This window comes from Stenotrophomonas sp. TWI169, assembly GCF_039674705.1.
GTDB lineage: Bacteria > Pseudomonadota > Gammaproteobacteria > Xanthomonadales > Xanthomonadaceae > Stenotrophomonas > Stenotrophomonas maltophilia_P.
Genome location: NZ_JBDJOB010000004.1, coordinates 1 through 57,125, shown reverse-complemented (window position 1 = coordinate 57,125; position 57,125 = coordinate 1). Strand labels below are relative to the sequence as shown.

General features: G+C 67.5%; 47 protein-coding genes, 1 rRNA gene and 1 riboswitch (1 of these 49 running past the window's edge). Of the genes, 13 read left to right on the top strand and 35 right to left on the bottom strand.

The genetic code is table 11. The features are described 5' to 3' along the window. The 9 genes from ABE543_RS04435 to ABE543_RS04395 all read right to left on the bottom strand — a co-directional run. On the bottom strand, positions 1-344 hold the 5' portion of the coding sequence (locus ABE543_RS04435; protein ID WP_053519931.1) for a universal stress protein. It extends 103 nt beyond the left edge of the window; only the first 344 of its 447 coding nucleotides appear in the window; its start codon is at positions 342-344; its stop codon lies off the left edge, out of view. Between the two features lie 162 nt (positions 345-506). Next, positions 507-1,061: a hypothetical protein gene (locus tag ABE543_RS04430; protein WP_049433087.1), complete on the bottom strand. Its 555-nt coding sequence runs from the start codon at positions 1,059-1,061 to the stop codon at positions 507-509. A 125-nt stretch (positions 1,062-1,186) separates the two neighbouring features. Next, a complete protein-coding gene (uvrD, locus tag ABE543_RS04425; RefSeq protein ID WP_053519932.1) occupies positions 1,187-3,379 on the bottom strand; it encodes a DNA helicase II in 2,193 nt (730 codons plus the stop codon). A 9-nt stretch (positions 3,380-3,388) separates the two neighbouring features. Continuing rightward, positions 3,389-4,810 (bottom strand): FAD/NAD(P)-binding protein, encoded by a 1,422-nt coding sequence (locus ABE543_RS04420; protein ID WP_346475353.1) that lies wholly within the window; start codon positions 4,808-4,810, stop codon positions 3,389-3,391. A 69-nt stretch (positions 4,811-4,879) separates the two neighbouring features. Beyond that, positions 4,880-6,298, bottom strand: a complete 1,419-nt coding sequence (gene cls, locus ABE543_RS04415; protein ID WP_053519935.1) for a cardiolipin synthase — start codon at positions 6,296-6,298, stop codon at positions 4,880-4,882. Positions 6,299-6,416: 118 nt separating this feature from the next. Continuing rightward, positions 6,417-6,665 carry a hypothetical protein gene (locus ABE543_RS04410; RefSeq protein ID WP_197571457.1) on the bottom strand — a complete coding sequence of 83 codons (249 nt, stop codon included), beginning with the start codon at positions 6,663-6,665 and terminating at the stop codon, positions 6,417-6,419. A gap of 483 nt (positions 6,666-7,148) precedes the next feature. Continuing rightward, a complete protein-coding gene (gene rpmG / locus ABE543_RS04405) occupies positions 7,149-7,316 on the bottom strand; it encodes a 50S ribosomal protein L33 (RefSeq protein ID WP_169411268.1) in 168 nt (55 codons plus the stop codon). 10 nt (positions 7,317-7,326) lie between these two features. Continuing rightward, positions 7,327-7,563 carry a 50S ribosomal protein L28 gene (gene rpmB, locus ABE543_RS04400; RefSeq protein WP_005411638.1) on the bottom strand — a complete coding sequence of 79 codons (237 nt, stop codon included), beginning with the start codon at positions 7,561-7,563 and terminating at the stop codon, positions 7,327-7,329. 242 nt (positions 7,564-7,805) lie between these two features. Next, entirely contained in the window at positions 7,806-8,699 is an 894-nt protein-coding gene (locus tag ABE543_RS04395; RefSeq protein ID WP_053517725.1) for a LysR family transcriptional regulator, read from the bottom strand. 107 nt (positions 8,700-8,806) lie between these two features. On the opposite strand from ABE543_RS04395, the gene ABE543_RS04390 reads away from it, so the two are divergent. Beyond that, a complete protein-coding gene (locus ABE543_RS04390; RefSeq protein WP_065181415.1) occupies positions 8,807-9,196 on the top strand; it encodes a RidA family protein in 390 nt (129 codons plus the stop codon). A 34-nt stretch (positions 9,197-9,230) separates the two neighbouring features. Here the strand turns inward: ABE543_RS04390 and ABE543_RS04385 are convergent, their stop codons facing one another. Further along, positions 9,231-9,917, bottom strand: a complete 687-nt coding sequence (locus ABE543_RS04385) for a hypothetical protein (protein WP_346475352.1) — start codon at positions 9,915-9,917, stop codon at positions 9,231-9,233. 142 nt (positions 9,918-10,059) lie between these two features. On the opposite strand from ABE543_RS04385, the gene ABE543_RS04380 reads away from it, so the two are divergent. From ABE543_RS04380 to ABE543_RS04365, 4 genes are read left to right on the top strand one after another with little or no spacing between them, the layout of a single operon-like run. After that, a complete protein-coding gene (locus ABE543_RS04380; RefSeq protein ID WP_053517722.1) occupies positions 10,060-10,395 on the top strand; it encodes a hypothetical protein in 336 nt (111 codons plus the stop codon). Positions 10,396-10,451: 56 nt separating this feature from the next. Then, the gene (locus ABE543_RS04375; protein WP_053517721.1) at positions 10,452-11,705 is read left to right on the top strand and encodes a TolC family protein; all 1,254 of its coding nucleotides are present in this window, start codon (positions 10,452-10,454) and stop codon (positions 11,703-11,705) included. Then, the gene (locus ABE543_RS04370; protein WP_346475351.1) at positions 11,702-12,907 is read left to right on the top strand and encodes an efflux RND transporter periplasmic adaptor subunit; all 1,206 of its coding nucleotides are present in this window, start codon (positions 11,702-11,704) and stop codon (positions 12,905-12,907) included. The genes ABE543_RS04375 and ABE543_RS04370 overlap by 4 nt, the downstream gene beginning before the upstream one ends. A gap of 10 nt (positions 12,908-12,917) precedes the next feature. Beyond that, a complete protein-coding gene (locus ABE543_RS04365; protein WP_346475350.1) occupies positions 12,918-16,127 on the top strand; it encodes a CusA/CzcA family heavy metal efflux RND transporter in 3,210 nt (1,069 codons plus the stop codon). Positions 16,128-16,250: 123 nt separating this feature from the next. Here ABE543_RS04365 and ABE543_RS04360 read toward each other — a convergent pair whose 3' ends face one another. From ABE543_RS04360 to ABE543_RS04325, 8 genes are all read right to left on the bottom strand, one after another. Beyond that, on the bottom strand, positions 16,251-18,023 hold the full coding sequence (locus ABE543_RS04360) for a DUF885 family protein (RefSeq protein ID WP_346475349.1): 1,773 nt from the start codon (positions 18,021-18,023) through the stop codon (positions 16,251-16,253). A 243-nt stretch (positions 18,024-18,266) separates the two neighbouring features. Continuing rightward, positions 18,267-18,608, bottom strand: coding sequence for a lipid-A-disaccharide synthase N-terminal domain-containing protein (locus ABE543_RS04355; RefSeq protein WP_053517717.1), 342 nt, complete (start codon positions 18,606-18,608; stop codon positions 18,267-18,269). After that, positions 18,608-19,330, bottom strand: a complete 723-nt coding sequence (locus ABE543_RS04350; RefSeq protein WP_065174256.1) for a glycosyltransferase family 2 protein — start codon at positions 19,328-19,330, stop codon at positions 18,608-18,610. The genes ABE543_RS04355 and ABE543_RS04350 overlap by 1 nt, the downstream gene beginning before the upstream one ends. Positions 19,331-19,419: 89 nt before the next feature. Next, on the bottom strand, positions 19,420-20,385 hold the full coding sequence (locus ABE543_RS04345) for an NAD-dependent epimerase/dehydratase family protein (protein WP_065181412.1): 966 nt from the start codon (positions 20,383-20,385) through the stop codon (positions 19,420-19,422). A gap of 29 nt (positions 20,386-20,414) precedes the next feature. Next, a complete protein-coding gene (locus ABE543_RS04340; protein ID WP_053517713.1) occupies positions 20,415-21,338 on the bottom strand; it encodes a ParB/RepB/Spo0J family partition protein in 924 nt (307 codons plus the stop codon). Continuing rightward, entirely contained in the window at positions 21,338-22,135 is a 798-nt protein-coding gene (locus ABE543_RS04335; RefSeq protein ID WP_053517712.1) for a ParA family protein, read from the bottom strand. The genes ABE543_RS04340 and ABE543_RS04335 overlap by 1 nt, the downstream gene beginning before the upstream one ends. A 111-nt stretch (positions 22,136-22,246) precedes the next feature. After that, the gene (rsmG, locus tag ABE543_RS04330) at positions 22,247-22,885 is read right to left on the bottom strand and encodes a 16S rRNA (guanine(527)-N(7))-methyltransferase RsmG (RefSeq protein WP_053517711.1); all 639 of its coding nucleotides are present in this window, start codon (positions 22,883-22,885) and stop codon (positions 22,247-22,249) included. 39 nt (positions 22,886-22,924) lie between these two features. Continuing rightward, positions 22,925-23,524, bottom strand: coding sequence for a 4'-phosphopantetheinyl transferase superfamily protein (locus ABE543_RS04325; protein ID WP_065174253.1), 600 nt, complete (start codon positions 23,522-23,524; stop codon positions 22,925-22,927). An 84-nt stretch (positions 23,525-23,608) separates the two neighbouring features. Between ABE543_RS04325 and ABE543_RS04320 the strand changes: the two genes are divergently transcribed. After that, positions 23,609-23,860, top strand: a complete 252-nt coding sequence (locus ABE543_RS04320; RefSeq protein ID WP_005411656.1) for a GlsB/YeaQ/YmgE family stress response membrane protein — start codon at positions 23,609-23,611, stop codon at positions 23,858-23,860. Positions 23,861-23,896: 36 nt separating this feature from the next. Here ABE543_RS04320 and xth read toward each other — a convergent pair whose 3' ends face one another. From xth to ABE543_RS04300, 4 genes are all read right to left on the bottom strand, one after another. Further along, on the bottom strand, positions 23,897-24,664 hold the full coding sequence (gene xth, locus ABE543_RS04315; RefSeq protein ID WP_065174252.1) for an exodeoxyribonuclease III: 768 nt from the start codon (positions 24,662-24,664) through the stop codon (positions 23,897-23,899). A gap of 80 nt (positions 24,665-24,744) precedes the next feature. Continuing rightward, positions 24,745-26,154, bottom strand: coding sequence for a coniferyl aldehyde dehydrogenase (locus tag ABE543_RS04310; protein WP_346475348.1), 1,410 nt, complete (start codon positions 26,152-26,154; stop codon positions 24,745-24,747). Positions 26,155-26,414: 260 nt separating this feature from the next. Next, positions 26,415-28,079 carry an MFS transporter gene (locus tag ABE543_RS04305; protein ID WP_053517700.1) on the bottom strand — a complete coding sequence of 555 codons (1,665 nt, stop codon included), beginning with the start codon at positions 28,077-28,079 and terminating at the stop codon, positions 26,415-26,417. 94 nt (positions 28,080-28,173) lie between these two features. Further along, positions 28,174-29,595, bottom strand: coding sequence for a DcaP family trimeric outer membrane transporter (locus tag ABE543_RS04300; protein WP_053517699.1), 1,422 nt, complete (start codon positions 29,593-29,595; stop codon positions 28,174-28,176). 245 nt (positions 29,596-29,840) lie between these two features. Between ABE543_RS04300 and acs the strand changes: the two genes are divergently transcribed. Both acs and ABE543_RS04290 read left to right on the top strand, forming a co-directional pair. Next, positions 29,841-31,784 (top strand): acetate--CoA ligase, encoded by a 1,944-nt coding sequence (gene acs / locus ABE543_RS04295; RefSeq protein ID WP_346475347.1) that lies wholly within the window; start codon positions 29,841-29,843, stop codon positions 31,782-31,784. Positions 31,785-31,878: 94 nt separating this feature from the next. Then, positions 31,879-32,544, top strand: a complete 666-nt coding sequence (locus ABE543_RS04290) for a response regulator transcription factor (protein ID WP_005411662.1) — start codon at positions 31,879-31,881, stop codon at positions 32,542-32,544. 89 nt (positions 32,545-32,633) lie between these two features. On the opposite strand, the gene ABE543_RS04285 is transcribed toward ABE543_RS04290, so the two are convergent. From ABE543_RS04285 to glyQ, 8 genes are all read right to left on the bottom strand, one after another. Further along, positions 32,634-33,089 (bottom strand): transposase, encoded by a 456-nt coding sequence (locus ABE543_RS04285; RefSeq protein ID WP_111187178.1) that lies wholly within the window; start codon positions 33,087-33,089, stop codon positions 32,634-32,636. A gap of 148 nt (positions 33,090-33,237) precedes the next feature. Further along, the gene (locus ABE543_RS04280) at positions 33,238-33,813 is read right to left on the bottom strand and encodes a manganese efflux pump MntP family protein (RefSeq protein WP_053517695.1); all 576 of its coding nucleotides are present in this window, start codon (positions 33,811-33,813) and stop codon (positions 33,238-33,240) included. Positions 33,814-33,901: 88 nt separating this feature from the next. Further along, positions 33,902-33,991: riboswitch (yybP-ykoY riboswitch) on the bottom strand. Positions 33,992-34,129: 138 nt separating this feature from the next. Further along, complete coding sequence (locus ABE543_RS04275) at positions 34,130-37,588, bottom strand: PAS domain-containing hybrid sensor histidine kinase/response regulator (RefSeq protein ID WP_053517694.1); 3,459 nt, start codon at positions 37,586-37,588, stop codon at positions 34,130-34,132. 136 nt (positions 37,589-37,724) lie between these two features. Then, on the bottom strand, positions 37,725-39,872 hold the full coding sequence (locus tag ABE543_RS04270) for a S46 family peptidase (RefSeq protein WP_346475346.1): 2,148 nt from the start codon (positions 39,870-39,872) through the stop codon (positions 37,725-37,727). Between the two features lie 115 nt (positions 39,873-39,987). Then, entirely contained in the window at positions 39,988-43,845 is a 3,858-nt protein-coding gene (locus ABE543_RS04265) for a translocation/assembly module TamB domain-containing protein (RefSeq protein ID WP_346475345.1), read from the bottom strand. Then, positions 43,842-45,638: an autotransporter assembly complex family protein gene (locus tag ABE543_RS04260; protein ID WP_053517726.1), complete on the bottom strand. Its 1,797-nt coding sequence runs from the start codon at positions 45,636-45,638 to the stop codon at positions 43,842-43,844. Before ABE543_RS04260 ends, ABE543_RS04265 begins: the two co-directional genes overlap by 4 nt. Before the next feature lie 176 nt (positions 45,639-45,814). Further along, positions 45,815-47,890 carry a glycine--tRNA ligase subunit beta gene (gene glyS, locus ABE543_RS04255; RefSeq protein ID WP_065181403.1) on the bottom strand — a complete coding sequence of 692 codons (2,076 nt, stop codon included), beginning with the start codon at positions 47,888-47,890 and terminating at the stop codon, positions 45,815-45,817. An 84-nt stretch (positions 47,891-47,974) separates the two neighbouring features. Beyond that, complete coding sequence (glyQ, locus tag ABE543_RS04250) at positions 47,975-48,886, bottom strand: glycine--tRNA ligase subunit alpha (protein ID WP_053517689.1); 912 nt, start codon at positions 48,884-48,886, stop codon at positions 47,975-47,977. Between the two features lie 83 nt (positions 48,887-48,969). On the opposite strand from glyQ, the gene ABE543_RS04245 reads away from it, so the two are divergent. The 3 genes from ABE543_RS04245 to ABE543_RS04235 are packed head-to-tail and all read left to right on the top strand — an operon-like array spanning position 48,970 to position 52,484. Further along, positions 48,970-50,805 (top strand): GspE/PulE family protein, encoded by a 1,836-nt coding sequence (locus ABE543_RS04245; RefSeq protein ID WP_346475344.1) that lies wholly within the window; start codon positions 48,970-48,972, stop codon positions 50,803-50,805. Next, positions 50,777-51,523: a glutamine amidotransferase gene (locus ABE543_RS04240; RefSeq protein WP_053517686.1), complete on the top strand. Its 747-nt coding sequence runs from the start codon at positions 50,777-50,779 to the stop codon at positions 51,521-51,523. Before ABE543_RS04245 ends, ABE543_RS04240 begins: the two co-directional genes overlap by 29 nt. Before the next feature lie 49 nt (positions 51,524-51,572). After that, on the top strand, positions 51,573-52,484 hold the full coding sequence (locus ABE543_RS04235) for a BPSS1780 family membrane protein (protein ID WP_053517685.1): 912 nt from the start codon (positions 51,573-51,575) through the stop codon (positions 52,482-52,484). 43 nt (positions 52,485-52,527) lie between these two features. On the opposite strand, the gene tatC is transcribed toward ABE543_RS04235, so the two are convergent. From tatC to ABE543_RS04215, 4 genes are all read right to left on the bottom strand, one after another. Continuing rightward, complete coding sequence (gene tatC, locus ABE543_RS04230) at positions 52,528-53,277, bottom strand: twin-arginine translocase subunit TatC (RefSeq protein ID WP_010482410.1); 750 nt, start codon at positions 53,275-53,277, stop codon at positions 52,528-52,530. Further along, positions 53,274-53,759: a Sec-independent protein translocase protein TatB gene (gene tatB / locus ABE543_RS04225; RefSeq protein WP_065181400.1), complete on the bottom strand. Its 486-nt coding sequence runs from the start codon at positions 53,757-53,759 to the stop codon at positions 53,274-53,276. Before tatB ends, tatC begins: the two co-directional genes overlap by 4 nt. 15 nt (positions 53,760-53,774) lie before the next feature. Continuing rightward, entirely contained in the window at positions 53,775-54,002 is a 228-nt protein-coding gene (gene tatA / locus ABE543_RS04220) for a Sec-independent protein translocase subunit TatA (protein WP_053517682.1), read from the bottom strand. Positions 54,003-54,077: 75 nt separating this feature from the next. Beyond that, positions 54,078-54,971, bottom strand: a complete 894-nt coding sequence (locus ABE543_RS04215; protein WP_053517681.1) for a YSC84-related protein — start codon at positions 54,969-54,971, stop codon at positions 54,078-54,080. A 166-nt stretch (positions 54,972-55,137) separates the two neighbouring features. On the opposite strand from ABE543_RS04215, the gene hemH reads away from it, so the two are divergent. Together hemH and ABE543_RS04205 are read left to right on the top strand one after the other, a co-directional pair. Then, complete coding sequence (gene hemH, locus ABE543_RS04210) at positions 55,138-56,100, top strand: ferrochelatase (RefSeq protein WP_053517680.1); 963 nt, start codon at positions 55,138-55,140, stop codon at positions 56,098-56,100. Then, positions 56,097-56,951 carry an alpha/beta hydrolase gene (locus ABE543_RS04205; protein ID WP_346475343.1) on the top strand — a complete coding sequence of 285 codons (855 nt, stop codon included), beginning with the start codon at positions 56,097-56,099 and terminating at the stop codon, positions 56,949-56,951. The genes hemH and ABE543_RS04205 overlap by 4 nt, the downstream gene beginning before the upstream one ends. Positions 56,952-57,018: 67 nt before the next feature. Here the strand turns inward: ABE543_RS04205 and rrf are convergent. Next, positions 57,019-57,125: ribosomal RNA gene (gene rrf, locus ABE543_RS04200) — 5S ribosomal RNA — on the bottom strand; the annotation flags it as partial.

Sequence of the window (57,125 nt, the reverse complement as noted above, 5' to 3'; positions counted from 1 at the left end):
ACGATCAGGTCGCTGTTGCGCTCGGCAGCGGTCTCGATGATGCCGTCGGCCGCGTAGCGGTCCAGTACGTGCACCGGGTTGGCGGTAATGCCCTGTTCGGCGGCCTTGGCCAGCGCCGGCTGCAGCACCTTCTGCGCGCCTTCCTCGCGGTCGGCCTTGTACTCGGGGCTGTTCATGTAGCCCACGCTCCAGCCCATGGCGTCGTACATGCCGACGGCCCACGGCTCGGAAACGGTGACGATATCGACCTCGGCGTTGAGGTCCTTGGCCAGCTCCAGGCCCTTGGCCAGGCCCTTGTCGGCCAGCTCGGACCCGTCGGTGGCGATCAGGATGCGCGTGTACATGGTGGGGCTCCGTGGCAATCCGCCGGATGGGAACGCCACCATTGCACACCCGATGTGCACGTGGCGCTTTGAGCAGGATCAATCCGGCGCCTGTAGAGCCGAGCCCATGCTCGGCTCCGGATGGATGAGCCGAGCGTGGGCTCGGCTCTACAGGTGGCCCTCTCAGGCGATCTGCACCACGCGTGCGTTCTGGCACAGCGGGTAGCTGGCCACGAACCCGGCGATCGCATCACGCATCGCCTCGAACGACTGGCCGTACATGTACAGCGCGGTCTCGGTCGGGCCCTGCCACCAGCTGCAGATCTCACCCAGGCCATCGATGCGTTCGGACAGCTGTTCGAACACATGGTTGGAATCGCATTGTTCGTAGACCTCGTCCGGCAGGTTCTGGCCATCCAGATAGATGCCCAGCCCTTCGGTGACGCCGAAACCGCGGTCGCCGTCCCCGGCGCCCTGCACCTTCGACCCCTTCGGCGCGCCCAGCTGCTCCAGCAGATCGATCAACTTCGGCACACCTGCCGCGTCATGAAGCGCCACCTCGATGTCGCCGTACTCGACCTCGCCGTCATCGGAGAGGGCGGTCCCGCCGCCGGTGATTTCGCCCACTTCGGCGGCCTGCAGCAGCGCGTCCAGCGGATCCTCGAACAGCTCGTGGCGATGCTCAGGCTGCAGCCTGGCGTTCAAGGTCACGGTGACATGCAGCGTGGGCTCGGTCATGGGGGCATTCCTGGAAGAGATGCCGCCTATTGTAGAGCCAAGCCCATGCTCGGCTGCTTTTCCCACCAGAAGCAGCCGAGCATGGGCTCGGCTCTACAGGTATCCCAGCGACCCCTCGACGGGAATCAGATCACCGTCAGGTTGGCGTAGGCCATCACCAGCCACTTGCTGCCGGCGTCGGCGAACTCGACCTGCACGCGGGCGTGGGCGCCGTTGCCTTCGTAATCGGTCACCATGCCTTCGCCGAACTTGGGATGGCTGACCAGCGCGCCGAGCTTGATCGGCGGCAGCTCGATGGCGGCATGCCCCATCACCCGGCTGCTGCCCAGCGACGCGGGGCGCGAGACCTGCACCTTCGGCCGCACTTCATGCAGCAGCCCGCGTGGAATCTCACGCAGGAATCGCGAAGGCAGGCTGTAGTTGTCCTGGCCATGGATGCGGCGTGATTCGGCGTAGCACAGCACCAGCTTCTGCCGCGCCCGGGTGATGCCCACATACGCCAGGCGCCGCTCTTCCTCCAGCCGGCCGCTTTCTTCCAGCGAACGCGCGCTCGGGAACAGGCCATCCTCCATGCCGGCCAGGAACACCAGGGGGAATTCCAGGCCCTTCGCCGAATGCAGGGTCATCAGCTGCACGCCGTCCTCGCCGGCCTGCGCCTGGCCCTCGCCGGCCTCCAGCGCAGCGTAGGCCAGGAACGCCACCAGCTCGTCCATGTCCTCGCCCACTTCCTCGATGTCATCGGCCCGCCGCACGAAGCGTGAGGCGACCGAGACCAGTTCGTCGAGGTTGTCGGTGCGCGATTCGGAGTCGAGCGAATTGCGGCTTTCCTTGCTCCAGTGCTCACGCAGCTGCGAGCGCGAGAGCACGTGGTCCACGCGCTCGGCCAGGGTCATGTCCCGGGTCTGCGCCTGCAGTTCGTTGACCAGCACCAGGAAGCCCGCCAGTGCGTTGCGCGCACGCGCGGCCAGCGCATTGCCCTGGGTGACCAGCATGGTGGCTTCCCACAGCGAAATGCCCTGCGCTCGTGCCTCGCGCCGCACTTCGTCGAGGGTGCGTTCACCGATGCCGCGGGTCGGCGTGTTCACCGCGCGCTCGAAGGCGGCATCGTCGTTGCGGTTGGAGAGCAGGCGCAGGTAGGCCAGCGCGTCCTTGATCTCGGCGCGTTCGAAGAAGCGCATGCCGCCGTACACGCGGTACGGCACCTGCTCGCTCAGCAGAGCTTCTTCCAGCGCGCGCGACTGGGCATTGCTGCGGTAGAGCACGGCCACTTCGGTGTAGCTGCCACCATCGCGCACCCACTGGCGGGCACGTTCGACGATGTAGCGGGCCTCGTCCATCTCGTTGTACGCCGCGTACAGGTCGATCGGCTCGCCGTCACCGCTGTCGGTCCACAGCTGCTTGCCGATGCGATCGGGGTTGTGCGCGATCACCGCGTTGGCAGCACCGAGGATGTTGGCCGTGGAGCGGTAGTTCTGTTCCAGGCGGATGGTCTGCGCGCCCGGGAAATCACGCAGGAAGCCCTGCACGTTCTCCACCTTGGCACCGCGCCAGCCGTAGATGGCCTGGTCGTCGTCGCCGACCACGAACACATGGCCGGACTCCCCGGCCAGCACGCGCACGAAGGCGTACTGGATGGCATTGGTGTCCTGGAACTCGTCCACCAGGATCTCGCGGAAGCGGGCGCGGTAGTGCGCCAGCAGGCCGGGATTGTCACGCAGCAGCTCATGCGCGCGCAGCAGCAGTTCGGCGAAGTCGACCAGGCCGGCACGGTCGCAGCGCGCCTGGTACTCGATGTAGGCCTGGCGCATGGTTTCCAGCCACGCATCGTGCGGCTCGGGCTGGATGTGCTGCGGGCGGCGGCCTTCATCCTTCTGTTCGTTGATCCACCACGCGATCTGCTTGGGCGGATGCTTGCCGTCGTCGATCTCCAGCGCCTGCACCACACGCTTGACCAGCCGCAGCTGGTCGTCCGAATCCATCACCTGGAAACCTTCGGGCAGCTTCGCGTCCTGCCAGTGCAGGCGCAGCAGGCGGTTGGCCAGGCCGTGGAAGGTACCGATCCACATGCCACGGCTGCCATGCGGCAGCTGTGCGTCGATGCGGTGGCGCATCTCGCCGGCGGCCTTGTTGGTGAAGGTCACCGCGAAGATGCCATGGGTCGGCACGCCTTCGACTTCATGCAGCCAGGCGATGCGGTGGGTAAGTACGCGGGTCTTGCCGGAACCGGCACCGGCCAGCACCAGGTGGTGGCCGGGGGGAGCGGAGACGGCTTCGCGCTGGGCCGGGTTCAGGCCATCAAGCAGGTGGGAGACATCCATGCCCCCATTTTACGGCATCGCCGTCGCGGCTCCTGCGACCACCTGGGTGGCCAGTGCCTGCGCCTGCTGGCGCAGTTCAGGCACCGCCAGGCTTTCCCACAGGCTGCCGATGCGCAGGCTGCCAAGTACGCCCAGCCGCGCCTGCGGCTGGCCGCCGGCGCTGCGCACGCGGTCGCCGGGCACCGTGCTGTCCAGGCCCAGCCCATGCGGCCCGGGACGGGCCAGGCCATCGGCCTGAAGCTGCTGCAGCAACGGATTGCGCAACGCGGTGGCGCGGGTCTCCACACCGGTGGCGTTGATCACACCCCCGATCGTCCACTGCTGCGGGTGTCCGGCCGCATCGTGGCCCGACAGCTGCAGCGCATCGCCCTCACGCCAGACCCGATCCAGGCGTGCGCGATGCACGCGCAGCTGACCGCTGGCCTGCAATGCGCGCAACTGTGCATCGACCTCTTCGGCGATGCGATGGCGATGTACATCCCAGTAGCGCACCACATGGCGCAGGAACCGCCGCTGGTCGGCCTCGTCGAGGCTGCACCACAGCGCCTGTCCATGCGGACGGAGGCGGTCCATCACGCCCTGCCAGGGCAGGCCATCCGCCTCGGCCCGGCGCACCTGCCGGCGCAGCGTGCGCAGGCGCTGGCGCAGCGTCATCGGCAGCAGGGGGGCAGGGTCGAAATCAGGCAGGCCCGCGTGCGCGTGCGGCAGCGGCAGCAGGCCGTGACGGGAAATCACATGCAGCGGGCCGGTGTGACCGGCCGCGACCAGCGCCAGCACCGTATCAGCCATGCTCAGACCGGAACCGACGATGGCCAGCGCGTGCGCGCCTGCCAACGCGCGCACGCCGTCGTAGTCCCAGGCTTCGACCACGGTGTCGGCAGGCAGTCCATCGGCACCGGCCACCGGCAGCGGACGCATGCTGTTGCCGGTGGCGAGCACCCCCTGCGCGGCGTGCCATGTGTGGCCATCGCCCAGCTGCAGGCGATAACCGGAGTCATCCGGAGCGAGGCCCCGCACCGGCTGCGCGATCACCTGCAGCTGCGCCGGGCTGGCCGCAACCGCCTCCTGCAGACGCTGCTGCAGGTACGCGGCGAAATGATGGCGGCCGACATAACGCTCGCCCAGTACCTCGCGCGTCTCGCCCGGGTAGGCGTTGACGGCCATCAGGTAATCGAGGAAGTCAGCCGGCTGCTCGGCGAACGCACTCATTTTCGCCGCCGGCACATTCAGCAGGTGCTCCGGCCACGGCGTGGCATAGGCGATGCCCTGGGCCAGCTGCGAGGCGGGTTCGAAGATGGCCAGCGCCAGTGGCGACCGGGCCTGGCGCAGCACCTGGATCGCCACCAGCACCCCGGCCGCACCACCACCGATGATCGCCAGGTCCAGTTCGCCATTACACGGTGAATCAGTCATGTGCCGATTGTAGGCCATCGGCCATGACGGGCCGGAGTGCCGCCGCGTGCGCAATGATCGAGACCGCTCGAGCTCCGGCGCACCGGTTCACATCAACGCGTCGGCCAGGCGTGCGATGCCTTCGCGGCTGCGGCGCCAGGCAGGACGCTTGCGCCACTGCTGCAGATCGAGCTGGCGCGACTGGCGCAGGTAATCGTCTTCAATGGCACACAGCTGCGTCACCAGCACGCGGTCGTAGCAGACCAGACCGATCTCGGCATTCAGCGCGAACGAGCGGATATCCATGTTGATCGAGCCGAGCACCGCGATGTCTTCATCCACGCTCATGTGCTTGGCGTGCAGGAACTGCGGCTCGTACAGGGCAATGCGCACGCCACAGCGCAGCAGCTCGTCGTAGTAGGCCTCCTGCGCCCAGGCGGTCAGCCGCTGGTTGTTGCTGGCCGACAGGATCAGCTGCACCTGCACCCCGGACAGCGCGGCGATGCGCAGCGCGCTCAGGGTCGCTTCGTCCGGCACGAAGTACGGGGTGACCATCACCAGCCGCCGGCGGGCCAGATGGATCAGTGCGGCGACGGCATCACGCGCGTTGCTGTACGGATAGGCCGGCCCGCTGGGCAGCAGCTGGGTGGCAACATCGTCGCTGCACTCGGGTACGTCGGCAATGACGTCCAGGCGCTGGCCGGTCTCGATGTACCAGTCGCTGGCGAACACGGCTTCCAGGTGTGCCACCGCCGGGCCGCGCACACGCGCCACCAGCTCGCGGTTGGGATGGCCTGGCACGAACTCCGGCCGTGCCAGGTTCTGCGAACCGATGTAGCCCACTTCGTTGTCGATCACCGCAATCTTGCGATGGTTGCGCAGGTCCATGCGGCCGCTGCGGCGCCAGCGCAGCCCGCCGGGCAGCATCGCCCGCACTTCGATATCGCGCGCCTGCAGGCGCTTGCGGTAGGCGCGCAGGCCGCGCTTGGCGCCCACCGCGTCCAGCAGCACCCTGCACTGCACGCCGCGGGCGGCGGCACGCTGCAGCGCCTCGACGATGGCCTCGCCCACCGAATCGTCGAACATCAGGTAGTACAGCAGGTGCACGCGGTCTTCGGCCTGGTCGATGTCGGCGATGAGCGTGTGCAGCGATTCGTCGTAATCGGTGAGCAGATCGACGGCGTTGCCGTGCACCGGCATGAAATCGCCCTGGCGCTGCACCAGCGGCACGATTTCCGCACTGGCCGTATCCGGTTCCGGCTTCCAGCGCAGGCGGCGCTGCAGCGCCTGCTCTTCGCGGATGACCTGCGAGGCCTCGGCCTGGCGGCGGATGCGCTCGCGCGACAGCCACGGGTGGCCGAACAGCAGATACAGCGGCAGGCCCAGCAGCGGCACGAAACCGACCAGCAGCAGCCAGCTGCGGGCCGCGCCCGGCGTGGTGCGGGTCGGAATCCAGCACAGCGCGACCAGCCGGATCAGCCAGTCGATCAGCAGCAGATACGATCCCAGCAACCACTCAACCAGCATCGCGTCGTCCGTCGGCAGGTGATGGGCCATTCTGCCCAGCAGGGTGTGTAGAGTCGAGCTTGCTCGACTGCCTCAGCGCAGCCGGGCACGGGCTCGGCTCTACAAGGGAGGGCGGGCTTCAATGCCGCACCGGTACCTCGCACAGCTGGCGCACCGATTCGGCGTGGCGGCGGCCGTTGAGCGCCATGCAGGCAATGGCCTGCGCCGCCCGCTCCAGCTGTGCATCCGGCAGCGGCGAGGAGGTACCCTTGCTCAGCGCCAGATGGTGGTCGCACAGCAGCAGCGCCATGCCCTCGATGCCTTCCAGCATGCGCTGCAGGCGCAGCCAGCCCAGTTCCAGGTCCTGCCGGTGTGATGGGGTGTTCATGCAGCCTCCTTCAACGGATCTGGCCACCGGTGAAGGTGGCGGACGATGCGTGGTTGCAATACCGGGAAGCAATCAATGAGCAAACGAACCGGCGGGCGCGAGGCCCCCACGCACCGTCCGCCATAGAGGCGGATAGGTCACCAACCGTCGCCGGAGGGATCTCCGGCGACGGCGGGCGAGTCTACTCATGATTGACTTCACGGGATTGCAAGCCCGGCCACTGCAGATGCAGCGGCTTGCCATCATGGACACAGCGAAGCCAGTGATTCCAATTGATTTGGATCGCGCGAAGTGCCGGAACCGGTAGGAAGAATCACTTATCGCATTCGGCCCATGATTCCGCGCACTGCGCCATAGGCGACAGCCTGCGCAGGGAGTACGGCAGGGCCGACCAACGGTCGGCACCCACCAGACCAGACGACAGGCATGAAAAAACCCGCCACAAGGGCGGGTTTCTTCGCGGGGACCAGCAATCCGTGCGGATTACTTGATCTTGCCTTCCTTGTACAGGACGTGCTTGCGCACGACCGGATCGTACTTCAGGAATTCCATCTTCCCCGGGGTGTTCTTCTTGTTCTTGTCCGTGGTGTAGAAGTGGCCGGTACCGGCCGAGGAAATCATACGGACCTTATCGCGCTTGCCTGCCATGATGCTTTACTCCTCAGACCTTTTCGCCGCGCGCACGCAGCTCAGCCAGAACGGAATCGATGCCGTTCTTGTCGATGGTGCGCAGTGCATGCGCGGAAACACGAAGCTTGACCCAGCGGTTCTCGCTGGCCACCCAGAAACGGCGCTCGTGCAGATTCGGCAGGAAACGACGACGGGTCTTGTTGTTGGCGTGCGAGACGTTGTTACCCGTCTGCACTCGCTTGCCGGAAACCTGGCATACGCGGGACATTGCGCACCTCGATAGTAGTTGTTGTCAGCCCGTAGCCCGGGAGACGGCGGCCTCGGTGGTTGCCCACCACACGTCAAGAGAATCAAAGGGTTACGCTGGCGTTGGGCGGCCGGGGACGTGCTCCCGGGGGCGCCGCCCGGCACGAAACCGGACACAGCGAGCCGCGCATTATGCATGCAATCAAGGCCTTGCGCAAGTTACCCACAGGAGCGGCCGGGCGTGGGCTCGGCCCTGCGGGTCCATCACCCCAGCGCTTCCACCACCCAGTCGATGAATACCCGCAGGCGCTGGCTCATGTGCCGGTTCGGCGCAAACATGATGTGCATCGGCATCGACGGCAGCTGCCAGGCCTGCAGCAGCGGCAGCAGTTCACCGCGTGCCACGTGCGGCTCGGCCATGTAGCTGGGCAGGGCGACCACGCCCAGCCCGGCCAGGCCGGCGGCGAGGTAGGCATTGCCGTCATCGAAGCCGACCGTATGGCGGCCCTGCACCTGGACGGTCTCATCGCCGCGCCGCGCGGCGAAGACCCGCGCCCGCCCGCTGCGTGGGCTGAGCAGCCCGACCATGTGGTGCTGCGGTCCCTCCAGCGCGCGCGGATGCTCCGGCAGACCAAAGCGCTGCACGTAGTCCGGGCTGGCGTGGAAGCCGATCGGCAGCTCGCCCAGCGGCCGTGCCACCAGGGCCGGGTCGGCCGGGGTGCCGCCACGGATCACGCAGTCGACGTTGTCGGCGATGACGTCGACCTCGCGGTCGCTGACGCCGATGTCCAGCTGGATCTCGGGGTAGCGCGCCTGGAAGTCCGGCAGTGCCGGCACCAGCCGCAGCCGCGCATAGGGCCCGGGCACGTCGATGCGCAGGCGGCCGCGCGGCTGCACGGCGGCATCGCCCAGGCCACCCTCGACCTCTTCCAGCTCGGCCAGCAGGCGGGCAATGCGGGGGTAGTAGGCCGCACCATCGGCGGTGACGCTGACCCGCCGCGTGGTGCGGTTGAGCAGGCGCAGACGCAGGTGCGCTTCCAGCTGCTGCACCAGCTGGGTCACCGTGGTGCGACTGATCTGCAGGGTCGTCGCGGCACGGGTGAAGCTGCCGGTCTCCACCACACGGGCAAAGGCGCGCATGGCCTCGAAGCGGTCCATCGGCGATCCGATTGTTTGGGTTGCGCGATCAATCTAGTCCGATCATCGCGGTATATCCAGACAACAATCGCGAGCAGGATGGCGGTTCTTCCCATCAGGCCCTTCCCATGTCACACCGCGATGTCGTTTTCCCCGTTGGCCGCCAGGCCCTGTATGACCGCAACCGCTACTCTCCGGCGATCCGCTCCAATGGCTTCCTGTTCGTCTCCGGGCAGGTCGGCAGCCGCGAGGATGGCTCGCCCGAACCGGACTTCGAGGCGCAGGTCCGTCGCGCCTTCGACAATCTCAATGCGGTGCTGGCCGCCGCAGACTGCACGTTCGATGACGTGATCGACGTGACCGTGTTCCTGGTCGATCCGGAGAAGAACTTCGAGAAGGCCTGGGCGATCGTGCCCGAGTACTGGGGAGAGGCGCCCCACCCCACCCTGACCGGTATCGGCGTGACCTGGCTGTACGGCTTCCAGTTCGAGATCAAGGTGATCGCGAAACTGCCGTGAGCGGAACGCCGCCGGCCCGCACCGGCTGCCAGGGCTACTCGGATGCGAACTGCAGCGTGCGGCGCCAGCGCAACGGCTTCGCCTGGCGGGACGGGTCGGGGCCGAACCGGCTCAACCAGCCTGCCGCAAGCGCACGCTCGCGCAGGCGCTCACCCACGCCCTCGGCATGCTCCACCTCAACGTGGGTCACATTGCCCTCCGCATCCACATCCATCGCCCAGACCAGCGTGCCCACCCACTCGGCCGGCGGAATGGACGCGTCGTAGTTCGGCCTCCCAGCCACGTACGGCTGGTCGTGCCGCAGGTACAGGGGCGACGTTTCGAGCCGGTGGTCCACGCGGATCTGCGCAGTGCCACGGCGCCCGTCGCCCAACACGGCGTCGACGGTCCACGTCCCTGCGGCACCGGCAGTGCCCAGATCGGCCTCGTAGCATTTCTTGCGGCCACGGTAATCCTCATGGGCCGTGCGCGAGACCCGTCCACCCTTGGCATCGCGGATCTCGATCTGCAGCCCACCCACGTCGGTGTCGTCGAGATCGGCGGCCACGCAGATACGATGGTCATGCTGTCCATCGGCAATGAACAGCTGTGTCTGCGAGCGCGCCAGTGCATCGGCCGGCGTCGGCGACCACAGGAATTCCACATAGACGTCGTCGGCTGCGCGGGCGGCCGGGCTGGCCAGAAGCAGCACCAGGCCTGCGGTGGCAATGCGTGCGTTCATCTTCCTGCCTCGGTGACGGGACTCGATGCGGGGCGGGGGTGGAACAGCGCAATCACCCCCAGCTGAACGGGAGATTCCGACGAATTCCCGAAGTGGCCATTGATATTGTATCCGGCGAAAACCGCTTGCTAGCCTCCCCTCCATGCGCCGGATCGCCCGCCACCTACGCTCGTACCTGCTGATGCTGCTGATGGCAGCATTCGTGGTCGTGCCGGTGGCCGACGCGCTGGCGTGTGCGGTGGAACCGCATGCCAGCGTGGCACATGTGGAGTCGGCGGCCGATGACACCGCAGGCGACAGTGACAGCAAGCACACCGGTGCCTGCACGCATAACCACTGCCACCATTCCACCTCCAGCCTGCCGGCGAACACCTTCGCCGCCTTCGATGCGCCGCTGCCGGCGCGCTGGATGACGGCCGGCGATGCGACGGCCTACGCCGTCGCCCAGGATGAACTGACGCGTCCCCCCCGGGCGTGAGCTGAGCGCGTCCCGCTGCTGCGGGCTCCCGTTTCACTCACAACCGGAATCCCCCTATGTCGATCCTGACACCACGGTCGCCGCGTGCGGCCGGGCTGGTCGTCGCCGTGTTGCTGGGCCTGGCCCCGGCGGCATCGGTGATGGCGCAAGCTGCTCCTTCCTACGACACCCTGCTTGAACGACTGGACCAGCTGCCCGGCGCCCGTGTGGGCTCGGCGCTGGCCGAGGCTGCCGACGCCCGCGCCGACCAGGCCCGTGCGCTGCCCAATCCTTCCCTTTCCTGGTCGGCCGAGAACGCGTGGGGCACCGGCTCCTACGGCGGCATGGGCAAGGCCGACAGTGTGCTCAGCCTGTCCCAGCCGCTGGAGGTCTGGGGCCAGCGCGGCGCGCGCGTACGTGCCGCCCGTGCCGAGGCCCAGGCCGCCAATCTGCGTGGCGCGCAAAGCCGCAGTGATGTTGCCGGCCAGCTGGCCGCGGCCTACGCACAGGCAGAGAGCGCATTGCGCCGCTACACCCTGGCCGAAGAGGCGCTGGCCCTGACCCGCGACGATGCCAAGGCCGTCAATGCCATGGTCAGGCAAGGGCGTGAACCGCAACTGCGTGCGGTGCAGGCGCAGAGCGAGGTGGCCAATGCCAGCGCCGCGCTGGACGAGGCGCAGGCCTTCCGCGACGCCGCGCTGGCGCGCCTGGCCGGCGCCGCGCTGCTGGATTCGCCGGTGCAGTCGATCGACAGCAGCCTGCTCGACCGCGCACCTCCGCTGCCACGCGGCGCCACCGATGCCGCACTCGCGGTGCGTATCGCCGAAGCCGAAGCCGATGCGGCCGGCCGGCTGGTGGACGTCGAACGCAAGCGGGCGCTGCCCGACCTGAGCCTGACCGCCGGACAGACCCGCTTCCGCGAAGGCGGCGAACGCGCTTACACGCTCGGCGTCAGCCTGACCGTGCCGTTGTTCGACCGCAACCGGGGCGGCATCCGTGCCGCCAGTGCCGACCAGCGCGCGGCCGAAGCCCGCCTGGACCAGCAACGCCGCGACAGCGAGGCCGGACGGCTGTCGGCCATTGCCGGGCTGAAGGCTGCCAGCAGCCGCACCCGCGCCGCCGATGAAAGCGTGGTGGCGGCCGAGGAAGCCTATCGGCTGGCCCGCGTCGGCTTCGATGCCGGACGCATCTCGCAGCTGGAACTGCGCAGCACGCGCAGCGCGCTCATTGCCGCCCGCGGCACCGCGGTGGATGCACGCCTGTCGCGCGTCGCCGCGGAAATCGATCTTGCCCGCCTCGAGGGGCGCGCACCCTTTATGGAGGCCCCATGACACTGTCCCGTTCCTTTCCCCTGCTTGGCGGCGTCGTGCTGGCCGTTCTCCTCGCCGGCTGCGCCGGCAACGCACAGACACCGGAAACAGCCGATGCCACTGCAGCCAAAGCCGGCAGCGATGACGGCCACGGGCACGCAGCCGACAGCCCGGACGCCAAGGCCGAGGCTACCAAGGCACCGGCCGACGCCGACGAAGGCGTGGTGCAGCTGACGCCGGAACAGATCAAGGCGTCCGGTATCGAAGTGGTGGCCGTCGGACGCGGTGGTGGCGGCTCCACCCGCCTGTCGGGCCGTGTCGAACCATCGGTGGGCGCACGTGCCTCGGTGGCGTCCACCGTGAGCGGTCGCGTCGAACGTGTGCTGGTGGCACCAGGCACAGCGGTGAAGCAGAACCAGGCCCTGGCGATCGTGGTCAGCGGCGAAGCCGCCGTGTTCCGCGCCAACGCTCTGGCCGCATCGGCCGAAGCCGAGGCGGCACGCCTGGCCTACGGCCGCGACAAGGCGCTGGTCGAACAGGGCGTGGTCGCCCGCCAGGAGCTGGAAGCATCGCGCGCCCGTTCGCTGGCCGCACAGGCGCAGGCGACTGCCGCACAGGCGCAGGCCGCGGCCAACGGTGCGCCCGATGCCAGTGGCCGCGTGCGCATCACCAGCCCGGTGAGCGGCATCGTCGGCAACGTCCAGGTCACTCCAGGTGGCGTGGTCGCCGCAGGCAGCGCGGTGGCCGATGTCGCCGATCCGGCGATGAACGAACTGGTGTTCACCGCACCGCCTGCGCTGGCCGCGCAGGTCACCCCGGGCATGACGCTGGACGTCACGGTGCCGGGCGGCAGCTTCACCGCCACGGTCACCGGTTCTGCGGCTGACGTGCGCCAGCAGGGCGGCGTGGCGGTCATCCGCGCGACGCCGGTGGAGGCGGCCTTGCCGCCGGCCGGTTCGCCGGTCTCGGCCAGGGTGGTCACCGAAAGCCGGGAGGGTGCACTGAGCGTGCCAGCCGATGCCGTGCAGAACGTCGACGGCAGCAGCGCCGTGTTCGTCGCCGTGGAAGGCGGTTTCAAGGCACAGCCGGTGCTGGCCGGCCGTCGTGCCGGTGATCGCATCGAGATCCTGGGTGGACTGAGCGGCAACGAGCGCATCGTCGGCACCAATGCCTTCCTGCTCAAGGCCGAACTGGCCAAGGGCGAAGCCGAGCACGGCCACTGAGGAGGCGACCATGTTCAAGCTCATCATTGAATCAGCGGTGCGCTTCCGCTGGCTGGTGGTGTTCCTGGCGGCGCTGATCGCGGCCTGGGGCCTGTTCCAGCTGGGCAAGCTGCCGATCGACGCCGTGCCGGACATCACCAACCGCCAGGTGCAGATCAACACGGTGGCACCTGCGCTGACACCGGAACAGATCGAGCGGCAGGTGACCTACCCGCTGGAAACCGCGCTGGCCGGCATTCCCGGCCTGACCACCACCCGTTCGCTGTCGCGCAACGGCTTCTCCCAGGTCACCGCGATCTTCACCGACGCGACCGACATCTACTTCGCCCGCCAGCAGGTGGCCGAGCGCATGCGTGAAGCGGCGGAAGATCTGCCCGATGGCGCATCGCCGCTGCTGTCGCCGGTCACCACCGGCCTGGGCGAGGTGCTGATGTGGACGGTGGACTTCACCCCGTTCGATCCCGCCCGGCTGGCCAGACCGGGGGATGCGGGCTGGCAGGCCGGCGAGGTCTACCGGACGCCGGAGGGCAGCCTGCTGCGCACTCCGGAAGAACGCGCCACCTACCTGCGTACGGTGCAGGACTGGATCATCGCGCCGCAGATGCGCTCCAGCACGGGATTGGCCGGCGTCGATACGGTCGGCGGGTACGTGAAGGAGTACGGCGTGCACCCGGACACTGCCAGGCTGGCTGCGCATGGCCTGGGCCTGGCCGACCTGGTCACGGCACTGCAGCGCGCCAACGTGCAGGCGGGTGCCGGTTTCGTGCAGCGTGCCGGCGAAGGCCTGGTGGTACGTGCGGACGGCCTGGCACTGACCACTGATGATCTGGCGCAGGCCCCCGTTGCGACCCGCAACGGCGTGGTGGTGCGCGTGGCCGACGTGGCCGATGTCGATCTCAGCCGTGCACCGCGCCTGGGCGCGGCCAGCCGCAATGGTCACGAGGCCGTGCTCGGTACCGCCCTGATGATCGCCGGCGGCAACAGCCGCACCGTCGCGCAGGCGGCAGCGGCGCGCCTGGAGCAGGTCAACAGGTCGTTGCCGGCCGACATCGTGGCCGTGCCGGTGCTGGACCGCAGCGTGCTGGTGAACTCCACCATCAGAACCGTGGCAAAGAACCTCACCGAAGGTGCGCTGCTGGTGGTGGTGGTGCTGTTCCTGCTGCTGGGCAACCTGCGCGCGGCAACCATCACCGCGCTGGTGATTCCGCTGTCGTTCCTGTTCGCCGTGATCGGCATGAACCGCTTCGGCATCAGCGGCAATCTGATGAGCCTGGGTGCGCTGGATTTCGGCATCCTGGTGGACGGTGCAGTGATCGTGATCGAGTCGACGCTGCTGATGCTGGGCCAGCGCCGCGCCGAACTGGGCCGTGCGCTGACCGCGATGGAACGTCTGCGCGTGGCGGCGGAGTCGGCGCGGAAGATGGCGCGTCCAGCGGCGTTCGGCCAGTTGATCATCCTGCTGGTGTTTGCGCCGATCCTGACCCTGGAAGGCGTGGAAGGAAAAACGTTTCATCCGATGGCCGCCACGTTCATGCTGGCTCTGGTGGGTGCCTTCCTGTTCTCCTTCACCTTAGTGCCGGCCATGGCTGCGCTGCTGGTGCGCGAGCCGAAGCTGAAGGAAAGCGGGGCGCACGCCGATGACGGCGAACACGAAACACGCCTGATCCGCGTGCTGCGCGCACGCATCGAACCGGTGATCCGCAAGGCGGTGGACCACCCGCGCTCGGTGCTGGCCGGCGCGGTGATGATGGTGGTGGTGGGCATCGGTTCGTTCTCGCTGCTGGGCCGCGAATTCATGCCGACGCTGGATGAGGGCAATGTGGCGATGCAGGCGCTGCGCGTACCGTCGACCTCGCTGGAGCAGTCGCTGGCGATGCAGCTGGCGCTGGAAAAGGCGATTGCCGGGCAACCGGAAGTGGAAACCGTGTTTTCGCGCACCGGTACCGCTGAAGCCGCGATCGACCCGATGCCGACCAACATCTCCGACAGCGTGATCGTGCTGAAGCCGCGCAAGGAGTGGCCCGATCCGACGCTGGACAAGGAGGCGCTGGTGGCGCGCTTCGAGGCGCTGGCCGGGCAGCAGCTGGGCAACAGCTTCGAGTTCAGCCAGCCGATCGAGCTGCGCTTCAACGAGCTGATCTCCGGCGTGCGCACCGACCTGGCGGTGATGATCTTCGGCGATGACTTCAGCCAGCTGCAGAAGGTGGCCGACCAGGTCGCGTTGAAGCTGCGTGCGGTGGACGGTGCGGCTGACGTGCGGGTGGAGCAGATTTCCGGCCTGCCGACCCTGAACGTGAAGATCGACCCTGTCGCCGCCGCGCAGTACGGGCTGACCGCTGCGGACGTAAGCGATGCACTGGCCACCGGCATCGGTGGCACGGCGGCCGGCAAGATCTTCGAGGGCGACCGACGCTTCGACGTGGTGGTGCGGCTGGACGATGCCGCACGCAACGATCCGGACCAGCTGTCATCGCTGCCGATTGCCACACCGGCCGGACTGGTCATTCCGCTGTCCTCGGTGGCCCGCATCACGGTCAGCGAGGGACCGAACCAGATCAGCCGCAACAATGGCAGCCGCCGGGTGGTGGTGCAGGCCAATGTGCGCGGCCGCGACCTGGGCGGCTTCGTCGGCGAAGCGCAGGCAGCGGTGGCCGACGTGGCGCTGCCGCCGGGCGCCTATCTCACCTGGGGTGGCCAGTTCGAGAACCTGCAGCGCGCGGAAAAGCGCCTGGCAACGGTGGTGCCGGTCGTGTTCCTGCTGATCGGCAGCCTGCTGTTCATGGCCCTGCGCAGTGGCAAGGAAGCCGTGCTGGTGTTCAGCTGCGTGCCGCTGGCGCTGGTCGGCGGCATTCTCGCCCTGCTGCTGCGTGGCATGCCCTTCTCGGTATCGGCTGCGGTCGGCTTCATCGCCGTGTCCGGCGTGGCCACGCTGAACGGCCTGGTGTTGATGCAGGCCATCCGCGAGCGGCTCGATGCCGGTGACCTGCCCCTGCAGGCGGCAATCAACGGTGCCGCCAGCCGGATCCGCGCGGTGCTGACCACGGCACTGGTGGCGATCGTCGGCTTCATTCCGATGGCGATCGCCAGTGGCTCCGGTGCGGAGGTGCAGAAGCCGCTGGCGACGGTGGTGATCGGTGGCCTGATCACGGCGACCGCGCTGACCCTGCTGGTGCTGCCGACCTTCGCGGCGCGCGTGGCCAGACCGCGGCCGGTGCGCTGAAAGACGACGGGGCAGGATCATGTGATCCGGCCCCGTCTGCCGCGCTTCGCGCTCGCCGGGCGTGGCCCGGCGCTACCACCGCGCATTCCGGTAGCGCCGGGCCATGCCCGGCGGCATTTCGGATCAGGCCTGCTTGCGCTGCGCGATATAGGCCTGGATCTGCTGTTCCAGTACCGGCAGCGGCACCGACCCCTGCTTGAGCACGGCGTCATGGAAACCCTTGACGTCGAACTTGTCGCCCAGCTCCTTCTCGGCCTGTGCGCGCAGGCGCACGATGGCGATCTCGCCGAGCTTGTAGCTCAACGCCTGGCCCGGCCAGGAGATGTAGCGATCCACTTCGGTGGTCACTTCGTGCTCGCTCAGCGCGGTATGGTCACGCAGGTAGGCGATGGCCTGTTCCCGGGTCCAGCCCTTGCTGTGCACCCCGGTATCGATCACCAGGCGTGCCGCGCGCCACATCTCGTAGGTGAGGCGACCGAAATCCTCGTAGGGCGTTTCATAGATGCCCATCTCCACGCCCAGCTTCTCGCTGTACAGGCCCCAGCCTTCGCCGTAGGCGGAGATGTAGGCGTTGCGGCGGAACTCGGGCTGTTCGCCCTGTTCGGCGGCGAGCGCGCCCTGCAGGGCATGACCGGGATCGGACTCGTGCAGGGTCAGCGCTGGCAGGTTGTACAGCGGCCGCGCCGGCAGGTTGTAGGTGTTGAGCCAATAGGTGCCCATGCCACCCCGGCCTGCGGTCCAGAACGGCGCGATGTCCGGCGGCACCGGCACGATGGTGAAGCGCGCGCGCGGCAGTGTCATGTACTTGCCGATGACACCATCGATGCGCTTGGAGATCCACGCCGCCCGATACAGCAGCTCGTTCGGGGTCTTGGCGTAGAACTGCGGATCGGTGCGCAGGAAGGTCAGGAATTCGCCGAAACTGCCCTTGAAGCCGACCTGCTGGATGATGTCGTTCATCTCCTTCTGGATGCGCGCGACTTCGCCCAGGCCGATGCGATGGATCTCATCCGGCGACAGGTCCAGCGTGGTGTATTCGTGGATCTGCTGCCTGTAGAACGCCTTGCCCTCCGGCATCGCTTCGGCCGCCAGGGTGGTACGCGCCTGCGGGACGTACTCGTTGACGAAGAAGGTACGCAGCTGCTGGAACGCCGGCACCACCTTGCCGCTGATCGCCGCACGGGCCTGCGCCTGCAGCTGCGCCTGCTCGGCCGCCGGAATGCTGGCCGGCAGCTTCCTGAACGGCGCGTACAGCGGCGACTCGGTGGGGTCCTTCAGCTCGGCGACGGTGGCAATGGAGACCTCGCGCCCGTCAAGCACCGCGCGGGGCACGCTGAAACCCCGCTTGAGTCCGGCGCGCATGTTCTCGGTCTGCTGGCCGAAATAGCGCGGCACATCGTCCAGGCGTGCGATGTAGTTACGGAAGTCCTGCGCGGTCTTCATCTCGCGCCGGGCCATGAACGAGAGATTGGACCAGAACGAGGAATCGGAGTTGAACGGCATCTCGTAGGCCCGCAGACGCACCTCCTCGGCGAGGTTGAACACCTGGTCGCGGTAGATCGCGTAGTTCACCTGGTTGTCGGCGCTGAGTGTCTTCGGGTCGATCTTCTTCAGCTCGGCCAGGGTCTGGTCCCAGACCTTCAGGCGCGCCTGCTGCGCGGCCGCGCCCACATCGGGCAGCCGCGTGGCGTTGGCCGGCGCGTCGCCATCCTCGCTGGCTTCACCGCCCCCGGCCTGGCGCCACTTCCATTCCTTTTCGTACAGCGCGCGGAAGGCGGCATCGGCCGCCGATTCGGTGGTCGCAGGGGCGGACGCCGCGAGCGCGGGCGGAGCCGCCACGACGGCAGCCGGAGCGGACAGGGCGATGAGCAGGGCAACGGCAAGACGGGTTTTCACGAGCACAGGTTCCCGGGAAGGCAGACGCCGATCATGGCACCGCCGGACAGCCGGGGCATGGTTCAAAAGTCCTGCCTGCGCTGCAGGACCGGTAACGCGGGGACCGCACACCTTCGCCGGGCATGGCCCGGCGCTACCGGCGTTCGATCCCGCCCAGGTGCCGCCTCAACGGTTGGATCGGTAGCGCGGGGCCATGCCCCGCGAGCGCGCAGCGTGCAGAACGGACACCGCTCCGGCGCTACCTCAATGGCTGGCTTTGTCCCGCTTCCAGCCGCGGTGCCGGATGTCCAGGTGCAGGCTGTACAGCGCGGTGAACGCCGGGAACAGGTTCTGCAGCACGCCCACCGAATCCTGCTTGGCCGAGAACAGGAAGTAGCTCAGCGTCATCAGGCTGCCGATCACGCTCATGTACCAGAACAGGCGCGGGATGACCGGCTTGCCGGCACGCCGGGAGGCGATGAACTGGACCAGCCAGCGGCCGCCGAACATCAGTGCGCCGGTATAGCCGATCAGCTTCCAGCCCGTCACATGCAGGCCGGTCCAGAACAACCAGGTCAGCGGCTGGTCGAGCCAGTGCAGCGCCATCATCGTTCTTCCACCGCGGTACGCCTGCTGCGGGTGATCAGCCAGGCAACGCCCCGCAGGTCGCGGATGCCGACCAGCGCACGGCCGAGGTTGTTGTACTTGGAGACGCCAGCGGTACGGTGACGATGGTTGACCGGCACGCTGGTGGTCTTCCAACCGGCACGCTGCATCAGCGCCGGCAGATAGCGGTGCATGTGGTCGAAATACGGCAGGTCGAGGAAGGCTTCGCGCTCGAACAGCTTGATGCCGCAGCCGGTGTCGGGCGTATCGTCGCGCAGCATGCGCGCCCGGATGCGGTTGGCCCAGCGACTGGCCCAGCGCTTGCTGCCGCTGTCCTGGCGGTTGACGCGCCAGCCGGCAAACAGCTTCACCTGCCCGTCGGCAGCATCGCGGGCCGCCAGCAGCTTGGGGATGTCGGCCGGATCGTTCTGGCCATCACCATCCAGGGTGGCGATCCACGGCGCACGGGCATGCTTGACACCGGTGCGCACCGCTGTGCTCTGCCCGCTCTGCTCGACATGGTGCAGCACCCGCAGCTCCGGCGTGGTGGCTTTCAGGCCCTGCAGCACCGCCAGGCTGTCATCGCGGGAGTGATCGTCGACATAGACGATCTCGAACGGCAACCGGCCCCGCAGTGCCGCGACGATTTCGGCGATCAGGGGCGCGACATTGTCGCGCTCGTTGAATACGGGGACGACAACGGAAAGCTCGGGTTGGCTCATGGGTCACTCGGCCAAGAGGGGACAAAGACCGCGCATTCTCCGAAGCCGAGGTTATCCGAAGATGAATCCGGCTGTGTGAGGATTGCTCCTCAGGCGCGATCGCCGAAATACTCGCGGCACCACTGGACGACGGGCGGCAGCCCCTGCTCGATCGGGGTCACCGCATCGAAGCCGAATGCGTCATGTGCGCGGCGGGTGTCGGCCATCGTGCGGACCATGTCGCCCGGCTGCATCGGCTTGTAGACCTTCTGCGCAGGGCGGCCGGCGGCCTGCTCGATGACGCTGATGAAGCGCTCCAGCTCGACCGGCGTATGGTTGCCGAGGTTGAATACCCGATGCGGTACCGGACCATCGGCCGGGTGCGCGAGCGCGCCGAGGATACCCGACACGATGTCGGAGACATGTGTGAAATCGCGCTGCATGCGCCCCTGGTTGAACACCTCGATCGGGCGCCCGGCCAGGACGGCACGCGAAAACAGCAGCGGCGCCATGTCCGGCCGTCCCCACGCGCCGTACACGGTGAAGAAGCGCAGGCCGGTGGCATGCAGGCCATACAGCTGCGCGTAGGTGTGCGCCATCAGCTCGTTGGCAGCCTTGGTGGCCGCGTACAGCGAGCGCGGCTGGTCCACGCGCTGGTCCTCGGAGAACGGCGGCGTGGCCGAATCGCCGTACACCGAACTGCTGGAGGCGTAGACCAGATGCTGCACGCCGCGGTGGCGGCACAGTTCCAGGATATTGACGAAGCCGACCAGGTTGCTGTCGACGTAGGCCTGCGGATTCTCCAGCGAGTAGCGCACCCCGGCCTGCGCAGCCAGATGGATCACCGCGCTCGGCTGCAGTTCGTCGAACAGCGCGGCCAGGCCTTCACGGTCGGTCAGGTCAAGCGTGCGCAGATCCAGCGTGGGGCACAGCGCGGCCACGCGGTCCCGCTTGATCTGCGGGTCGTAGTAGTCGTTGAAGTTGTCCAGGCCCACCACCGGCTGGCCCGCCTCCAGCAGCGCGCGGGCGGTGTAGGCACCGATGAAGCCGGCAGCGCCGGTGAGCAGGATGGTCATTGCAGGTCTCTGTCCACGTGCCGAGCGACTCAGCCCTGGCGGGTCCGCAGCTTTTCCAGCACGCCGTCGAGGGTATCCAGATCGGTGTAGTGGATGATCAGCTTGCCCTTGCCGCCGCGGCCGTGGCTGATCGCCACCTTGGTCCCCAGCGACTCGGACAGTTCGGTTTCCAGCGAGGCGATGTCGGCCTGCTGCACCTTCGGCGTGGCCGCCGGGCGGTTGCTCGGCACCTTGCCGGCGGCGAAGGCCTGCGCGCGGCGCTCCACTTCACGCACCGACCAGCCTTCATCGGCCGCTTCCTGCGCCAGCTTGCCGGCCAGTTCCGGGGCCAGGGTCAGCAGCGCGCGGGCGTGGCCCATTTCCAGGCGGCGGGTTTCCAGCAGCAGGCGGATGGCCACCGGCAGTTCCAGCAGGCGCAGCAGGTTGGACACCGCCGCGCGCGAGCGGCCGACGGCCTCGGCCGCCTCGGCATGGGTCAGGGTGAACTCGCTGATCAGGCGCTGCAGCGCCTCGGCTTCTTCCAGCGGGTTGAGGTCTTCGCGCTGGATGTTCTCGATCAGCGCCATCGCGATGACGGTGCGGTCTTCCAGTTCGCGCACCACCACCGGCACTTCGTCCAGACCGGCCAGCTGCGAGGCGCGCCAGCGGCGTTCGCCGGCGACGATCTCGAAGTTGCCCGCCGGCAGCTGACGCACCAGGATCGGCTGGATCACGCCCTGCGACCGGATCGAGTCCGCCAGTTCGGACAGCTTGCCCTCGTCCATTTCGCGACGCGGCTGGTACTTGCCCGGCTGCAGCTGGCCGACCGGCAGCTTGCGCAGCACCTCACCCGGCAACGGTTCGATCACCGCGGTGGTGGCCTGCACCTGGCTGACCGCTCCCTTCGGACCGAGCAGCGCATCCAGGCCACGGCCGAGGCCTCGCTTCTTGGCTGCCGGCTTGCTGCTGGTCATCAGACGGTCTCCACGGCCTTGGTGGCCTTGTTGCGTTCGTTGTTGCGACGGATGATCTCGCCGGCCAGGCCCAGGTAAGCCACGCCGCCGCGCGAGGCGCGGTCGTAGCCGACGATGCTCTGGCCGTGGCTGGGCGCTTCAGCCAGGCGCACGTTGCGCGGCACGATGGTACGGAACACGCGGTCGCCGAAGTGTTCGGTCAGTTCGGCCGATACGGCGTTGGCCAGGTTGTTGCGCACATCGAACATGGTACGCAGCACGCCCTCGATCTCCAGCGCCGGGTTCAGGCTGGCGCGCAGCGCCTCGATGGTTTCCACCAGCGCACTCAGGCCTTCCAGCGCGTAGTACTCGCACTGCATCGGCACGATCACCGAATCGGCGGCGGCCAGTGCGTTGAGCGTCAGCAGTGAAAGCGCCGGCGGGCAGTCGATCAGGATGTAGTCGTACTCGTCGCGGATCGGCGCCAGCGCGCGCTTCAGGCGCTGCTCGCGCTCGCCCTGCGCCATCAGCTGGATTTCGGCTGCGGTCAGGTCGATGTTGCCGGGCAGCAGGTCGTAACCTTCCGCGGTCTGCACACGCACGTCGGCGGCGGTGTTCTCGCCCAGCAGCAGGTCGCAGGTGGACGCCGCCAGCTCACGCTTGTCCACACCACTGCCCATGGTCGCGTTGCCCTGCGAATCCAGGTCGACCAACAGCACGCGCTTGGGTGCGTTGGCCAGGGAAGCGGCCAGGTTGACGGCGGTCGTGGTCTTGCCGACGCCACCCTTCTGGTTGGCGATGGCGATGATGCGGGCCATGCGGGTGTGCCTCGTCGACGGATGCTGGGACCGGTCATTATGCGTACAACCGGGCCCGGGCGGAAATCGTGGATCGCCAACCCGTTGTCGCGCAAAGGGTTGGCGGCGGGATCAGGGGCCTGTAACGGTGACCAGGTGGCGCTCGCCCGCCAGGCCGGGCACGCTCAACGGGGCCACGTCGCGCACCTGCCAGCCTGCCGGCAGTGCGGCGATCTCTTCATGCGGGTAGACGCCCTTCATCGCCAGCAGCACGCCGCCAGGACGCAGCAGGTGGCCACCGACGCGGATGATGCCGGCCAGCGTGTCCATCGCGCGGGCGGTCAACTGGTCGTAGTGGCCGGCCTCGTCCAGCGCTTCGGCGCGCGACTCGGCCACGCGGGCATTGCCCAGGCCGAGCTGGCGCACGGCCTCGCGCATGAAGCGGGCCTTCTTGCCGTTGCTCTCGACCAGGGTGACCTGCAGACCCGGGCAGGCGATCGCCAGCGGGATACCGGGCAGTCCAGGACCGGTACCGAGGTCGGCCAGGCGGCCATCGGCCACGAACGGCTGCATGGCCAGCGAATCGAGCAGGTGACGGGTGACCATCTCCTGCGGGTCGCGGATGGCGGTGAGGTTGTAGGTGCCGTTCCAGCGGTGCAGCAGGCCCAGGTAGCGCAGCAGCGGCGGCGCCAGTGCGGCGTCCAGGCCCATGCCGGCCAGGCCCTGCTCCAGCGTGGCGGTCACGCCGGCGGGGAGTTCGTGTTCGCTCATGCCGCCATTATCGCCCGTTTCCCGGGCTGATTCGCCGCTTCATTGCGGATACCAGGCCAATGCGGCACGGAACTGGCCGCTGGCCTGCCATTCGTGCAGATGCCACTGCCGGGCATCACCCAGCGCAGGGTCGCACCAGCGCAGGTGCAGGGCGCCGTCGACACCTGGCGCCAGCTGCAGGCGATGCAGGCCGAACGAAATGCCCTGACCGTGTGCCTTCAGCAGCGCCTCCTTGGCGCACCAGACACGGAAGAACCAGTGTTCGCGTTCGGCGGCGTCCAGGCCCTGCAGCCAGGCCACCTCTTCCGGATGGAAGAAGCGCTGCACGATCTCCAGCAGGCGTGGGCGCGGGCGCAGCAGTTCCAGGTCCACGCCGAGCCGTACACCTTCACCCAGCGCCACCAGCAGCACGTCGCCACTGTGACTCCAGCCCGTGCCGTGGTCGGCCAGCGCACCGGTCAGCTCAGGTCGGCCCTTGTCGTCGCGGACCAGCGGCAGTGCCTCCGGCGCGAGATCCAGCGCCTGTGCCAGCACCTGCCGGGCCTGCGGCTCACCGCGCTGGCCCGGCACATGTGGCCGCCGCCAGACCGTCACGGGCCCGAAGCGCCAGGGGCCATCCAGGGTGGCTGGCAAGCTCATCCGCACGCAACCGTCACGCGATTGCACGACGGGTTCACAGCCATGCGCGTCAACTGGTCACGGTTTTCCACCGGAGGTTCGATCATGGGCATCATCATCTGGCTGATCGTCGGCGGCATCGTGGGCTGGCTGGCAAGCATCATCATGAAGCGCGATGCGCAGCAGGGCATCATTCTCAACATCGTGGTCGGCATCGTCGGCGCGCTGATTTCCGGCTGGCTGTTCGGCGGCGGCATCAACGAAGCGATCACCATCCGCACCTTCCTGTTCTCGCTGATCGGTGCGGTGATCCTGCTGGCGATCGTCAACCTGTTCACCCGCAAGAGCATACGTTGATCCGACGGGCAGCGCCGGGCACGGCCCGGCGCTACCTCACCCCAACTGCACCCATGCCGGCGCGTGGTCGCTGGGGCGCTCCCAGGTACGTGGCTCGCGGTCGATGCCGGACGCCACGGCGCCGCCCTTGAGCGCATCGGAGACCAGGGTGAGGTCGATGCGCAGGCCCAGATTGCGGCGGAAGCCCGCCGCGCGGTAATCCCACCAGCTGAACGTGCCGGCTTCCTCGTTGTGCAGCCGGAAACCGTCGTGCAGGCCCAGCTGCAGCAGCTTGTTCAGCGCGCCGCGCTCGGCGGTGGAGGTGAGGATGTGGTTCTCGTTCCACACCTCCGGATCATGCACGTCGCGGGCGTCCGGGGCGATGTTGAAGTCACCCAGCACGACCAGCTTCGGGTGCCGCTGCAGTTCCTCGCCGATCCAGGCGTGCACGGCCTCCAGCCAGCGCAGCTTGTACGCATACTTGTCGGTGCCGACGTCCTGGCCGTTGACCACATACAGGTTGATCACCCGCAGGTCGCCAAAGGTGCCGGCGATGACGCGCTTCTGCTCGTCCTCGAAACCCGGAATGCCGATCTGCACGTCCTGCGCCGGCTCGCGTGACAGCAGTGCCACGCCGTTGTAGGTCTTCTGGCCGGCGAATACGCTGCGGTAGCCGGCGCCGATCAGCGCCGCATCCGGGAACTTGTGGTCCTCCAGCTTGGTTTCCTGGATACCGACGATGTCCGGGCCGAACTCCTTGAGCCACTGCTCCAGGTGCGGCAGGCGGACGTTGAGCGAATTGACGTTCCACGAGGCGATCTTCATGGGGGCATTCTACCCGGGCCTGCTTTGGTAGGCGCCAACCTTGGTTGGCACCTACCAGTAGAGCCACGCCATGCGTGGCTTCACCGCAGCAGCAGCTTCAACATCCCCGCAATCTTCGAATACGGCGGCCGCAGCCTGTCGCTGCCCGCCCAGCGCGACTGCCACAGCACCGGCAACCGCTTGCTCATCGCATCGAACCCGGCGCGGCCGTGGTACGCGCCCATGCCGCTGGCGCCCACCCCGCCGAACGGCAGGCCATCGGCGGCGAAGTGCAGCAGCGTGTCGTTGACCGTCACTCCCCCGGCCACCACGTTGGCGAGAATGCGCTCCACGGTGGCGCGGTCGTGGCTGAAGGGATACAGCGCCAGCGGCCGGTCGCGGGAGAGAACGTCGACCAGCGCCGCATCCAGATCCGGGTAGGCGCGCACCGGCAGGATCGGCCCGAAGATCTCCTCGCGCATCAGGTCCAGATCGTCCGGCGGGTCCAGTACCACGGTCGGTACCAGCAGGCGCTCGCGGCCGGCGCGAGCCTCATCCACGTGCGCCAGCGGAATCACCGGCACCCCGCGTTGCCGCGCCTGTGCCAGGTAGCCCTGCAGGCGCTGGTACTGGCCTTCATTGATGATCCGCGTGTAGTCGTCGGCATCGCTGAAGTCGCCGTAGCGTTCACGCACCTGCTGCTGCAGCGCCTGCACGAACTCGCGCTGACGCGCGCTATCGATCAGCACGTAATCCGGCGCGATGCAGGTCTGGCCGGCGTTGAACCACTTGCCGGTGGCCAACCGCGCGGCGGCTTTGTCCAGCGGGAAATCACGGCAGACGATGGCCGGCGACTTGCCGCCCAGTTCCAGCGTGACCGGCACCAGATGCTCGGCTGCCGCTGCCATCACCTTGCGGCCCACGGCCGTCGAGCCGGTGAACAGCAGATGGTCCAATGGCAGCGACGACACCGCCGCCGCCACGTCCGCACCACCCTGCACCACCGCCACCCGATCGGGCGGGAACACACTGGCCAGCAGATCGGCCAGGAACGCGCTGGTGCGGGGCGTGTGTTCCGAAGGCTTCAGCAGTACGTGGTTGCCGGCAGCGATGGCGGTGGCCAGTGGCACCAATGCCAGCGTAACCGGGTAGTTCCACGGCGAGATCACCCCGACCACGCCCAACGGCGTCGGCCGCAGCTGCGCGCGCGCCGGCCACAACTTCCATCCCGCCGATGCCCGCTGCGGCTTCGACCAGCGCCGCAGGTGGCGCCGCAGGTGGTCGATGGCCGACAGCACGCTCATGCCATCGGCCAGTTTCGATTCAACGTCGGCGCGATGGCCGAAGTCCTCGGCGATGGCCTGGGCCATTTCATCCAGACGCGGCTTCAGCGCCTCGCGCAGGCGGCGCAGGTCGGCTTCGCGCTGATCCAGCGACGGGCGCTGCGACTGCCAGGCGCTGCGCAGGGTGTGCAGGAGGTGGGGGAGGTCGGCTGGGGCGGTGGTCGTCATGGGCCGACTATACGGGGTGCGGCACTGTCCGACGGGGTCAGATCCCTTTCGCGCGCGAAAGGGATCTGACCCTGGGCGCGAGATGGCGGGTGGCTTCGGATGCTTTTCAACCACGATTACGGCATTGAACGCTGTCTTTTCGCGTCTGCGGAGTTTTGTGCCGCGCGCTGCGCGGTCGCCGAGCATGGCTCGGCGCTACAGGGCAACGAAAAGGCCGTGGTCTGCACCACGGCCTCTCCTTCATCCGGTGAACATCATTCCTACTTGGTGATATCCACGTCCTTGGTTTCACGCAGGAACAGGCCACCGATCACCACCGACATCAGCGCGATCGCGATCGGATACCACAGGCCGTAGTACAGGTTGCCGGTACCGGCCACCAGCGCGAAGGAGATCGCCGGCAGGAAGCCACCGAACCAGCCGTTGCCGATGTGATACGGCAGCGACATCGAGGTGTAGCGGATGCGGGTCGGGAACAGCTCGACCAGGTAGGCGGCGATCGGGCCGTAGACCATGGTCACGTACAGCACCAGCAGCCACAGCATGAAGATCGTGCCCGCAATGTTGATGCGCGCGCTGTCCGCCTTGGCCGGGTAGCCGGCGGTGGTCAGGGCGGTCTTCAGTTCGGCACCGAACGCGTCGGCCTTGGCCTTGCCTTCGTCCTTGCTCAGTCCCGCCGCTTCATACGAGGTGACGCTGGCGCTGCCGACGTTGACGATCGCCAGCGAACCCGCCGCTGCCGGCTGCACGTCGTACGGCACGCCCGCCTTGGTCAACGCGGCGGTGGCCACGTCACAGGAGCTGGTGAACTTGCGCAGGCCGACCGGATCGAACTGGAACGAGCAGGTGGACGGATCGGCCACGACCAGGGCCGGCGAGCTGCTGCGGGCCTCTTCGATGGCCGGGTTGGCGAAGTGGGTCAGGCCCTTGAAGATCGGGATGTAAGTCACGGCAGCCAGCAGGCAGCCGGCGAGGATGATCTTCTTGCGGCCGATACGGTCGGACAGCCAGCCGAAGAAGATGAAGAACGGCACACCCAGCGCCAGTGCGGCTGCGATCAGCAGGTAGGAGGTGGTGGCGTCGACCTTCAGCATGCTGCTGAGGAAGAACAGCGCATAGAACTGGCCGCCGTACCAGACCACGGCCTGGCCGGCCGCTGCGCCGAGCAGGACCAGCAGCATCAGCTTCAGGTTGCCGCCCTTCAGGCTGTCACGGAACGGCGTCTTGGAGCCCTTGCCTTCCGACTTCATCTGCTGGAACAGCGGCGACTCACTCAGCTGCAGGCGGATCCACACCGAGATGCCCAGCAGCACGATGGACACCAGGAACGGAATGCGCCAGCCCCAGGCTTCGAATGCTTCATTGCCCAGGAAGTAGCGGCAGGCCAGGATGATCAGCAGCGACATGAACAGGCCCAGCGTGGCGGTGCACTGGATGAAGCTGGTGTACAGGCCACGCTTGTCGTCCGGGGCATGCTCGGCCACGTAGGTCGCCGCGCCGCCGTATTCGCCACCCATCGCCAGGCCCTGGGCCAGACGCAGGATGATCAGGATCACCGGCGCGGCAAAGCCGATCGACGCGTAGTTGGGCAGCACACCGACCAGGAAGGTCGAGATGCCCATGATCAGGATGGTGACCAGGAAGGTGTACTTGCGGCCGATGCGGTCGCCGAGGCTGCCGAAGAAGGCCGCGCCGAACGGTCGCACGAAGAAGCCGGCGGCGAACGCCAGCAGGGCGAAGATCATGCCCGTGGTTTCATTGACTCCGCTGAAGAACTGCTTGGCGATGATGGCGGCGAGCGAGCCGTACAGGAAGAAGTCATACCACTCGAAGACCGTACCCAGGCTCGAAGCGAAGATGACTTTCTTGTGGCCCTTGGTTAGGGTGCCCGCGGGATTGTGCGCGGTGCTGGGTGTGCTGGACATGAGACGCTTCCCCTCCGAAGCAATCGTTGTTGGTAGGTGCCGACGGTGGGTCGGCACTCAGTATCGGTAGCGGCCGACCTGGGTCGGCGCGCCGTCAGAAGCTGTACTTCGTGGTGAACTGCAGCCGGGTGATGTCACCCTTGTTGCCGTTCTCGATCTCGCGGCGGCCATACATCAGCTCGGCGCCGACATCGACCTTGGGCAGCGGTGAGTAGAAGATGTTGCCGCGGATGCTCTGCACGCTCTTGGTGACCAGCGGGCCCAGCACGCTGTCGTTGTCGTAGTCGCTGCGCGCATAGATCAGGTTGGTGCGCAGCTTCGGCGAGAACGCATGGCGCCAGCCCACGTAACCGGCCAGAACGCCGGTCGGATTGAGCTCGTCGCGGGCGATGTCATAGGCCGAGTCGGCGGTGATGCCCAGGCCGATGTAACGCGCGATGCCCTCGCCTCCGGTGAACTGGTAATGCAGCGAATCGCTGTCGCCCATCACCCACTTGCCGCCCAGGGTCAGGCCGCCGGCAACCTTGTCGGCCTTGGCGCCGGTGGTCTGGTTGTCGACCTTCAGCTGGCGGACGATGCCGCCGACGCCGAAGGTGCCCCAGTCGCCCTTCCAGCCGTAACGCATCGTCAGATCAGGCAGGCTGCCGCGATCGGAGTTGGCGCTGGCGTTGGTCCAGGCGCCGGTGACCGGATTGCGGGTACCGGTAAGCGTGGTGGTTTCCGGGTTTTCCAGGGCAACGCTGAAGCCGCCGCTGGTGTAACGCACCTGTGCCTGGCGTACGAAGATCACACCGTCGGTCGGGCCGACGAAGTCGACCGCTTCCGGCAATGCGGCCGCGTCCATGAAGTTGGACCAGGTCTGGCCGGCGAGCCAGTTGTTCCAGTACATGTAGGCATGGCGCAGGGTGACACCGTAGGTGTTGGTGGCGGTCTGGTTGCCGAGCGAGTTGCCGAAGAAGTCCATCTCGAAGAACGCGCCGGCCTTGTTGCCGGACTCGCTCACGTTGTCGATGCCCAGGTTGAAGCGCGAGAACTTTGCGTGGGCGTTGTAGTCGGTGCCCGAACGCCTGCCGTTTCCGCCGGCGCCTTCCACCGGGGTCTGGCCCGGCAGATACAGCGAACGGCCAGTGGCATCGTCGGCCAGCTGGCCGTCACTGGTCTGGGTCGCCAGGAAGTCAGCCTTGATGAAGCCACCGATCTTGACCGTGGTACCCGGTGCGGCACCCGGAGTGATGGTGGTGACCTGGATCGGCTGCTTGCCGGCCGGCACCGCCGGCTTCTGCTCGGACTGCACGGTGCGGACTTCGGTCACCGCCTGCTGGGTCTGGGCGATCTGGGTCTGCTGCTGTTGCTGCGAAGACAGCAGCAGCTGGACCTGGCGCTCCAGTTCGGCGACGCGTGATTCGAGTGCTTTCTCTTTGGCGGTCTCTGCGAACGCCATGCCCGGTGCGACCAGGGCGACCAGCAGGCAGGCCGCCAAAGGTGTGCGCACGGCTTTCAACGTACGGTGGCTCATGTTGCCCTCTCTCCCAAGTGGCAAGGTGATGCCGCGCGTGGGGCACGGTCGAGCCGAGACTGCGGGGCACATGCGCGCACCGGCTATTCGCCATTGGTCGAAGCCGGGCCCGCAGGGCGCTCACTTTCGACCATGGTCTAAGCACAGTGGTGACGCGGCCGGGGGTGGATGGGGCAAACTGAGGGGGATCGGTCGTTGCGATGCTGCGACCGCACATACAAAGTCAACGTGCAAGTGAGGGTGCCATGGCTGATATCTACCCCGTCGATCCGCAGTTCGCCGCCAAGGCACGCATCGACAAGACGTCCTACCAACAGCAGTACCAGGCTTCTGTGACCGACCCGGAGGGTTTCTGGGGCAAGGCCGCCGAGCGCCTGCAATGGATGCGCACGCCGACGAAGATCAAGAACGTCAGCTACGACCTGGCCGACTTCCACATCAAGTGGTTCGAGGACGGCGAGCTCAACGCCAGCGTCAACTGCCTTGACCGCCAGCTGGACAGCCGTGGCGACAAGACCGCCCTGCTGTTCGAGCCGGACAGCCCGGACGCACCGGCCCAGCACGTGACCTATCGCGAGCTGTACGAGCGCACCTGCCGGCTCGGCAATGCGCTGCGCAACCTGGGCGTCGGCAAGGGTGACCGGGTCACCATCTACCTGCCGATGATCGTCGATGCTGCCGTGGCCATGCTGGCCTGCGCGCGCATCGGTGCGATCCACTCGGTGGTGTTCGGTGGCTTCGCGCCGAACTCGATCGCCGATCGTGTCAGCGACTGCCAGAGCAAGCTCATCATCACCGCCGACGAGGGCCTGCGCGGTGGCCGCAAGGTTCCGCTGAAGGCCAACGTCGATGCAGCCCTGAAACTGCCGGGCACCAACACCGTGGAGACCGTGCTGGTGGTGCGCCACACCGGCGGCGCGGTGGACATGCAGGCCCCGCGCGACCGCTGGTTCCATGACGTCGTGGACAGCCAGCCATCCACCTGCGAGCCGGAGCGCATGAACGCCGAGGATCCGCTGTTCATCCTCTACACGTCCGGTTCCACCGGCAAGCCGAAGGGCGTGCTTCACACCACCGGCGGTTATCTGCTGTACGCGGCATACACCCACGAAGCGGTGTTCGACCTGCGCGAGGACGACATCTACTGGTGTACCGCCGACGTCGGCTGGGTCACCGGCCACAGCTACATCGTGTACGGCCCGCTGGCCAACGGCGCGACCTCGCTGATGTTCGAGGGCGTGCCGAACTACCCGGACACCTCGCGTTTCTGGAGCGTCATCGACAAGCACAAGGTGTCGATCTTCTACACCGCCCCGACCGCCATCCGTGCACTGATGCGCGAAGGCGAGGAGCCGGTGAAGAAGACCTCGCGCGCCTCGCTGCGCCTGCTCGGCAGCGTCGGCGAGCCGATCAATCCCGAGGCCTGGCGCTGGTACTACGAGGTGGTCGGCGACAGCCGCTGCCCGATCGTCGATACCTGGTGGCAGACCGAGACCGGCGGCATCCTGATTTCGCCGCTGGCCGGTGCGATGGACCTCAAGCCGGGGTCGGCCACCCTGCCCTTCTTCGGCGTACAGCCGGCGCTGGTGAATGCCGATGGCGAGATCCAGGACGGCCCGACCGAAGGCAATCTGATCATCCGTGATTCCTGGCCGGGCCAGATGCGCACGGTGTACGGCGACCACCAGCGCTTCATCGACACCTATTTCCGCACGTATCCGGGCAGCTACTTCACCGGCGACGGTTGCCGCCGCGACGAAGACGGCTACTACTGGATCACCGGCCGCGTGGACGATGTGATCAACGTGTCCGGCCACCGCATCGGCACCGCCGAGGTCGAAAGCGCGCTGGTCTCGCACCCGAAGGTGGCAGAAGCCGCCGTCGTCGGCTTCCCGCACGACGTGAAGGGCCAGGGCATCTATGCCTACGTCACCCTGGTGGCCGAGGAAGCGCCGAGCGAAGAGCTGCACAAGGAGCTGATCGCATGGGTGCGCAAGGAAATCGGGCCGATCGCCACCCCGGACCACCTGCAGTGGGCACCGGGCCTGCCGAAGACCCGCTCGGGCAAGATCATGCGCCGCATCCTGCGCAAGATTGCTGAAAACGCGCCGGACCAGCTCGGCGACACCTCGACCCTGGCCGATCCGTCGGTGGTGGCGTCACTGGTGGACGAACGCAAGGTACGCTGACGTACGACCCGGGGTCGGACCCCTTTCCGCAGGGAAAGGGCTCTGACCCCAGGGGCCTGGCCCCCGAACAGTTTCCCCACGGTTCCCCCCGACCATGACCACCCTCCTGATTGCAGATGACCACCCGCTGTTCCGCGAAGCCCTGCGTGGGGCCGTACAGCGGGTCATCCCCGGAGTGCAGCTGTTCGAGGCTGACAGCGTGGAAGCGCTGTATGCGCTGGCCGACCAGCACAACGATGCCGACCTGGTCCTGATGGACCTCAACATGCCGGGTGCACAGGGTTTCAACGCACTGGTGCACATGCGCTCGCTGCATCCTCACCTGCCGGTGGTGGTCGTCTCCGCGCGGGAGGAGGCCACGGTGATGCGCCGTGCGCTCGATCACGGTGCGCTGGGCTTCATTCCCAAGTCCGCCGACTCGGACACCATCGGTCATGCGCTGGGCACCATCCTCGACGGCGAGACGTGGGCCCCGCCGGAGGCACACAACGTGCCACCCACCGAGCGCGAGGAACGCGAGGTCGGCCAGCGCCTGCGCGAGCTGACGCCGCAGCAGTTCCGCGTGCTGCAGATGCTGGGCGCCGGCCGCCTGAACAAGCAGATCGCCTACGACCTCAACGTCTCCGAAGCGACGATCAAGGCACATGTGACCGCGATCCTGCGCAAGCTGGGCGTGACCAACCGCACCCAGGCGGTGCTGATGGCCGGCAAGCTGGCCATCGACGACGACGCGATCGTGCTGCCGCCGGAAGAAGACTGATCGCGGCGTACTGCGGTGCCGTGCACGGGGTCTCGTGATGCCCTCGTAGAGCCGAGCCCATGCTCGGCTGCTCTTCGCCTCAATGCCAATCATGCCTCAAGCGGCCATCGACTCCAGGCATAGGGGTACTCCGCGATACGGGTAGCCAACCCTGCACGCACGGGATTGGCCGCAATGTATCTCGCCTGCGTGAGCAGGCATTCATCACTGCGCAACGCATGGTCGTAGTACCCCGGCTGCCAGATCGGTACGTTCGCATCAACGCGCGTGGCGATGGATCTTCCACTCCTGGACTTCAGGATCTGCATGCAGCCGGCCAGCGTGCCGGTACGCAACTCCATCAACCAATGCAGGTGGTCGGGCATGATCACCCAGCCCAGGGAGAAGGTACGACCGGTCCGCTCTACCGTGCGCAGGGCTTCGATCAGCAGCTCAACGTTGGCCTTGTCTATGAACCAGGGACGACGCGCGTGCGTTACCGTGGTAAGCGCATAGACATTGCCGGTATGCGACCAACGACCATAACGAAGTGCGGGACTGGCCATGCGAAGAGGCTATGGCACGCATGACAGCCTCTCCATCAGTGCAACACCGCAATGCCTGTCAGCCAACACCCTGACGTAGAGCCGAGCCCATGCTCGGCTGCTTCATACGCCAGCCGAGCGTGGGCTCGGCTCTACAGGTAGCCCCTGCTCAGCCCACGCCGCGCAGGTGTTCGTACAGGATCGTCGCGCCGATGATCACCAGGATCGCGCCGCCAATGATCTCGGCACGCTTGCCAACCATGCTGCCCAGCACGCGGCCGAGCATGATGCCGACGGTGACCATTGTGAGCGTGCACAGGCCGATGACCGCCGCCATCACGCCGATATGGACGTCCATGAACGCCAGGCCGATGCCCACCGCCATCGCATCGATGCTGGTGGCGAAACCCGTCAGCGCCAGCTTCCAGAAGCCGTGGTGCTGCGAAGGGTCTTCATCTTCTTCACCCTCATCCGGACGCAGACCGTTGTAGATCATGTGGATGCCCAGAGCGCCAAGCAGGCCGAAGGCGATCCAATGATCGAAGGCTTCGACGTACTGCAGGGCGGCGCGGCCGAGCAACCAGCCGATGATGGGCGTGATCGCCTCGATGACGCCGAAGATGATGCCGGCACGCAGTGCATCGCGGAACACCGGCTTGCGCATCGCCGCACCCTTGCCGATCGCCGCGGCGAAGGCATCGGTGGACATGGCAAAGCCGATCAGGAGGATCGAAATGGGGGACATGTGTGGCTGCTGAGGTCGGGCTAGGACGGACGCACGGCCTGCGCTCGCGCCCAACCTGACGTTGCGCGCGCGGGCCGCTGGTCTCGCCAACCATCATGGTTGTCCACGCCACGGCGCACTGGCCGAGTATGTTGACGTGGACGATTCCTGCGTAGGAATCCGGCTACTCCCCAAGGGGACGCGAAGCTTAGCATCGCGATTCGCGTGTGGCACATTTCTGGTGAAACGCGCAGGCAGGGCTGGTTTGTATAGCGATGGCTATATCAGCACCGCACTGCGCGCGGAGCCGAGCATGGGCTCGGCTCTACAGTTGCCATCAGGCTTCGTTGCTGCCGGCGTCGCGCAGCGCGCCGAGGAAGGCGCGCAGCGAGGCCGGCTTGATCGGCTTGGTCAGCACCCGATAACCCCGCTCGCGCGCCATCCGCTTCAGCTCATCGCGACCATCGGCAGTGAGCAGGGCACCGGGCAGCGGATATCCTGCCGCCTCGCGCAGTGCCACCAGCGCGTCCAGGCCATCCATGCGGTCATGCAGGTGGTAATCCACCAGCATCACCTGCGGGCGCTCGGCAATCTTTTCCAGCGCCTGATCGACGGTGGCGGCGGTGATCACCTGCACCTGCCAGCGACCCAGCAGCGCACGCATGCCGTCGAGGATTTCCTCGTCATTGTCCACGCACAGCACGCGCAGGCCGGCCAGCGAATCGCTGCGCACCGGCGTGGCGGCCACCTGGACCGCCGTGGCAGGCTCGGTGTAGCCCGGCAGAGGCGCCACGCGCGGCAGGATGATCGAGAACATCGACCCGCTGCCGACGCGGCTGCGTGCGTTGAGCCGATGGTCCAGCAGGCGCGAGATGCGCTGGCAGATCGACAGGCCCAGGCCCAGGCCCTGCTCGCCCCAGTCGAAGGGCTGCTGGTAGCGATGGAACTCATCGAAGATCTGCCGCATGTGATGCTCCGGGATGCCGGGGCCGGTATCCCACACCTGCAGTTCCACTTCCTCGCCCCGATGGCGCACGGCCAGCACGATGCGGCCCTGCCGTGTATAGCGCAGCGCGTTGGCCAGGAAGTTCTGCAGCACACGCCGCAGCAGGCGCCGGTCGCTGCGCACCCATGCCGGGCGCGCGAACAGATCCAGGCGCAGGCCACGGCCGGCGGCAACCGGCGTGTACTGTGCGGCCAGCTCGCGCATCAGCGCGCTGACGTCGAACTCGCCAATGACCGGATGCAACCCACCTGCATCCAGCCGCGATACGTCCAGCAGGCCATCCAGCAGCTCCTCCGCCGCGCGCAGCGAGGCATCCACGCGCTCGGCCAGATGCTTCTGCTCGTCGCTCACATGGACGCTGTCACGCAGCGCCGAAGCGAACAGGCGCGCGGCATTGAGCGGCTGCAGCACGTCGTGGCTGATCGCGGCCAGGAAGCGGGTCTTCGACTGCTGGGCGGCTTCAGCTTCGTGGGAGCGCTCGGCGACGCGCTGTTCCAGCGTTTCGTTGGCTTCCAGCAGCGCCTTCTCGGCGTGCTTGTAATCGGTGATGTCGTTGTAGCTGGTCACATAGCCGCCGCCAGGCAAGGCCTGGCCACGCATCTCGATCACCTTGCCATCGCTGCGCGTGCGCTCGAACACATGCGGTGAGCCGGCGCGCATGTAGCCGATGCGGCGGTTGATCTGCACCTCGATGTCGCCCTCGCCCAGCTCGCCCCGTTCGGCGTTGTAGCGGATCAGGTCGGCCACCGGGCGGCCCACGTACAGCATGCCGTCGGGGTAGCCGAACATGTCCTGGTAGCGGCGGTTCCACGCCGTCAGGCGCATGTCCGGATCGACCACGCTGACACCTGCACTGATGTTTTCCAGCGTGGTGGACAGGATCTCGCGGTTGAAGCGCAGTTCCTGTCCGGCTTCGTCCAACACCGCCACCACCTCACCCAGGTCCATGCCGGAGCCGCGCAGCAGGCTGGTCAGCAGCAGGCGCGCGGAGGCGGCACCGATCGACGCGGCCAGCAGGCGCTCGGTGAACTGCACCCAGGGCCGGTCGGCCGGCGCGGAAGACTGCAGTTCGCGGCCCAGCGACTGCGCCTGCTCGAAGAACGAACGCCGCGCATGACGCTCGCCCACCACGCGCGAGGCCAGCGCCAGCAGGTCGCCCACATGCACGTGGCCGGGCCAACCGCCGGCGACCGAGGGGCGCTCGGCGTACGGATCGAGGAAGGGCGCAGCACGCAGTCGCTCGTCCACCCCCGGCCGCCAGCGTGCGGACACCAGCATCATCGTTGCTGCATTGACCAGCAACGACCAGAAGGTACCGTGGGTCAGCGGATCCCAGCCGGTCATGCCGAACAGCTGCTGCGGGCGCAGCCATTCGATGCCGAACGGGCCCTGCTGGACCCAGCCGGCGTCGACCCATCCCGCCATGGTCATCGCCGGCAGCAACAGGGTATAGAGCCAGGTGGCGAAGCCGAGCAGCATGCCGGTTTCCACGCCGCGGCGGCTGGCGCCACGCCAATACAGGCCGCCGATCAGGCCCGGTGCGAACTGCGCTACCGCGGCGAACGCCATCAGGCCGTAGGACGCCAGGGTGCTGTCGTTGCTGCTGCTGCGGTAGTAGCTGTACGCCATCAACGCGAGCAGCAGGATCGCCAGGCGGCGGATCCACAGCACGCGCGAGGCCACGTCGGCTGCTTCCTGGTGATCGCCACTGCGGCGCAGCAGCACCGGCATCACCAGATCATTGCTGACCATGGTGGCCAGCGCGATGGATGAGACGATGACCATGCCGGTGGCGGCAGAGAAGCCCCCCACATAGGCGACCAGCGCCAGCGCGTTGCGGCCCTCGGCCAGCGGCAGCGCCAGCACCATCGCATCGTCGGCGACGCTGCCGCCGGTGCCGAACAATGTGACGCCCGCGGTGGCGATGGGCAGCACCATCGCCGAGATCAGCACCAGGTAACCACCGAACATCCAGCGTGCACGGCGCACGTCGCGTACATCGCCACATTCGACCACCGCGACATGGAACTGGCGCGGCAGGCAGACGATGGCGAGGAAACTGAGCAGGGTCTGCGAAATGAATCCCACCGGCGGCAATCCGGTGAACAGCGTATGCACCGACTCGACCACCGCATCGGTGCGGTCGGTCAGCCACACATAGGCGAATACGCCAACGGCGAGCATCGCCAGCAGCTTGATCACCGATTCCAGGGCGATCGCCAGCATCATGCCGTGGTGATGCTCGGTGGCATCCACCTGGCGCGTGCCGAACAGCGTGGCGAACAGGGCCATCAGCAGGGCGACATACAGTGCGGGATCGCTGAAGAAGCCGGTCGGGCCGGTGTTGCCGGTCAGCACCTGCAGGCTCATCGCCACCGCTTTGTACTGCAGGGCCAGGTAGGGAACGATGCCGATCAGGGCGATGATCGCCACCAGCGCGGCCAGGCGCCGCGAGCGGCCGAAGCGCGAGGAGATGAAATCGGCGATGGACACCACGTTCTGGCTGCGGGCGATCAGGGCCAGGCGCTCGATGATGCGCCAGCCGAACAGCAGCAGCAGCAGCGGCCCGATGTAGATCGGCAGGTAGCCGATACCGTTGCGCACGGCGGTGCCCACCGCGCCATAGAAGGTCCAGGACGAGCAGTACACGGCCAGCGCCAGGCTGTAGACCACCGGCCGCAGCCAGGGCCGGTCCGGGTACATCGGCCGACGGTCGCCCCACCATGCCACGCCGAACAGCAGTGCGGCATAGGCAACCGAGACCAGCAGCAGGATCCAGCTGGAGACCACGCGCGCGTTTCCGTCAGAGGAACCCGCAGTGTAGGCCAGAGGCGGCCAGACGTACGGGCTCGTTGGGGGCAACACCCCCCCACCGGCGTGGGGGGCCTACGCGGTGCGGGCCACGACCGGGGTCGTGGCCGGCGACTTACTGGGCCGGAACGCCCATTTCCTTCAACAGTTCCGGCGCCGGGTAGACCTTGGCCAACAGCCAGCGCAGATAGCGCATGTCCACGTGCACGGCGCGCTTGTAGCGCGGATCGAACCACCAGCTGGCACTGACCGATTCCCAGTTGCTGTCGAAGTTCAGGCCAATCAGTTCACCCTTGGCATTGAGCACGGGCGATCCCGAGTTGCCGCCGGTGGTATCGAGGTTGGTCAGGAAGTTGACGGTCTGTGTCTTCAGGGCCGGATCGGCCGTGCTGCCGAAATCACCCTTGGCGATGGCGGCCAGCAGCGGAGCCGGCGCATCGAAGGGATAGGCGTTGGTGTTCTTCTCGATGATACCGGCCACCGTGGTCACCGGCGAGTAGGTCACGCCGTCACGCGGGTGCAGTGCCTCGACCTTGCCGTAGCTGATGCGCAGGGTACGGTTGGCATCCGGGTACACCGCGCGGCCCTGCTTGGCACGCCAGGCGAACAGCGCCTGCATGTAGGCCGGGCGCAGGCGCAGCTGCTCGCCTTCGCGGGTCTTGCTCTCGTTCTCGATGCGCAGCTGCGCCGCCACCAGCGGCGCGGCCACTGCGATCAGCGGATCGGGTGCCAGGGCCTTGCCTTCGCGCGCAGCGGCGAAGCGCGAGAGACGCTGCGCCTCGTCGCCCAGCCGGGTGCTGGCGTAAAGCGTGTCCAGCGCCTGCGCCAGTTGCGCCGGGGTGCGGCCGAAGGCGGCATCGAACTCGGCCACGCGCTGCGCGTCCGGCAACTGCTGGTATCGCGTAAGCAGGGTGGTCAGCAGCGCCTTTTCGACCTCCGCTGCATACCGACGCTGCACCTGCTTGAGTACGCCCTCGATCATCGCCTGGTCGCGCTGCTGGTAGCCGCTTTCGCGCTGTGCATCCGGCTTGGCCGACTCGATGCGCAGGCGTTCCAGCAGCAGCGCCGAGCGCAGCAGCTGGCTCTGGTTGGCCATCTGCTCCAGCAGCAGGTCGCGCTCACCCACCGCCGCGCCCTGCGAGAGATTGGCCAGCAACGCCTGGATGTCACTCCGGTACCGGCGGTCGGTGGCCGCCAGCATGGCCGACTCGTCGGCAGCGCGCTGCGCCTTGGCATCGCTGCGCAGCAGGCCTTCCAGTTCGCCCGCGGCGCGCTTGCGGTTGTTCTTCAGCGACTGCAGCTGCGAGGCGTAGCGGGTACGCGCCTGTGCATCCTTGGCGCTGGCTGCCTCGATGGTGTCGATCATCTGCTGGAACACCGACACCCGGCGCGGCAACACCGCATCGACCTGGCTGGCGAACTCGGCCGCGGTGCGGTGGCGGTAGGTGATGCCCGGGTAACCGGCCAGCATCGCGTAATCGCCCTCCTTCGGACCTTCAACGGACATCTTCAGGTGCGCCGGTGGCTGATACGGCACGTTGTCCTTGCTGTACGCGGCCGGCTTGCCATCCTTGCCGACATAGGCACGCAGCAGAGTGAAATCGCCGGTATGGCGCGGCCACATGAAATTGTCGATCTCGTCGCCATAGTTGCCGATCGCACGCGGCGGCGCGTAGACCAGGCGCACATCGCTCAGTTCCAGCTGGGCAATGCGATAGAAATCGGTGCCGTAGTACATGTTGGCCACCGAGCAGCGCACGCTGCCGTTCTTCTCGCACTCCGCCACGATCCGCTTGCTGGCCGCATCGACCGCATCGAAGTACGCACGGCCGGTCTTGCCACGGGCATTGGCCAGCACCTGATCGGTCACCTTGTCGAAGCCGACGGTGACCAGCACACGGAAGTCCGGATTGGCCGGCCGCTCGTCGGCGCGCCCCTGGGCGATGAAGCCGTTGTCGATCAGGTTGTGCTCGGGCGAACTGTTGTACTGGATCACGCCCATCGCCACATGGTGGTTGGTCAACAGCAGTCCGTCGGCGGAAACGAACGAACCGGTGCCGCCGCCGGCCCGCACCACGGCGCTCAGCGGTGGTGCGGTGACGTTGGCCAGGTCGGCCGGATCGCCCATGAAGCCCGCTGCGCGCAGCGGCTTGGCCAGCTCCGGCAGCTGGGTCGGCATCCACATGCCTTCATCGGCATGGGCGCCCGCAGCGAGGGTGAGGCCCAGGGCCAGGGCGGCAGGAAGGGTTTTGCGTGGCGACATGAGGCGATCCGGTACGACAGAACAGCCCGGGACCATAGCCGCTGGGGCCGGCAGGGGCAACGGCCGATGGTTGGGGGCCGGGCGCGGCCCGGCGCTACCGGTCGATGGCGGCGGGTTACTTCTCCCGCCGCCAGTTGATCGAGCCGCGGTTTTCCACCGTGCTCGACTCCACTTCTACGTCGAAACCGCGGCGCAGCAGATACTTCAGGGTGATCACCGAACCGGCGCCGACCAGCGATACGCCATAGCCCACATACAGCTTGGGCGAGATGTACTTGCCCACACCGATCACCGATCCGCCCAGCGCGCGCGACTGGCTCACGCCTGCATCGTCCAGGCCCAGCTTGGCCCCCAGCTGCGACGCCAGCAGGCCGCTGCCGGCCGACAGTGCGGCCGAGGCTGCATTGACCTGCTGGGCCTGGTCGCTGCTGGCACCGGTGAGGCTGCGGCCCAGCACCAGGTAGGCCAGCGCTTCGGACTGCGACATCGCCGGGTCGGACCACACGTCCGCACGCGGCTGCTGTGCACGGCCGGTCACGTCGATGCCAGCGGTGACATCACCGATCCGGCGCTCGGCGCGGATGTTGATGCGCGGGTCGGATACGGCGTTGTAGTTCCAGTTGAGGTTGCCGCGGGTGATGGTCAGGTCCTGGCCATAGGCCTTGTAGCGGCCACTGACCTCCAGCCCGCCATTGGCGGTCATCTCGCGACCGGGCTTGGCCCAGACCTGCATCTTGCCGGTCAGCGCGCCCTTCAGGCCGAAGCCGGTCATCTTCACCTTGTCGCCCAGGCTGACGGTCAGGTCCATGTCCAGCGGCGAGGTGCGCGATTCCTCCGGATCGGCCGGGTCCAGCACCACCACGTCCTCGGAAACCGACGTGCCGCGATCCAGCCGCTCAAGATCGATGTCCGCCTCCGGCACATGCACGGTGCCACGCAGCTCCATCGCAGCCTTGGCCAGGGTGAAGTCCAGATTGGGGTTGGCGACGATGCGCAGTTCGCTGGTATTGGACACCAGCACGTTCTCGCCGTGGATCTTCAGCTGCAGCGGCTGCGCATCACCGAACCAGGACAGGCCGCCATCGACATACAGCGTGCCCTGGCCCGAGTTGGCCTGCGCGGTGATCTTGGCCGAGCCGTCGGGCTGGGCGACGAAGCTGCCCTTGCCCTGGTCGAACGTCAGCCCCAGCGCGGGGAATTCGCCCTTGAAATTGCTCAGCTGCGCGTCGCCGCCCAGCGATGGCTGGCCACGGGTACCGCGCAGGCTGACGTGGCCCTCGATCAGGCCGGTCGGGCGCACGATGTCCGGCGAGAACAGCTCCAGCCAGTACAGCCGCGACATGTTGAGGTAGAGCTCACCGTTCAACGGCGCGCTGGCTTCCCAGCCGGTCTGCATCCTGGCATCGACGAAGCCGTTGCCCTGGAAGCCCATGCCCAGATAGCCCTTGATGCTGGCCGGGGTCATGTCCAGCTTCAGCGAGAACTGGTCATAACGCACCAGTTCGCCCCGGGTGCTGTCGCCACCGACGTTGCGGTTCTCGCCCAGGCGCACCCCGCCCTCCAGCGAACGCACTTCGACGTGTCCTTCCCACGCATTGCCGCGCGGCCGGATCTGCGCATCCAGACCGAGCTCGCCGCGCAGGTAGATGCGACGTCCGGACTGCGGCGGCAGCCACGGCTGCACCAGTGCCAGCGGCAACGCATCGCCGCGCACCACCAGGCCCTCGCGCGGCCAGTTCGCCTGCGCACAGAGCGCCCCGCTGCTGGCGGCAGCCAGGCAGGCCTCGGCCAGCGTGTAGCTGCCATTGTTGATGGCGAAGGCGGCCGGCGCGCGCAGCGCCCAGGCATCGCCCTTCACCGGTGCGATACGCAGCGAAGCCAGTTCGCCCCGCCATTGCTGGCCCTGCTGGCGCAGGCTGCCCTGCAGGTCGATCGCGCCCAGTTCGTTGCGGGTCTGTGCCGCCAGGCGCAGGTTCGACACGCTGCCCTGCGCATCGATGTTCAACCGTTCCAGCAGCATGCCGGCGTTGACCTGCTGTCCCTGCACGGCCAGCGTGCCGCTGTCGCCGCGCCACGGCAGCCGCCCCTTGATGCTCAGGCTCTCGGCGCCATAGCCATCCCAGTTGAGGTTGTTGCCGACCAGGTCCGCGGTGATGTCCGGTGCGTCACGCGGGCCGGTCACCTGTACCTGCCCGCGCAGGCCGCCATCGGCGCCAGGCAGCAGGTCGCTCAGCTGCAGCGGTTCGAAACGTGCATCGATGTCCAGGCGGTCGCCCACCTTGCCCGAGGCGGTGACCCGGCTGCTGCCGACGGCCAGCTTCAGCTCGCCCTGGCCCTGTTCGCCCTGCAGCGCGAACTTGCCCTGCGCATCGAGATTGCGCTGACGCAGCACGCCCTTCAGCGACGGCAGATCGACCGTGGCTTCCAGCGTGCCGGCAGTACCCGGCGGGGCATTTGCCGGCGGCGGCAGCTGGCGGCCCTTGGACGCCAAATTGCCCGACAGCCGGCCATTCCATCCAGGCACGAAATAGCCCGGATCGAAGTCCTTCAATGTGGCCTTGGCATCCCAGTCCAGCTGCGGTGCCCATGCCACCTGGCCCTCCACCTGCAACTGCCCGCCGGGCGTCTGCGCCTGCAGCTCGCGGATCGAGGCCGCCTGGTCGTTGCCGCGCACGTCGAAACGCAGCTGCGCCTTCTGCTGCTCACGCTCCACGTCGGCACGACCGATCGCAGCCCATGCCTTCAGCGTCCCTGCCAGGCCGAAGCGGGCTTCCTTCAGTGTCACCGGTACGGGCGGACCACCGACGGTGTTCGGATCCTCCGCCGGCACCCAGGTCAGATCATGGGCGATGACCGAGAAATCGAGTTTCTGCTGGTCTTCCTGGCTGAAATCAGCGGTACCTTCCAGGCGTGCCTCGCCCCCCAGTCCCTTCACCACCAGCGGCGAGACCTTCAGCACCTGGTCCTGCAGCGAGATGACCGAGGGCGCCAGCTCCAGCGCCTGCTCGCCCTGCTTCACCGTGCCGCGCAGCTGGGCGTTGCCGCCCTTGCCGGTGGCGCTGAAATCCAGCGCGAGTGGCGCGATGGCCGAACCCGCGAGCGCTGGCGACAGCAGAGCCGGGTCCAGTTCGTCGCTGCGCACGGTCGCGCTCCAGCTCGGATCGGTCCGCCCGTCAAACACCAGCATCGCATGCAGCGGTTTGGGCGCGCGCCCGGCCACGGCCACTTCCATGTGCGCCAGATTGCCCCGTGCAACCAGGCCCAGCGTGGCGGCCGTGCGCCCACGCGGCGCCGGCAGCACCGCGGTGACGGTCACGTCGGTGTCGTAGTCCTTGGCCGGGATGTAGCGGCCCTGGGCGGTGAAGTTGCCCATATCGCTGTCCACGACCAGCGCGCGCGCCTGGAATTCGCCGTTGGCGATTTCCACGCCGCCGCGCACGCGGCTGATGTCGATCACCGGTTCACCGGCCTGGGTCACCCGGAAACCGTCGATGGCGATGGCGTCGGCCTGGATCGCCAGCGGCATCTCGATCTGCGGCAGCGAGTCCGGCCACGACGGCAGCTTGAACGGCTCCTCGCTCTTGGCCAGGTTCAGCGAGGCATTGGTCAGTTCCAGCCTGTCGAGCAGCAGTTTGCGGCCCAGCAGCGGGCGCAGGTCCGGCTCCAGGTACGCGCGCTCGGCATGGAAGTGGATGTCGTCATAGCGGAAGTCGACGTTGTGGAGCGTCAGCGGGCCGGCCACCGGTCCTTCCACCTTGTCCCAGGTGAAGCTGGCACCCACCGGCAGGCGCGCGACCACCTGCGCCAGCAGCACGTCACGGCCGGCCACGGTCTGCAGCAGCCAGTACAGCAGCAGCAGGCCGAGCAGGACCAGGCCCAGCACGCCCACGCCAGACCATGCCCAGAAGCGGCGGCGGCGATAGAAGCGCACGCGCGGCGGCGGTGTTCCCGGGGTCTGTGCGGGCGTGCTCACAGGTCCGCTCCGATGTTCAGATACAGCTGGAACTGCGAATCCGGGTTGTTCAGGCCGTGGGCCACGTCGATGCGCACCGGGCCCACCGGCGACTTCCAGCGCACGCCGAAGCCCACACCGGTATGCAGGTCGATGGTGTTGTCGAAGGCACTGCCGGTGTCGACGAATACCGCCGCACCCCAGGGGCCACCGTTGAAGTAGTGCTCGTACTCGGCCGAGCCGATCACCAGGTTCTTGGCACCCAGCGCGTACTTGTCCGGCGCGGGCGTGCGCGGGCCCACCTCGCGGTAGGCATAGCCACGGATGCTGCGGTCACCGCCAGCGAAGTAGCGCAGGCTGGGTGGCATCGCCACCAGATCGCTGGTCCAGGTGGTGCCCCCCTCGCCACGCAGGATCAGGCGGTTGCTTTCGCCCACCGGAACGTACCAGCGAAGCACGGCATTGGCCTGCACGAAGCTGGTATCGGAGCCGGCGCCTTCAACGCCCGCGCGCACGGTGGCCGTGCCGCTGATGCCTTTGCGCGGGAACATCTCGTCATCGACATTGACGTAGTCGGCCACCAGCTGCGGATAGACCAGCGTGGAGGTGTTGTAGACCGCGTCGGTGAACTCGGTACCCGATGCATAGCGCCAGCGCTCGCGCAGCGCGTTGACCGACGCGATCGCGGTCCAGTATTCGTTGATCTCGCCGCTGCGGCTGGCGATCAGCTTGAAGTTGCGCAGGTCGATGTAGTCGGTCTGCTCGTCGTAGGCGCTGGCGGCGAAGGTATACCAGCCATCAAGCCAGGCGAACGCGGGAATCCGGTAGCTGGTCACCAGGCTCTTGCGCTTCTGCGCATAGTCCAGCTGGGTGTTCATCTTGTGGCCGCGGTTGTTGAGGAACCGCCGCTCGACACCGCCGCGTACACCGGGACCACTCTCGCTGCCGTAGCTCAGGCCCGCGGTGTAGATCGTGCGCTTGGCACGGGTCAGCTTGACGTCGACCGGCACCTCACCATTGTCGTCGGCCTGGTCCGGCCGCGGCTGGATGTCGATCACGCTGAAGTAGTCGAGCTTGGTCAGCGACTCGCGCAGCCGGTCCAGCTTGCCTTCGTGGTAGTAGCTGCCCTGTTCCCAGTACACCAGCGGATCGAACAGCTTGTCGACGAAGTAATCCTGCTCGAACCGGACCGGGCCCATGTTGTAGCGGCGGCCGCTGTCCCAGGTCAGGTCGATGTCCGCGGCGTTGTCGGCGCGGGTGATCTGTACCTGGCGCTGGGTGTAATCGGCATCGAAGTAGCCACGCTCGGCCAGGCGGCGGGTGATGGTGATCTTGCTGGCTTCGTACTGGGTATGTTCGAAACGCTGGCCCTTGCGCGGCTTGAAGGCGGTCAGGTCATCCTGCAGGTACTGGTCGTACATGGCCGGGCCGGTGATGTCGATGTGCTCGCGCCGCACCGTCACCGGGGTGCCCTTGTCGACGTGGATCAGCACCTGCACATGCTCGTCCTGGCGCGGCGCCTCCACCGTGATCACCGGGTTGTAGTACCCGAACGGCTCCAACGCCTGCCGGGTCTGCCGCTCGGCCTGTGACAGCAGGTACTCCAGCCGCGATTCACCCTGCTCCTTGCCGATCGTGTCGTACAGCGTGAGCGATTCCTGGATGTTCTCGATGATCGCGGCGTCGTCGCCCTTGTCCAATCCCTTGATGTCCACCTTGTCGATGGTGCCGCGCGCGTGGGCCACGGGGGTGGCGACCAGCGACAGGACCATCAGCGGCAGGGCGTATTTCTTTGGCTGCATGCGGCACAGCATACCGACCCAACGTGACGATGCGAAATGCATCACGCCTTCAGGCATCGGTTGTTAAGTGGCGGTCAAAATACGCGTTACCGACATCATCCGCATGATGTCGGTAACGCCGGGCCATGCCCGGCGGCTTCTTCCAGCACCACACCGCGCGTTCGCCGGGCGTGGCCCGGCGTGACCACTCAGCTCGACAGATGCTCGATCGCGGCGACCTTGCCCAGTCGCTCGCCCAGCAGGGTCAGCAGCGCCAGGCGATTGCCGCGCAGTGCGGGGTCTTCGGCATTGACCATCACACCATCGAAGAATGCATCGACCTGCGGGCGCAGGCGGGCCAGGCGGGCCAGCACGGCCACGTAGTCCTTCTGATGCAGGCTGGCGCCCGTGTCGTCGATGGCGGCGGTGACGGCTTCGGCCAGCGCGCGCTCGGCCTCCTCCTGCAGCAGCGACGGGTCGATCTGGCCCGGAATGTCGCCTTCAGCCTTACGGAGGATGTTGCGGATGCGCTTGTTCGCGGCGGCCAGGGCCTCGGCCTCGGGCAGCGCTGCAAACGTGCCGATCGCGTCGAGGCGGCGATCGAAGTCGTACAGCGACGCCGGCTTCAGTTCGGCGACCGCGTTGAAGTGGGTGGCCGGCACGCCCTTGTCGGCGTAATAGCCCTTCAGGCGATCCAGGATGAAGTCGTACAGCTCACCCACATCGGCCTGCACGCCACGCGCGGCCAGGCCCTGGTTGGCGCTGGCCAGCAGCGCGCGCAGGTCCAGCTCGAAGCCACTCTCGATGATCGTACGGGCCAGGCCCAGTGCGTTGCGGCGCAGGGCAAAGGGATCCTTGTTGCCGGTCGGCTTGAGGCCCGCCGCGAACCCGCCGGCCAGTGTGTCCACGCGCTCGGCGATGGCCAGCACCTTGCCCAGCGGCGACAGCGCGATGTCATCGCCACCGAAGCGCGGCTGGTACGCCTCGTCGAGGGCCAGCGCCACGTCCGGCGATTCTCCGCCCGCCACCGCGTAATGGCGGCCGGCGATGCCCTGCAGTTCCGGGAACTCGTTGACCATGCGCGACTGCAGGTCGTTCTTGGCCAGCTCCGCGCTGCGGCGGGCCTGCACCGGATCGGCACCCACCTGCACGGCAACCGCTTCGGCCAGCGCCGCCACGCGCGCGACCTTGTCCGCCACGCTGCCCAGCTTGGCCTGGTAGGTCACGGTCTTCAGGCCCTCGCCCATCGCGGCCAGCCCCTGCTTCAGGTCTTCATCGAAGAAGAACTTGGCATCGGCGAAGCGCGGGCGGATCACGCGTTCGTAGCCCTTGGCCACTTCGGCCACATCCTTCGACTCGATGTTGGCGATGCCGATGAACTTCTCGGTCAGCGTGCCCGCGTCATCCAGCACCGGGAAGAACTTCTGGTTGATCTCCATCGTTTCGATCAACGCTTCCTGCGGCACGGCCAGGAAGGCGCGCTCGAAGCTGCACAGCACTGCCGAGGGCCACTCGACCAGGTTCACCACCTGCTCAAGGTTGTCCTCGGTGATGCGCGCACTGCCGCCAGCCTTGCCGGCGGCGGCTTCGACCTCGGCGACGATGCGCGCGCGGCGCTCGGCCGGGTCGACCAGCACATGGGCCGCGCGCAGCGATTCGACGTAGTCCTGCGGCTGGGTCAGCCACACGGTCTTGTCATGGTGGAAGCGATGGCCACGGCTCATGCGGTCGGCCTTGAGGCCGAACAACTCGGCCGCGACCACGTCCTTGCCGTGCAGCAGCACCAGCCAATGCACCGGCCGCGCGAAGCCCCACGGGTGGTCGCCCCAGCGCATCGGCTTGGGGATCGGCATGGCGGCGATGGCCTCGCGCAGGATCTCAGGCAGCAGATCGGCGGTGCTCGCGCCCGGCGTCACCGCGCGATGCACGAAACGCTCACCCTTGTTGTCGGTGGTCTTCTCCAGCGCGGTCCAGTCGATGCCGGCCTTGGCGGCGAAGCCCTGCAACGCCTTGGTCGGCTGGCCTTCTGCATCCAGCGCGATGTTCAGGTACGGGCCCAGCACTTCGCTGTGCTGCTCCGGCTGTTCCAGGCCGACGCCCGGCAGCAGCACGGCCAACCGACGCGGGGTGGACAGCGGACGTGCATCGCCCGTGTCCAGCGCAATGCCGCGCTTGCGCAGGCCTTCGACAACACCGTCGAAAAACGCCTGGGCCAGGCCCGGCAGCGCCTTGACCGGCAACTCCTCGGTGCCCAGTTCGATCAGCAGGGGGGACAATTGGCTCATCGGTTCGATCCTGTGGTGGGGGGCGCAGCGCGCAACGCGTCCGGCGCCCCGGGGGTGATGAAAAGCAGGGTGGGAGAGCGGCCGTCAGGCTTTCTTCGCGCCCGGGAAGCCCAGCTTCTCGCGCTGCTCGTAGTAGGCCCGGGCCACCGCCTGGGCCAGCGCACGCACGCGCAGGATGTAGCGTTGGCGTTCGGTCACGCTGATGGCGCGGCGCGCATCCAGCAGGTTGAACGTGTGGCTGGCCTTCATCACCTGCTCGTAGGCCGGCAGCGGCAGGCCCACTTCGACCAGCTTCTGCGCCTCGCGCTCGCAGGCGTCGAAGCGGTGGAACATTTCTTCCACGTCGGCATGCTCGAAGTTGTAGGTGCTCTGCTCCACCTCGTTCTGGTGATAGACGTCACCGTAGGTCACCGGCTGTCCGTCCGGCCCGTAGGTCCACACCAGGTCGTAGACGTTGTCGCAGTTCTGCAGGTACATGCACAGGCGCTCGAGACCGTAGGTGATCTCGCCCAGCACCGGGCGGCACTCCAGGCCACCGGCCTGCTGGAAGTAGGTGAACTGGGTCACTTCCATGCCGTTGAGCCAGACCTCCCAGCCCAGGCCCCAGGCACCCAGGGTCGGCGACTCCCAGTTGTCCTCGACGAAGCGCAGGTCGTGCACCAGCGGGTCGATGCCCAGCGCCTGCAGCGAATCCAGGTACAGCTGCTGGATGTTGTCCGGCGCCGGCTTCATCGCCACCTGGTACTGGTAATAGCGCTGCAGGCGGTTCGGGTTCTCGCCGTAACGGCCGTCGGTGGGACGGCGCGAGGGCTGCACGTAGGCCGCGTTCCAGCCTTCCGGACCGATCGCACGCAGGAAGGTCGCCGGGTGGAACGTACCGGCGCCCACCTCCAGGTCGAGCGGCTGGATGAGCACGCAGCCCTGCTGGGCCCAGAACTGGTTCAGGGTCTGGATCAGGCCCTGGAAGGTGATCGGAACGGTCGGGGTCGCGGACATGCGGACGATTCTTGGCCGGCAAGGGGGTGCGCTAGTATAACGGCCGACCTGCGGGGCATTCCGTACCCGGGAGGAGCAGGCAGATGGAACATCGGCTGCCGGCGGGCACGCCCAGCGAGCCCGGCGCGGTACCGCTGCCGTGGGGCCGCCTGCTGTTTGAACAGGTCTCGGCCGCACTGCTGGCCGATGGCCTGGTGGCCGGGCAGGACCGCGAGCGCGTGCGGTTTTCCGCGCAGGGCGCCCGCAACGCCAGTGAAGTCCATCCGCTGGTACTGCTGTCCAACCTCAAGCTTGCCGCCAGCGACGGCGGCGAACTGACCCTGGAACGCCTCACCGAGTGGCTGGCGCGGCGCACCGGCACCCGCTACCTGCGCATCGACCCGACCCGCGTCGATGTGGCGGCGGTCACGGCCCTGGTTTCGCACGCCTATGCGCGCCGCCATCGCTTCCTGCCACTGGCGGTGGACGCCGAACGCGTGCTGGTGGCGACCAGCGAACCGCTGGTACAGGAATGGCGCCGCGACCTGCAGCACCTGACCCGCCGCCGCATCGAGCTGGCCGTGGTCAATCCGCTGGACCTGCACCGCTACACCATGGAGTTCTACGGCGTCACGCGCTCGGTGCGTGGCGCGCGCGGCGACGTGCGCGGCGAGGTGAACACCGCCCTGCCCAGCTTCGAGCAGCTGGTCGAGCTCGGCCGCACCGGCGACGTCAATGCCGACGACCAGCACATCGTGCACATCGTCGACTGGCTGCTGCAGTACGCCTATGAGCAGCGTGCGTCGGACATCCACCTGGAACCGCGCCGCGACATGGGCCGCATGCGGTTCCGCATCGATGGCGTGCTGCACAAGGTGTTCGAGGTGCCTCCGGCGGTGATGACCGCCGTGGTCAGCCGCATCAAGGTGCTGGGCCGCATGGACCTGGCCGAGCGTCGCCGGCCGCAGGATGGCCGCATCAAGACCCGGTCACCGGGTGGGCGCGAGGTGGAAATGCGCCTGTCGACCATGCCCACAGCGTTCGGCGAGAAGTGCGTGATGCGCATCTTCGACCCGGATGCGGCGTTCAAGAGCATCGACCAGCTGGGTTTCAGCCCGCAGGAGGCTGCCGGCTGGAACGCCCTGGTCGAGCGTCCGCACGGCATCGTGCTGGTGACCGGCCCGACCGGCTCCGGCAAGACCACCACCCTCTACTCCACGCTCAAGCGCCTGGCCACCCCGGACGTGAACGTGTGCACGGTGGAGGATCCGATCGAGATGATCGCGCCGGAGTTCAACCAGATGCAGGTGCAGACCAACATCGACCTAGACTTCGCCAGCGGCGTACGCACCCTGCTGCGGCAGGATCCGGACATCATCATGATCGGCGAGATCCGCGACCTGGAAACCGCGCAGATGGCGGTACAGGCGTCGCTGACGGGCCATCTGGTGCTGTCCACCCTGCACACCAACGACGCCCCCTCGGCCATCACCCGCCTGCTCGACCTGGGCGTGCCGCATTACCTGCTGGCCTCCACCGTCAACGGCATCCTCGCCCAGCGCCTGGTGCGCACCCTGTGCCCGCACTGCAAGCAGCCGCATACGCTCGGTGCCGCCGATTGGGCGGTACTGGCTGATAGCCATGCCGCATATCCAGATGCCGCCACGCCCTGTCGGCCGGTCGGTTGCCTGGAGTGCCGGCGCACCGGTTTCCTCGGCCGCATCGGCCTGTATGAGTTGCTGCCATTGGGTTCGCGGCTTCGCGCGCAGATCCGCGCCGACATGGATCTGGCCGGTTTCAGCCGTGCCGCCCGTGCCGAGGGCCTGCGGACCCTGCGCCAGGCGGGGCTTGAAAAGGTGGCGCAGGGGCTGACTACAATCGAGGAAGTCCTGTCTGTCCTGCCGCCCCCGGATGAACCCAGCGCCCTTCCTGATTCTTGAAACCGGCCGTCCAGTGCCCTCGCTGCGTCGTTATGGGCGTTTCCCGCACTGGATCCGCGTCGCCGCCGGCCTGGAAGAACACGAGACGGTGGTGGTCGATGTCGAGCACGGCGGCGTCCTGCCCGACCCGCGCGCGTTCGCCGGGGTGATGGTGACCGGCTCGGCCGCTTTCGTCACCGACCACGCCGACTGGAGCGAGCGCAGCGCGGCGTGGCTGCGGCAGGCCGCCCACGATGACGTGCCGGTGTTCGGCATCTGCTACGGGCACCAGCTGCTGGCGCATGCGCTGGGCGGCGAAGTGGCCTACAACCCGGCCGGACGCGAGTCGGGCACCATTGAACTGGAGCTGCAGCCGCAGGCAGCACAGGACCCCCTGTTCCAGGGGCTGCCGCAGCATTTCGCGGCACACGCGACCCATCTGCAGACCGTACTGCGTGCCCCCGAGGGGGCCGCCGTGCTGGCACGGTCGCCGCAGGATGGCTGCCATGCCTTCCGCTGGGGCCGGCAGGCGTGGGGCGTGCAGTTCCATCCCGAGTTCGCCACCCACCACATGCGCGGCTACGTGCGTGCGCGGGCCGACTGCATCGGCCGCCACGGTGGCTGCGCCCGCAGCATCGAGCGCGCGGTCAGCGCCGCCCCCCTGGCCCGGCAGCTGCTGCGCCGTTTCGTCCGCCAGGCACGGCAGTCTTCAGCCCAGCCGGCGGCAAAACAGGGATAATCGGCGGCGCGGGTACTGCCCGCTCCCCTTCTGTCCTCTCCGGATGTCCATGAAAGAGATTCGCAAGCTGCCGGCCTCGGCGGGCGCCCAGTGGTTGCTGGATACGTTCTCCCTGTACCGGCGTGCACCGCTGCAGCTGGCGCGGATCGGCCTGACCTGGATGCTGGTCAGCTGGGTGGTCACCCTGCTGTCCACCCTGGTGCCCGGCGCGCTCGGTCTGGCCGTGCAGCTGATGACCCTGGCCGTCTCGCCGATCATGTTCGGCGGCATGCTGTACGCCATGGGCGAGATCGACGATGGCCGGCCCGGCCTGGTCACCCACCTGCTGCAGCCGATCCGTGACCACCGCGTCAGCCACCTGCTGGTGCCGCTGGCGATCCAGGTGCTGGTGGTCCTGCTGCTGGGCGTGCTGCTGTACCTGATGATCGGTCGCGAAGGCTTCGCCGCCTTCAGCGACGTCATGGCACGGATGGAAGAGATCGCCCGCAGCAACCAGCAGGTCAGCCCCGAAGCCGCCGCCGAACTGGTCGCCCAGCTGCCGGCCACGCGCATCGCACTGTGGATGCTGCTGGTGTTCGTGACCGCCATCGCCCTGACCCTGGCTATGTTCACCCAGCCAGCGCTGGTGGTGTTCGACAAGCAGAGCGGCATGCACGCGCTGCGCCTGAGCCTGCAGGGCTGCATCGAGAACATCGCGGCGATGGCGGTGTTCGCCGTGCTCGGCGTGATCGCCGCCTTCTGCGGCTACATCCTGTTCGTGATCGTGATCCAGATCGCGATGCTGCTGGGGGGGCAGATGGTGGCCGTGTTCATCGCACAGCTGCTGCTGACCACCGTGGTGATGCCGCTGTACGTCGGCGCGGTGTATGCCGCCTGGAAGCAGATGTTCGTGCACCGTGGCAGCCGTGGCGCTCCGCCGGTTCCGGCCACGCCGCCGGCGAACGACGTCTTCCACGCCTGAGCACGCCCAACGGTAGCGCCGGGCCATGCCCGGCGCTGCCGCATCACGCGGCGGGCTTCTTCACCACCGAGGACGGCACCAGCCATCGCGCGGCATGGATGCCCAGTTCGTACAGCAGGCACATCGGGATCGCCAGCATCAGCTGCGAGACCACGTCAGGCGGCGTCAGCACGGCCGCCACCACGAAGATGCCCACGATCGCGTAGCCACGGCCCTCCTTGAACTGCTGCGGCGTCACCCATCCCAGCAGTACCAGGATCACCATCGCCACCGGCAGCTCGAAGCTGCCACCGAAGGCGAAGAAGATCGCCAGCACGAAATCCAGGTAGGCGTTGGCATCCGGAGTGATCGCGATCACATCGGGGCTGAAGGTGGTGAGGAAGTGGAACACCGCCGGCAACACCAGGAAATACGCGAAGGCGCAACCGGTGTAGAAAAGCAGCACCGACGACACCAGCAGCGGCACCGCCAGGCGTTTTTCGCGGGCATACAGTCCCGGCGCGACGAAGGCCCACAGCTGGTACAGCAGCCACGGCACCGCCACGAACAGCGCGACGAAGAAGGTCAGCTTCAACGGAGCGAAGAAGGCGCCGGCCGGGTTGGTGGCGATCATCGTCTGGCCGTTCGGCAGCTGCGAGACCAGCGGTTCGGCCAGCGCGTTGTACAACTTCTGGGTAAAGGGCAGCAGTGCCAGCAGCACCACGCCCAGGCCCAGCAGCGCACGCACCAGGCGGCCGCGAAGCTCCACCAGATGCTCAACCAGCGAGCTCTCGCCGAAATCCTGTTCGCTCATCGGCCGCGCTCCTCGCTCTGCGACGCTGGCACCGGACGGGTGTCGTCTACATCGGCTGCGGATGCAGCGGACGCCCCGCCGGCATCGGCCGCAGTGCCGTCGCCCATGGACGCGGGAGGCGCAGCCTGCTGTGCCTGGCTGACATGCGGCGGCAGGTCCGCCGGCGCCGGTGCCCGCGTCTCCTGCGCCAGCGCATCACCCTGTTGCTGTGCCTGCGCGGCTTCGCGACGGATCGCCTCGCCGCTGGCACGCAACTGGTTCTCGGTGTCCTGCATGCCCTGCCGCACGTCCTGCATCTGCCGCTTGATCTCTTCGGCCTGTAGTTCGCGCTCCAGTTCCTGTTTCACCGAGTCCCACTGATTGCGGGCACGACGGACCCACAGGCCGGCAAAACGGGCCGCCTTGGGCAGACGCTCGGGACCGAGCACCACCAGGGCGACCACCGCAATGACCAGCAGTTCGCTGAAGCCGATATCAAACACCGCGACCGCTCCGGATCAGCGTGCGTTGCGGTCGTGCTCGTCCTGCGCGGTGCGCGAGGCGTCCTGGCTGCGCGTCTCATCGCCCAGCTGCGCGTTCGGCTTGTCCTCGTCGCGCATGCCCTTCTTGAATTCCTTGACCGCCGAACCGAGGTCCTTGGCGCCGCTGGTCAGACGCTTGGTGCCGAACACCAGCAGGACGATGGCCAGCACGACCAACCAATGCCAGATGCTGAAACTGCCCATAAAGACGCTCGTTACGTTAGTGATCAGGCTGTCGAGCATAGCGCACCGGCCGTTAGCCGGCGCGCGTGACGAAAGTCAGTTCCCGCCCAGCGTCTCCGTGCGGATTTCGCCTTCATTGACCGGCTGGAAGCCCTGCTGCTGTGGCGGCGGGTTCTGCGGCACGTTCTGCAGGGGCGCGGTGGTGGCTTCCGCCGGGACCGCCGGGGCTGCCTGAACAGGCGGCGGTGCGACCGTCGGCGCCGGAGCCGGACGCGAGGCCGTGCCACCATTGCCACCGCGGTTGTTGCGCGCGGCATAGGTCGCCTCCTCCAGGCGATCACGGAAGGCGACCACATCCATCGACGGCGCACCTGCTGCCCTGCCCTCGAAGATCATCCGCGGCGTGGTGTTGCTGCCATAGGCGTCAAGGTTGGCGGCATCGTCGATCTGCAGCACCGCACCGTCCAGGGCGACGCCGGCGAACAGGCCACGCGCACGCGACCACGACCAGATTTCGGCCTTGAGCTGGCCGTCGGTGGCCGCGGCCGCATTGCGGCCGACCGGACCGGCCGCCACACCGGCATCGGCGCCCAGGGTGAACTTGCCGTTGACCAGGTTGTCCAGGCTGCGGTCGTTGCGGAACACCAGCACCACGTCCGACGACTGCACGCCGGCCTGGAAGCCAATGCTGCCGCCGGTGAGCTTGACGAAGACCGGGTTGGACCACGCGCCGTTGGGCATGCGGACCGACATCAGGCCATGCCCACGGCGGCCACCGATGACCAGGCCTGCCTTGATCGTGTCGGGAATGACGATGACCGCGCGGCCTTCGTCGAGCAGTTTGTCCGGAATCCCCTGTTCAGGGATTTCCTGGATTTCAGCCAGCACACGCACCGCGTTGCGGGCGCGCTGGTCTTCCTGCGGCCCGGCCATGGCCTGGCTGGACAGCAGGCTGGCGGCGATCAGCAGGGCTTGGATCGGGCGACGCATGGCAGGCTCCAGAAGTCAGTCCATAGGAAGATATAGCAAGTGACTGAAATTAGTAGTGTTGTGATGAATCGGCAATGAGCGTCATCGGTCCCGCATCGGAGATGACTATGCCTGCAATGCAGATCCTGCATCCCGATACAGCGGCAGATCGGCGACAATGAGACCCATGCTCGACGCACCCGATACCGCCGTGCTGGCGGTCAACCTAGGCACGCCCGAGACGCCGACGGCCCCCGCCGTACGCCGTTACCTGGCTGAGTTCCTGTCCGACCCGCGCGTGGTGTCGATTCCGGCGCTGCTGTGGCAGCCGCTGCTGCGCGGCCTGATCCTGCCATTGCGCAGCGGCCGCTCGGCCGCCAAGTACGCCCAGGTCTGGCTGCCCGAGGGCTCGCCGCTGATGGTCCATACCCGGCGGCTGGCGCAGGCGATGCAAGCTCTGCTGCCGACCCTGCGCGTGCGCCATGCGATGCGCTATGGCGAACCCGCATTGACCGCGGAACTGGACCGGCTGGCGGCGGAAGGCGTGCGGCGCATCGTCGTGCTGCCGCTCTATCCCCAGTATTCGACCACCACCACCGCATCGGTGGAGGATCGTGTCGATGCCTGGCAGCGCAGGAATCCGGGCATCACGGTCAGCCTGGTACAGGACTACTCGGTCGACCCGGACTGGGTCGCGGCCGTGGCAGCCTCCATCCAGCGCTACTGGCAGGCGCATGGCCGTGGTCAGAGGTTGATGTTCTCCTTCCACGGCATTCCACAGCGCCTGGCCGATGGCGGTGATCCCTATCCGCAGCGCTGCGAAGCCAGTGCGCAGGCGATCGCCAATGCGCTGGGCCTGGAACGGAGCGAGTGGCAGCTCGGCTACCAGTCGCGTTTCGGGCGCGAGCGCTGGTTGCAGCCGTATGCCGAACCCAGCCTGTGGGCGCTGGCCGAGGCCGGCGTGAAGCAGATCGACGTGGTCTGCCCCGGCTTTGCCACCGACTGCCTGGAAACGCTGGAAGAAGTCGAGATGGGATTCACTGAAACCCTCGCCGAACGCGGCGCACGGATGCGTTACATCCCCTGCCTCAACGATGGATCCGAGCACGCGCGTGCCTTGGCACGGCTGGCCGTGGCCTCGCTGGCATGAGCCTGCAGGGGTTCGAACTCGAGGTCGGCGGCGCGCGCGTGGCCGGCCTGCGCAATCACGGGGACGGCCCGCGTGTGCTCGCCCTGCACGGATGGCTGGATAACGCCGCCAGCTTCGTGCCACTCGCACCGCATCTGCCCCATCTGGATCTGGTGGCCATCGACCTGCCTGGCCATGGCCACAGCGCCCATCTCCCGGCCGGCGCCAGCTACACCACCGCTGCCGCGATCTGCCACGTCCTTGACGTGGCCGACGCGCTGGGCTGGGAGCGCTTCAGCCTGCTCGGCCATTCGATGGGTGCGGGCATCGCCAGCCTGACGGCGGCGGTCAGTGACCGCATTGAACGCCTGGTCGCCATCGAAGCGCTGGGCGGCCTGCGGGGACCGGAAGAGGACACCGCGGATCGGCTGCGTGAGCATGTGACTGCCACGCGCGCGCTATCGCGCAAGCAGCTCAGGGTCTTCCCCGATCTTGCCGCGCCAATCCGCGCGCGGATGATGACCAACCAGCTCAGCGAAGGCTGCGCGCGCCTGCTGGTCGAGCGCGGGGTCGAGCCTGTGGAGGGCGGCTATCGCTGGTGCAGCGATCCGCGCCTGATGCTGCCCACCGCCATCCGGCTCAGCGAGGGCCAGATCGACAACCTGCTGCAGGCCATCGCCTGCCCTACGCAGGTGATCTACGCGACTCCCGCGCAGTCGTACTATCCCGAGCCGATGCGCAGCGAGCGACTGCAGCACCTGCGCGACGGGCGCCTGGCCGTGTTTCCGGGCAACCATCACCTGCATATGGAAGCGCCCGCCCAGATCGCGGCAGTGATCCAGCCGTTCCTGAGACACGGCAGCGCCGGCTGAAACATCGGCTGCTGAAACGCATAAAGAAAAACCCCGCTGCGTCAGCAGCGGGGTTTTTGGGTATAAACCCTGGCGATGACCTACTCTCGCATGGCTTGAGCCACACTACCATCGGCGCAGCTGCGTTTCACTTCCGAGTTCGGGATGGGATCGGGTGGTTCCACAGCGCTAATT

Bases quoted from the DNA above. Each gene is read 5' to 3' on its own strand.
- ABE543_RS04430 (WP_049433087.1), bottom strand. From the start codon at position 1,061: ATGACCGAGCCCACGCTGCATGTCACCGTGACCTTGAACGCCAGGCTG.
- uvrD (WP_053519932.1), bottom strand. From the start codon at position 3,379: ATGGATGTCTCCCACCTGCTTGATGGCCTGAACCCGGCCCAGCGCGAA.
- ABE543_RS04420 (WP_346475353.1), bottom strand. From the start codon at position 4,810: ATGGCCTACAATCGGCACATGACTGATTCACCGTGTAATGGCGAACTG.
- cls (WP_053519935.1), bottom strand. From the start codon at position 6,298: ATGCTGGTTGAGTGGTTGCTGGGATCGTATCTGCTGCTGATCGACTGG.
- ABE543_RS04410 (WP_197571457.1), bottom strand. From the start codon at position 6,665: ATGAACACCCCATCACACCGGCAGGACCTGGAACTGGGCTGGCTGCGC.
- rpmB (WP_005411638.1), bottom strand. From the start codon at position 7,563: ATGTCCCGCGTATGCCAGGTTTCCGGCAAGCGAGTGCAGACGGGTAAC.
- ABE543_RS04395 (WP_053517725.1), bottom strand. From the start codon at position 8,699: ATGGACCGCTTCGAGGCCATGCGCGCCTTTGCCCGTGTGGTGGAGACC.
- ABE543_RS04390 (WP_065181415.1), top strand. From the start codon at position 8,807: ATGTCACACCGCGATGTCGTTTTCCCCGTTGGCCGCCAGGCCCTGTAT.
- ABE543_RS04385 (WP_346475352.1), bottom strand. From the start codon at position 9,917: ATGAACGCACGCATTGCCACCGCAGGCCTGGTGCTGCTTCTGGCCAGC.
- ABE543_RS04380 (WP_053517722.1), top strand. From the start codon at position 10,060: ATGCGCCGGATCGCCCGCCACCTACGCTCGTACCTGCTGATGCTGCTG.
- ABE543_RS04375 (WP_053517721.1), top strand. From the start codon at position 10,452: ATGTCGATCCTGACACCACGGTCGCCGCGTGCGGCCGGGCTGGTCGTC.
- ABE543_RS04370 (WP_346475351.1), top strand. From the start codon at position 11,702: ATGACACTGTCCCGTTCCTTTCCCCTGCTTGGCGGCGTCGTGCTGGCC.
- ABE543_RS04365 (WP_346475350.1), top strand. From the start codon at position 12,918: ATGTTCAAGCTCATCATTGAATCAGCGGTGCGCTTCCGCTGGCTGGTG.
- ABE543_RS04355 (WP_053517717.1), bottom strand. From the start codon at position 18,608: ATGGCGCTGCACTGGCTCGACCAGCCGCTGACCTGGTTGTTCTGGACC.
- ABE543_RS04350 (WP_065174256.1), bottom strand. From the start codon at position 19,330: ATGAGCCAACCCGAGCTTTCCGTTGTCGTCCCCGTATTCAACGAGCGC.
- ABE543_RS04345 (WP_065181412.1), bottom strand. From the start codon at position 20,385: ATGACCATCCTGCTCACCGGCGCTGCCGGCTTCATCGGTGCCTACACC.
- ABE543_RS04340 (WP_053517713.1), bottom strand. From the start codon at position 21,338: ATGACCAGCAGCAAGCCGGCAGCCAAGAAGCGAGGCCTCGGCCGTGGC.
- ABE543_RS04335 (WP_053517712.1), bottom strand. From the start codon at position 22,135: ATGGCCCGCATCATCGCCATCGCCAACCAGAAGGGTGGCGTCGGCAAG.
- rsmG (WP_053517711.1), bottom strand. From the start codon at position 22,885: ATGAGCGAACACGAACTCCCCGCCGGCGTGACCGCCACGCTGGAGCAG.
- ABE543_RS04325 (WP_065174253.1), bottom strand. From the start codon at position 23,524: ATGAGCTTGCCAGCCACCCTGGATGGCCCCTGGCGCTTCGGGCCCGTG.
- ABE543_RS04320 (WP_005411656.1), top strand. From the start codon at position 23,609: ATGGGCATCATCATCTGGCTGATCGTCGGCGGCATCGTGGGCTGGCTG.
- xth (WP_065174252.1), bottom strand. From the start codon at position 24,664: ATGAAGATCGCCTCGTGGAACGTCAATTCGCTCAACGTCCGCCTGCCG.
- ABE543_RS04310 (WP_346475348.1), bottom strand. From the start codon at position 26,154: ATGACGACCACCGCCCCAGCCGACCTCCCCCACCTCCTGCACACCCTG.
- ABE543_RS04305 (WP_053517700.1), bottom strand. From the start codon at position 28,079: ATGTCCAGCACACCCAGCACCGCGCACAATCCCGCGGGCACCCTAACC.
- ABE543_RS04300 (WP_053517699.1), bottom strand. From the start codon at position 29,595: ATGAGCCACCGTACGTTGAAAGCCGTGCGCACACCTTTGGCGGCCTGC.
- acs (WP_346475347.1), top strand. From the start codon at position 29,841: ATGGCTGATATCTACCCCGTCGATCCGCAGTTCGCCGCCAAGGCACGC.
- ABE543_RS04290 (WP_005411662.1), top strand. From the start codon at position 31,879: ATGACCACCCTCCTGATTGCAGATGACCACCCGCTGTTCCGCGAAGCC.
- ABE543_RS04285 (WP_111187178.1), bottom strand. From the start codon at position 33,089: ATGGCCAGTCCCGCACTTCGTTATGGTCGTTGGTCGCATACCGGCAAT.
- ABE543_RS04280 (WP_053517695.1), bottom strand. From the start codon at position 33,813: ATGTCCCCCATTTCGATCCTCCTGATCGGCTTTGCCATGTCCACCGAT.
- ABE543_RS04270 (WP_346475346.1), bottom strand. From the start codon at position 39,872: ATGTCGCCACGCAAAACCCTTCCTGCCGCCCTGGCCCTGGGCCTCACC.
- ABE543_RS04260 (WP_053517726.1), bottom strand. From the start codon at position 45,638: ATGCTGTGCCGCATGCAGCCAAAGAAATACGCCCTGCCGCTGATGGTC.
- glyS (WP_065181403.1), bottom strand. From the start codon at position 47,890: ATGAGCCAATTGTCCCCCCTGCTGATCGAACTGGGCACCGAGGAGTTG.
- glyQ (WP_053517689.1), bottom strand. From the start codon at position 48,886: ATGTCCGCGACCCCGACCGTTCCGATCACCTTCCAGGGCCTGATCCAG.
- ABE543_RS04245 (WP_346475344.1), top strand. From the start codon at position 48,970: ATGGAACATCGGCTGCCGGCGGGCACGCCCAGCGAGCCCGGCGCGGTA.
- ABE543_RS04240 (WP_053517686.1), top strand. From the start codon at position 50,777: ATGAACCCAGCGCCCTTCCTGATTCTTGAAACCGGCCGTCCAGTGCCC.
- ABE543_RS04235 (WP_053517685.1), top strand. From the start codon at position 51,573: ATGAAAGAGATTCGCAAGCTGCCGGCCTCGGCGGGCGCCCAGTGGTTG.
- tatC (WP_010482410.1), bottom strand. From the start codon at position 53,277: ATGAGCGAACAGGATTTCGGCGAGAGCTCGCTGGTTGAGCATCTGGTG.
- tatA (WP_053517682.1), bottom strand. From the start codon at position 54,002: ATGGGCAGTTTCAGCATCTGGCATTGGTTGGTCGTGCTGGCCATCGTC.
- ABE543_RS04215 (WP_053517681.1), bottom strand. From the start codon at position 54,971: ATGCGTCGCCCGATCCAAGCCCTGCTGATCGCCGCCAGCCTGCTGTCC.
- hemH (WP_053517680.1), top strand. From the start codon at position 55,138: ATGCTCGACGCACCCGATACCGCCGTGCTGGCGGTCAACCTAGGCACG.
- ABE543_RS04205 (WP_346475343.1), top strand. From the start codon at position 56,097: ATGAGCCTGCAGGGGTTCGAACTCGAGGTCGGCGGCGCGCGCGTGGCC.